At 72.7% G+C, this 57,671-nt stretch carries 45 protein-coding genes and 1 pseudogene (1 of these 46 running past the window's edge); 29 read left to right on the top strand and 17 right to left on the bottom strand.

Features of this window, described 5'->3' with window-relative positions:
• The 3 genes from V6V89_RS25300 to V6V89_RS25290 all read left to right on the top strand — a co-directional run.
• Nucleotides 1–102, top strand: the 3' end of a protein-coding gene (locus V6V89_RS25300; protein ID WP_334621823.1) for a hypothetical protein. It extends 1,056 nt beyond the left edge of the window; the window shows 102 of its 1,158 coding nt (coding positions 1,057–1,158); its start codon lies beyond the left edge, outside the window; the stop codon is at nt 100–102.
• A 5-nt stretch (nt 103–107) separates the two neighbouring features.
• The gene (locus V6V89_RS25295) at nt 108–884 is read left to right on the top strand and encodes an SDR family oxidoreductase (RefSeq protein WP_334621831.1); all 777 of its coding nucleotides are present in this window, start codon (nt 108–110) and stop codon (nt 882–884) included.
• Nucleotides 885–947: 63 nt separating this feature from the next.
• Entirely contained in the window at nt 948–2,081 is a 1,134-nt protein-coding gene (locus V6V89_RS25290) for a sulfotransferase family protein (RefSeq protein ID WP_334621822.1), read from the top strand.
• On the opposite strand, the gene V6V89_RS25285 is transcribed toward V6V89_RS25290, so the two are convergent.
• Nucleotides 2,069–2,938, bottom strand: a complete 870-nt coding sequence (locus tag V6V89_RS25285) for a TIGR03619 family F420-dependent LLM class oxidoreductase (RefSeq protein ID WP_334621821.1) — start codon at nt 2,936–2,938, stop codon at nt 2,069–2,071. The genes V6V89_RS25290 and V6V89_RS25285 overlap by 13 nt on opposite strands.
• 19 nt (nt 2,939–2,957) lie before the next feature.
• The gene (locus tag V6V89_RS25280) at nt 2,958–3,746 is read right to left on the bottom strand and encodes an LppU/SCO3897 family protein (RefSeq protein ID WP_334621820.1); all 789 of its coding nucleotides are present in this window, start codon (nt 3,744–3,746) and stop codon (nt 2,958–2,960) included.
• A gap of 176 nt (nt 3,747–3,922) precedes the next feature.
• Between V6V89_RS25280 and V6V89_RS25275 the strand changes: the two genes are divergently transcribed.
• From V6V89_RS25275 to V6V89_RS25245, 7 genes are all read left to right on the top strand, one after another.
• Nucleotides 3,923–6,958, top strand: coding sequence for an AfsR/SARP family transcriptional regulator (locus V6V89_RS25275; protein WP_334621818.1), 3,036 nt, complete (start codon nt 3,923–3,925; stop codon nt 6,956–6,958).
• Between the two features lie 9 nt (nt 6,959–6,967).
• The gene (locus V6V89_RS25270) at nt 6,968–7,783 is read left to right on the top strand and encodes a helix-turn-helix transcriptional regulator (RefSeq protein ID WP_334621817.1); all 816 of its coding nucleotides are present in this window, start codon (nt 6,968–6,970) and stop codon (nt 7,781–7,783) included.
• A gap of 16 nt (nt 7,784–7,799) precedes the next feature.
• On the top strand, nt 7,800–8,231 hold the full coding sequence (locus V6V89_RS25265) for a nuclear transport factor 2 family protein (protein WP_334621816.1): 432 nt from the start codon (nt 7,800–7,802) through the stop codon (nt 8,229–8,231).
• A 218-nt stretch (nt 8,232–8,449) separates the two neighbouring features.
• Nucleotides 8,450–9,754, top strand: a complete 1,305-nt coding sequence (locus V6V89_RS25260) for an ABC transporter substrate-binding protein (protein WP_334621815.1) — start codon at nt 8,450–8,452, stop codon at nt 9,752–9,754.
• Nucleotides 9,751–10,692 (top strand): carbohydrate ABC transporter permease, encoded by a 942-nt coding sequence (locus tag V6V89_RS25255; RefSeq protein ID WP_334621814.1) that lies wholly within the window; start codon nt 9,751–9,753, stop codon nt 10,690–10,692. The genes V6V89_RS25260 and V6V89_RS25255 overlap by 4 nt, the downstream gene beginning before the upstream one ends.
• Nucleotides 10,689–11,513 (top strand): carbohydrate ABC transporter permease, encoded by an 825-nt coding sequence (locus V6V89_RS25250; protein WP_334621813.1) that lies wholly within the window; start codon nt 10,689–10,691, stop codon nt 11,511–11,513. The genes V6V89_RS25255 and V6V89_RS25250 overlap by 4 nt, the downstream gene beginning before the upstream one ends.
• The gene (locus V6V89_RS25245) at nt 11,510–15,106 is read left to right on the top strand and encodes a hypothetical protein (RefSeq protein WP_334621812.1); all 3,597 of its coding nucleotides are present in this window, start codon (nt 11,510–11,512) and stop codon (nt 15,104–15,106) included. The genes V6V89_RS25250 and V6V89_RS25245 overlap by 4 nt, the downstream gene beginning before the upstream one ends.
• 9 nt (nt 15,107–15,115) lie before the next feature.
• Here V6V89_RS25245 and V6V89_RS25240 read toward each other — a convergent pair whose 3' ends face one another.
• From V6V89_RS25240 to V6V89_RS25230, 3 genes are all read right to left on the bottom strand, one after another.
• Nucleotides 15,116–15,622 carry an endonuclease V gene (locus V6V89_RS25240; RefSeq protein WP_334621811.1) on the bottom strand — a complete coding sequence of 169 codons (507 nt, stop codon included), beginning with the start codon at nt 15,620–15,622 and terminating at the stop codon, nt 15,116–15,118.
• Nucleotides 15,612–16,361 (bottom strand): TIGR03089 family protein, encoded by a 750-nt coding sequence (locus V6V89_RS25235; protein WP_334621810.1) that lies wholly within the window; start codon nt 16,359–16,361, stop codon nt 15,612–15,614. Before V6V89_RS25235 ends, V6V89_RS25240 begins: the two co-directional genes overlap by 11 nt.
• Before the next feature lie 413 nt (nt 16,362–16,774).
• Nucleotides 16,775–18,094, bottom strand: coding sequence for an FAD-binding oxidoreductase (locus V6V89_RS25230; RefSeq protein ID WP_334621809.1), 1,320 nt, complete (start codon nt 18,092–18,094; stop codon nt 16,775–16,777).
• A gap of 151 nt (nt 18,095–18,245) precedes the next feature.
• Here V6V89_RS25230 and V6V89_RS25225 point away from each other — a divergent pair, with 151 nt between their 5' ends.
• Complete coding sequence (locus V6V89_RS25225) at nt 18,246–18,548, top strand: STAS domain-containing protein (protein WP_334621808.1); 303 nt, start codon at nt 18,246–18,248, stop codon at nt 18,546–18,548.
• 20 nt (nt 18,549–18,568) lie between these two features.
• Here V6V89_RS25225 and V6V89_RS25220 read toward each other — a convergent pair whose 3' ends face one another.
• Entirely contained in the window at nt 18,569–19,543 is a 975-nt protein-coding gene (locus V6V89_RS25220; RefSeq protein ID WP_334621807.1) for a sigma-70 family RNA polymerase sigma factor, read from the bottom strand.
• A gap of 186 nt (nt 19,544–19,729) precedes the next feature.
• Here V6V89_RS25220 and V6V89_RS25215 point away from each other — a divergent pair, with 186 nt between their 5' ends.
• The 4 genes from V6V89_RS25215 to dinB are packed head-to-tail and all read left to right on the top strand — an operon-like array spanning nt 19,730 to nt 23,478.
• Nucleotides 19,730–20,920, top strand: coding sequence for a S8 family peptidase (locus V6V89_RS25215; protein ID WP_334621806.1), 1,191 nt, complete (start codon nt 19,730–19,732; stop codon nt 20,918–20,920).
• 58 nt (nt 20,921–20,978) lie between these two features.
• A complete protein-coding gene (locus V6V89_RS25210; protein ID WP_334621805.1) occupies nt 20,979–21,797 on the top strand; it encodes an SAM-dependent methyltransferase in 819 nt (272 codons plus the stop codon).
• 45 nt (nt 21,798–21,842) lie between these two features.
• Complete coding sequence (locus V6V89_RS25205) at nt 21,843–22,256, top strand: MmcQ/YjbR family DNA-binding protein (RefSeq protein ID WP_334621804.1); 414 nt, start codon at nt 21,843–21,845, stop codon at nt 22,254–22,256.
• Between the two features lie 31 nt (nt 22,257–22,287).
• Complete coding sequence (gene dinB / locus V6V89_RS25200) at nt 22,288–23,478, top strand: DNA polymerase IV (RefSeq protein WP_334621803.1); 1,191 nt, start codon at nt 22,288–22,290, stop codon at nt 23,476–23,478.
• Here dinB and V6V89_RS25195 read toward each other — a convergent pair.
• The gene (locus V6V89_RS25195) at nt 23,455–24,066 is read right to left on the bottom strand and encodes a TetR/AcrR family transcriptional regulator (protein ID WP_334621802.1); all 612 of its coding nucleotides are present in this window, start codon (nt 24,064–24,066) and stop codon (nt 23,455–23,457) included. The two genes, dinB and V6V89_RS25195, sit on opposite strands and share 24 nt — an antisense overlap.
• 46 nt (nt 24,067–24,112) lie before the next feature.
• On the opposite strand from V6V89_RS25195, the gene V6V89_RS25190 reads away from it, so the two are divergent.
• From V6V89_RS25190 to V6V89_RS25180, 3 genes are read left to right on the top strand one after another with little or no spacing between them, the layout of a single operon-like run.
• On the top strand, nt 24,113–24,775 hold the full coding sequence (locus tag V6V89_RS25190) for a lysophospholipid acyltransferase family protein (RefSeq protein WP_334621801.1): 663 nt from the start codon (nt 24,113–24,115) through the stop codon (nt 24,773–24,775).
• Nucleotides 24,772–25,611, top strand: coding sequence for a metallophosphoesterase family protein (locus V6V89_RS25185; RefSeq protein ID WP_334621799.1), 840 nt, complete (start codon nt 24,772–24,774; stop codon nt 25,609–25,611). Before V6V89_RS25190 ends, V6V89_RS25185 begins: the two co-directional genes overlap by 4 nt.
• 2 nt (nt 25,612–25,613) lie before the next feature.
• Nucleotides 25,614–26,270: a 4'-phosphopantetheinyl transferase family protein gene (locus tag V6V89_RS25180; protein WP_334621797.1), complete on the top strand. Its 657-nt coding sequence runs from the start codon at nt 25,614–25,616 to the stop codon at nt 26,268–26,270.
• A gap of 103 nt (nt 26,271–26,373) precedes the next feature.
• Here V6V89_RS25180 and V6V89_RS25175 read toward each other — a convergent pair whose 3' ends face one another.
• Nucleotides 26,374–26,907: a GNAT family N-acetyltransferase gene (locus V6V89_RS25175; protein ID WP_334621796.1), complete on the bottom strand. Its 534-nt coding sequence runs from the start codon at nt 26,905–26,907 to the stop codon at nt 26,374–26,376.
• Nucleotides 26,908–27,111: 204 nt separating this feature from the next.
• On the opposite strand from V6V89_RS25175, the gene V6V89_RS25170 reads away from it, so the two are divergent.
• The 11 genes from V6V89_RS25170 to V6V89_RS25120 all read left to right on the top strand — a co-directional run bounded on the left by V6V89_RS25170 (nt 27,112) and on the right by V6V89_RS25120 (nt 35,740).
• Nucleotides 27,112–28,272 (top strand): alpha/beta hydrolase, encoded by a 1,161-nt coding sequence (locus V6V89_RS25170; protein WP_334621795.1) that lies wholly within the window; start codon nt 27,112–27,114, stop codon nt 28,270–28,272.
• Nucleotides 28,244–28,651, top strand: a complete 408-nt coding sequence (locus tag V6V89_RS25165) for a PPOX class F420-dependent oxidoreductase (RefSeq protein WP_334621794.1) — start codon at nt 28,244–28,246, stop codon at nt 28,649–28,651. The genes V6V89_RS25170 and V6V89_RS25165 overlap by 29 nt, the downstream gene beginning before the upstream one ends.
• 74 nt (nt 28,652–28,725) lie before the next feature.
• On the top strand, nt 28,726–28,941 hold the full coding sequence (locus V6V89_RS25160; protein WP_334621793.1) for a hypothetical protein: 216 nt from the start codon (nt 28,726–28,728) through the stop codon (nt 28,939–28,941).
• Between the two features lie 96 nt (nt 28,942–29,037).
• Complete coding sequence (locus V6V89_RS25155; RefSeq protein WP_334621792.1) at nt 29,038–29,193, top strand: hypothetical protein; 156 nt, start codon at nt 29,038–29,040, stop codon at nt 29,191–29,193.
• A complete protein-coding gene (gene pqqC, locus V6V89_RS25150) occupies nt 29,172–29,873 on the top strand; it encodes a pyrroloquinoline-quinone synthase PqqC (protein WP_334621791.1) in 702 nt (233 codons plus the stop codon). Before V6V89_RS25155 ends, pqqC begins: the two co-directional genes overlap by 22 nt.
• A 115-nt stretch (nt 29,874–29,988) precedes the next feature.
• The gene (gene pqqE / locus V6V89_RS25145; protein ID WP_334621790.1) at nt 29,989–31,347 is read left to right on the top strand and encodes a pyrroloquinoline quinone biosynthesis protein PqqE; all 1,359 of its coding nucleotides are present in this window, start codon (nt 29,989–29,991) and stop codon (nt 31,345–31,347) included.
• The gene (gene pqqB / locus V6V89_RS25140) at nt 31,344–32,189 is read left to right on the top strand and encodes a pyrroloquinoline quinone biosynthesis protein PqqB (protein ID WP_334621789.1); all 846 of its coding nucleotides are present in this window, start codon (nt 31,344–31,346) and stop codon (nt 32,187–32,189) included. The genes pqqE and pqqB overlap by 4 nt, the downstream gene beginning before the upstream one ends.
• An 84-nt stretch (nt 32,190–32,273) precedes the next feature.
• Entirely contained in the window at nt 32,274–32,573 is a 300-nt protein-coding gene (locus tag V6V89_RS25135) for a hypothetical protein (protein ID WP_334621788.1), read from the top strand.
• 61 nt (nt 32,574–32,634) lie between these two features.
• Nucleotides 32,635–33,240, top strand: coding sequence for a TetR/AcrR family transcriptional regulator (locus V6V89_RS25130; protein ID WP_334621787.1), 606 nt, complete (start codon nt 32,635–32,637; stop codon nt 33,238–33,240).
• A 14-nt stretch (nt 33,241–33,254) separates the two neighbouring features.
• Nucleotides 33,255–34,718, top strand: a complete 1,464-nt coding sequence (locus V6V89_RS25125; RefSeq protein WP_334621786.1) for a DHA2 family efflux MFS transporter permease subunit — start codon at nt 33,255–33,257, stop codon at nt 34,716–34,718.
• Between the two features lie 251 nt (nt 34,719–34,969).
• On the top strand, nt 34,970–35,740 hold the full coding sequence (locus V6V89_RS25120; RefSeq protein ID WP_334621785.1) for an AfsR/SARP family transcriptional regulator: 771 nt from the start codon (nt 34,970–34,972) through the stop codon (nt 35,738–35,740).
• A gap of 108 nt (nt 35,741–35,848) precedes the next feature.
• Here V6V89_RS25120 and V6V89_RS25115 read toward each other — a convergent pair whose 3' ends face one another.
• From V6V89_RS25115 to V6V89_RS25075, 9 genes and pseudogenes are all read right to left on the bottom strand, one after another.
• Complete coding sequence (locus tag V6V89_RS25115) at nt 35,849–38,089, bottom strand: MMPL family transporter (protein ID WP_334621784.1); 2,241 nt, start codon at nt 38,087–38,089, stop codon at nt 35,849–35,851.
• 141 nt (nt 38,090–38,230) lie between these two features.
• On the bottom strand, nt 38,231–38,908 hold the full coding sequence (locus V6V89_RS25110; RefSeq protein ID WP_334621782.1) for a response regulator transcription factor: 678 nt from the start codon (nt 38,906–38,908) through the stop codon (nt 38,231–38,233).
• Complete coding sequence (locus V6V89_RS25105) at nt 38,883–40,073, bottom strand: sensor histidine kinase (RefSeq protein ID WP_334621781.1); 1,191 nt, start codon at nt 40,071–40,073, stop codon at nt 38,883–38,885. Before V6V89_RS25105 ends, V6V89_RS25110 begins: the two co-directional genes overlap by 26 nt.
• Before the next feature lie 76 nt (nt 40,074–40,149).
• Nucleotides 40,150–40,920, bottom strand: a complete 771-nt coding sequence (locus V6V89_RS25100; RefSeq protein WP_334621780.1) for an ABC transporter permease — start codon at nt 40,918–40,920, stop codon at nt 40,150–40,152.
• The gene (locus V6V89_RS25095) at nt 40,917–41,822 is read right to left on the bottom strand and encodes an ABC transporter ATP-binding protein (protein WP_334621779.1); all 906 of its coding nucleotides are present in this window, start codon (nt 41,820–41,822) and stop codon (nt 40,917–40,919) included. The genes V6V89_RS25100 and V6V89_RS25095 overlap by 4 nt, the downstream gene beginning before the upstream one ends.
• A 102-nt stretch (nt 41,823–41,924) precedes the next feature.
• On the bottom strand, nt 41,925–43,463 hold the full coding sequence (locus V6V89_RS25090) for an FAD-dependent oxidoreductase (RefSeq protein ID WP_334621778.1): 1,539 nt from the start codon (nt 43,461–43,463) through the stop codon (nt 41,925–41,927).
• Nucleotides 43,460–44,416 carry an ACP S-malonyltransferase gene (locus V6V89_RS25085; protein ID WP_334621776.1) on the bottom strand — a complete coding sequence of 319 codons (957 nt, stop codon included), beginning with the start codon at nt 44,414–44,416 and terminating at the stop codon, nt 43,460–43,462. Before V6V89_RS25085 ends, V6V89_RS25090 begins: the two co-directional genes overlap by 4 nt.
• A 37-nt stretch (nt 44,417–44,453) precedes the next feature.
• Nucleotides 44,454–48,812, bottom strand: a pseudogene (locus V6V89_RS25080) (type I polyketide synthase); the annotation flags it as partial.
• Nucleotides 48,813–48,826: 14 nt separating this feature from the next.
• Nucleotides 48,827–57,601, bottom strand: a complete 8,775-nt coding sequence (locus V6V89_RS25075) for an SDR family NAD(P)-dependent oxidoreductase (protein ID WP_334621774.1) — start codon at nt 57,599–57,601, stop codon at nt 48,827–48,829.
• Nucleotides 57,602–57,671 lie beyond the last annotated feature (70 nt).

Below are 57,671 nucleotides of genomic sequence, written 5' to 3'. Positions count from 1 at the left end.
CTACCCAAGGAACTGCCGTACTACCAACGAATCGAGCCGGCGGCCTGGAAGGCGCGGATCGCCGCGCGGCAGGCGGCGGTGGCGACGCGGATGCTGGGGTGAAGAGCGTGCTGCTCGACGGCAAGGTGGTGCTCGTGTCCGGGGTCGGGCCCGGGCTGGGGCGGTCGATCGCGTTGCGGGCAGCGACGGCCGGCGCCGACGTCGTGCTCGGCGCCCGCACGGCCTCGTACCTGGACGACGTGGCCAAGGAGGTGACCGCCGCCGGCCGGCGCGCCCTGGCCGTGACGGTCGACGTGACCGACGAGGCGGCCACGGAGCGGCTGGTGAGCACGGCGCTCGACGCGTTCGAACGGGTGGACGCCGTGGTGCACAACGCGTTCGCGATGCCGCCCATGCGCGATCTGACCAAAGTGGACCTCGACGTGCTGCGGTTGAGCTTCGAGACCAACGTGTTCGCCGCGCTGCGCCTCACCCGGATGCTCAAGCCGGTGCTGACCGAGGCGCGTGGCTCGGTCGTCATGGTGAACTCGGCCGTGCTGCGGCACTCCCGGCGCATGTTCGGACCGTACAAGATGGCCAAAGCCAGCCTGCTGGCCGTGGCGCAGAGCCTCGCGACCGAGCTCGGTCCCGCCGGCGTACGGGTCAACTCGGTGGCGCCCAGCTACATCTGGGCTGACACGCTCAAGGGCTACTTCGCGTACCTGGCGAGCAAGCGCGGCGTCCCGGCCGAGCAGGTGTACGAGGAGACCGCCGCGGCCACCGACCTGCGCCGCCTCCCGGAGCCCGACGAGATCGCCGACGTCGTGGTTTTTCTCGCCTCCGACATGGCCCGCGCGGTGACGGGGCAGTGCGTCGACGTCAACTGTGGCGAGTTCCACCACTGAAGCCATTAAGGACGGTACGGCAGCCATTAAGGACGGTACGGCAGCCATTAAGGACGGTACAGCGTGGACCGGACGGACGTCGGCACGGTCGCCGACCTGCACGAGTCGGCGACCAGCCGCACGGGGCTCGACGACTTCGGCGACAGCGGTTACGTCGAGGGCCTCGCCGTCCTGCTGGACTCCTACGCCACCGAGAGCGCGCTCACCCCCGCGGGCAGCAAGGCGATGCGCGGGTTCCTGCGGGGCGCCCTGATCGCGCGCCTGCTCAGCGAGGCCGCCTGGCGCCAGCATCCCGGGTACGCCGATGTGGCGGTCACCCGTCCGGTGTTCGTGACCGGGCTGCCGCGCACCGGCACCACCGCGCTGCACCGGCTGCTCACCGCCGATCCGGCGCACCAGGGGCTGGAGCTGTGGCTTACCGAGGTGCCGCAGCCGCGCCCGCCGCGTGAGACCTGGGACAGCGACCCCATCTTCGCGGCCATCCAGGAGGGGGTGCGGCGCCACCACGTCGCGAACCCCGAGTTCATGGGCATCCACCACATCTCGGCCGAGCAGGTCGAGGAGTGCTGGCAGCTGCTGCGCCAGTCGATGACGTCAGTGTCGTTCGAGTGCCTGGCGCACATCCCCACCTACTCTGACTGGCTGATCGGTCAGGACTGGACGCCGGCGTACCAGCGGCACAGGCGCAACCTACAGCTCATCGGCCTGCCCGACGCGGATCGCCGGTGGGTGCTCAAGAACCCCAGTCACCTGTTCGCGCTCGACGCGCTGCTGTCCGTGTACCCGGACGCGCTCGTGGTGCAGACGCACCGCGCGCCGCGGACGGCGATCGCGTCGGTGTGCAGCCTGGCGGCCAGCGCGTCGGAGGGCTGGTCGACGGCGTTCACGCCGGAGGTCATCGGGCGTTCCCAGCTTGACCTGTGGGCGCGCGGGCTCGCGCGGTTCGCGGTGGAGCGGGCCCGGCACGCGCGGGACCGTTTCGTCGACGTGTACTACGAGGACTTCGTCGCAGATCCACTGGGGACGGTCGAGGGCATCTACGATCGGCTGGGCGCGGCGGTGAGCCCGGAAGCGCGCTCAGCCATGGCCGAGCTGCTCACCGAGAGCGAGAAGCGGCCCGCCCACCGCTATAGCCTGGCTGACTTCGGGCTCAGCGGCGAGCAGGTCGACGAGCGCTTTGGGGCCTATGCCAGCTGAGCGATGATGTCGTCGGCGAACCGTCGCATGCCGTCCTTTTTGGACCGCACGTCGGCGTCGAAGCCGGCGCCGTAGAGCAGCCACGGCACCACGATCGCGTCGGTGACACCAGCGTCCGCCTGCTGGCGGTACCCGGCGAGGCCGAACCGGTCGACGCAGACCGCCTGGATCTCGAAGTCACCGGTCCGGCCGTACTCCTCGCGAAGCTCGCCCAACCGCTGGATCGTCGCCCGAAGCTCGCCGAAGCGCATCATCGCGGAGGTCCAGCCGTCGCCGGCGCGGGCGGCGCGGCGCAGCGCCGCCTCGGTGTGGCCGCCGACGTAGATGGGCACCGGCGCGGTCGGCGCGGGGCTCATCCGCAGCTTGCCGAACGCGAAGTGGTGGCCGTTGTAGTCGACCATCCCGCCGCCGAGGATGAGCCTCAGCACCTCGATGGCCTCGTCGGCGCGGGCACCCCGGTGCGCGAACGGCGCGCCGCACCACTCGAACTCCTCCGGCGTCCAGCCAAGCCCGACGCCCAGCCCGAACCGGTTGCCCGTCAGCGTGGCGACCGAGCCGACCTGGCGCGCGAGCAGCACGGGGTTGCGCGGGCCGAGCTTGAGCACCTGCGTGTAGAAGCGGATGCGGCTGGTGGCGGCGCCCATCGCGGCGGCGGCCACGAGCGGGTCGACCCAGGGTGTGTCCTGGTCCCAGAAGCGGCGCCCGTCCGGCGTATAGGGGTAGGCGGCGGCGACCTGCTCGGAGTAGAAGATGGAGTCGGGCAGCGCGATGGCGGAGTATCCGCACTCCTCTGCCACGCGCGCCAACTCGACCATCTGTTCCGGCGGACTGAGGGCGATCCCGACCGTGAACTTCATCAGGAAACTATAACGCGTTCTACTTCACTGGCGCGATACACAAGATGAAGTCGTCCCTGGTGCCGATGGCGCCGTCCTGGTACAGGGACTCGGTGGCGTCGGTGTTGTCGCACGCCGACTCGGCGATCGTGCCGTCCTTGCGCAGCAAGACCTTGTACGCGCCCTGCGCGGTGCACTCGGCCTCGCGCACGTCGTTGTCGGCGTTGATCGTCAGGCAGTCACCCTTCTGGTACTTGTCGATGTTGCCCTGGATGTCCTCCTCCGCCGAGGGGTCGGCGCCGGCGTTCGCCGTCGTCGAGGTGTCAGGTGTGGTGAGGTCGTCGGCGGTCAGCGCCACGATCAGGCCGCCGCCGACGCAGAGCAGCAGCAAGACGCCGGCCGCGATGCCGACGATGAGCAGCGCCTTGCTCCCGCCGCTCTTGCGGGGCGGCGGTGCCTGCTCCGGCATTGGAACGTAGCCGGGCGGTGGTGCCTGCTCCGGCATTGGAACGTAGCCGGGCGGCGTCGCCTGCTCCGGCATTGGAACGTAGCCGGGCGGCGTCGCCTGCTCCGGCATTGGAACGTAGCCGGGCGGCGTCGCCTGCTCCGGCATTGGAACGTAGCCGGGCGGCGTCGCCTGCTCCGGCATTGGAACGTAGCCGGGCGACGTGGGCTGGTGGGGGTAGCCGGGCTGCTGCCCGAAGGCGGGTGGCTGGCCCTGGCCCGGCGGCTGCGGCCACGCCGTCGCTGGCGGATACTCCGGCTGCCGCGGATATTCAGGCTCCTGCCCGTAGCCGCCAGATGACGAACCGTAGTACGTGCCGCCCATCGTTTACAGGTCCCTTCCCGTTGGTAAGAAAAAGACCGGGTATCCGGGCGTGCGCCGCCCGGATACCCGGCGTGTCGTGCCCCCCGGCCACGAGCGATAGGAGTTTGGGGCCAGCCGCCACATGCCCGCCACACAGCGGCCACATGAGACGGTGGGAGAGGGTACGGTGTCCTGTCGTGAGGTTCGGCGTACTCGGACCGCTGCGGGTACAGGACGCCGAGGGCGCCGAGGTCGTACTGCGCAGCCGGCACGAACGCACCCTCCTCGCGATGCTGCTGGTGCGCGCCGGCCGGGTCGCGCCGGTCGATCGGCTGGTCGAGGCGCTCTGGCCCGACCGGATCCCCGCGTCGCACGCCTCGAACCTCCAGACCTACGTGTCGCGGCTGCGCGACCGGCTCCGCGACGTGTCCATTGAGCACAGAGATGGCGGATACCTGCTCCGGTTGGATGCCGAACAGCTCGACGTGCTGGTGTTCCGGCGCGAGGTGGCGGCGGCCAGGGAGGCGCTCGCCGCGGGTGACGCGGCCGGCGCGGCGGATCGCTTCCGGCGCGGGCTCGCCCAGTGGCGCGGGCGGCCGTTCGCCGACCTTCCGGCGCTGGAAGGCATCGCGCGCACCTGGGAGGCGGAACGCCTCGACGCGGTCGAAGACCAGGTCGACGCCGAGCTGGCGGCCGGCGAGCACCTGCCCGACGTGCTGTCGCGGCTGCACCGCCTGATCGCCGAGCACCCTCTGCGAGAACGCCCGCACGGCCAGCTCATGGTCGCGCTGACCCGAGCCGGGCGGCGCGCCGAGGCGCTGTCGGCATACCAGAACGCGCGTGACGTGCTGGTCGCCGAGCTGGGTGTCGAGCCCGGCAGCCGGCTGCGTGACCTGCATCGCGCGATCCTGCGCGGCGACGACCCCGCGCCGGCGGCGCCAGCCGCGCCACGGGCATGGACGCCGGTCTGCCAGCTACCGCCCGCGCTGCCCGGCTTCGCGGGCCGCGCCGACCTGCTCGCCGAGGTGGTCGCGTTCCTGACCCCCGCCGAGGAGGTGCCGGTCGTCGCGCTGTCCGGCCAGCCGGGCGTCGGCAAGAGCGCGCTCGCCGTGGTCGCCGCCCACCGGGTACGCCCGGAGTTCCCGGACGGGCAGCTCTACGCCCACCTCGCGGGCGCGTCAGCCGCCCCGCGCGACCCCGACGCGGTCCTCGCCGGCCTGCTGCGCTCGCTGGGCACGCCGGAGTCCGCCATCCCGCGCGGATTGCCGGCGCTGACCGCCGCGTACCGGGCGCGCCTCGCCGACCGTCGGGTGCTGGTCGTGCTCGACGACGCCGCCGATCCGGAGCAGGTGCGGCCGCTGCTGCCCGGCACACCCGGCAGCGCCGTGCTCGTGACCAGCCGGTGGCGGCTCAGCGGCCTCATCGACGCTCGGCACGTCGCCGTCGAGCCGCTCACCGACGCCGAGGCGGGCCAGCTCCTCGCGTACGTGATCGGTGCCGACCGCGTGGCGGGGGAGCGGGTGTCGGCCGGACGGATCGCCGCCGCCTGCGGAAACCTGCCCTTGGCGTTGCGCATCGCCGGTACTCGACTGGCCACCCGACCGTGGCGGCTGCGCACGCTGGCGGACCGCCTCGACGACGAGCACCGCCGCCTCACCGAGCTTGCGGCCGGCGACCAGCAGGTGCGCGCGGCGCTCGCGCTCAGCGTGCGGGCGCTGTCGGCACCGGCGCGGGCGGCGTTCGCGCTGCTCGGCCTGGCGGGCCCGGCGAGCTTCGCCGCCTGGGCGGTGGCGGCGCTGCTGCCGGCGGACCAGGCGGAGCCGGCCGCCGAGGCCGTGCTCGACGAGCTGGTCGAGGCGAGCCTGGTCGAACCGGTCGCCGCCGGCGGCGAGCCGCGCTACCGCATGCACGACCTGCTGAGGATCTACGCCGACGAGCTGGCCACCGCCGACGAGCTGGCCGCCGCCAATCCGCGGGACCTGCTGGTTGGCGCTCGCTCCGCTCCCGTCGGCCCCGGTGCCAGGTCGGCCGCGCGCCGCCGGCTACTGGCGGCGTCCGTCGCGCGCGCGGACGCCGCGGCCGCGCGGCTGCCGCGCACGTTGACCTGGTACCGGCCGGCCGGCGCCCCGGACGGCGAGATCGAGCCGTTCGAGTGGTTCGACGCGGAGCTGGGGTTTCTGACCGCCGCGCTCGACCTGGCCCCTGACGAACCCGGCACCATCGCGCTCGCGGAGCGGCTCGCGCCGTACCTGTGGGCGCGCGGCCGGTGGGCGGAACTGCGCGCCGTGCAGCGCCACGCCCGGCTGGCGGCCGAGCGGCTGGGCGACGACCGGGCCACGGCGCGTGCCGAGTTTCTCGCCGCGGTGCTGAGCCTGGTGTGCGGCGACATGCCCGAGGCGGCGGCCGGGTTCGCGCTCAGCCGAGGGCTCTTCGAGCGGCTCGGCGACCGGCACGGGGTGGCGTGCGTGCTCAGCGACGAGGCGGTGCTGCACGGGCTCCAGAGCCGGCACGAAGACTCGGCGCTGGCCGCCCGCCGCGCGGTGGAGATCTTCCAGTCGGAGGCCGACCCGATCGCCGCCGTGCTCGCCTCGCCGGCGCTCTCGGCGGCGCTGCGCGGGCTGGGCCGGCTCGACGAGGCCCTCGACGCCGACCGGACGGCGGTCGCGGAGGCCCGCGGCCAGGGCGCCGCCGAGCTGGTGGTGGCTCGCGCGCTGAACTCGCTCGCCGTCACGCGCCTGGTGCGCGGGGAGGCGCTGCTGGGTTACCAGGCGGCGGCCGAGGCGGTCGAGCGGCTGCGCGGCGTCGGCGACCGGTATGTGCTGCTGGCCGCCCTGCGGCACCAGGCATCCGCGGCGGCCGGGCTGGGCCAGCGGCGGGAGGCGGTGCGGCTGCTGGAGGAGAGCCGCGACCTCGCCGTCGAGCTGGGCGACCGGCTGTGGGCCACCGGGCTGGCCCGCGACCTGGCGGTGAGCTGGATCGGCGACGGGCGGGCCGCGGCCGCCGTGCCGGTGCTCAAGCGCTGCCTGGCGACGTACGACGACATGAACATCCGTTCCGCGAAGGCTGCCACGCTCGACATGCTCGCGCGGGCCTACGACGCTCTGGGCGACGGCGTGGCGGCCCGGGACGCGCGGCGTGGGGCCGGAGCGCTCAGCGACGGCATCGACGCCGGGACGCCGGCCCTTTCAAAGATCATTTTGAGGCTCGCGGAAAATGTCGGAGCGCGTCGGTAACGTCTCCGCGTGAACCGTACCGATCGGCTGTATGCCCTGGTGGAGGAGTTGCGGGCGGTGTCGCCGCGCCCGCGCAGCGCGCACTGGCTCGCGGCGCGCTTCGAGGTCGACGCGCGCACGATCCGGCGCGACATCGCCGCGCTCCAGCAGGCCGGCGTGCCCATCTACGCCGAGACCGGCCGGCTCGGCGGCTACGTGGTCGACAAGGAGCACACGCTCCCGCCGGTCAACATCACGCCGCGCGAGGCGGTCGCCACCGCCATCGCGCTGCGGGCCCTCGAAGGCACGCCGTTCGTCGACGCGGCGCGCTCCGTGCTGCACAAACTCCTCGCCGCGATGGCGCGGCGCGACGTCGAGACCGCGCGCGAGGTCGCCGAGCGCATCCACCTCGCGGCGCCGCCGGGCGACGAGCCGGGACCGCCGCGCCACGTGCTGCGCATCGCCGAAGACGCGGTGGTCAGCCGGTCCGTCCTGTCCATCGAGTACGTGGACAAGCACGGCACGCCGTCACGCAGGCTCGTCGAGCCGGTGGCGCTGCTCGGCGAGGGCAAATTGTGGTACCTGGTGGGGTGGTGCCGGTTGCGCGGTGACGAGCGTGAGTTCCGGCTCGACCGGGTCCGTCGTGCCGCGACGACGCCCGAGATCGCCCCGTCCCGGCCGATCGATCCCGGCCGCCTGCAGGCCGCCCACCCGCCGGCGATCCGCCTGGATTTTCCAGACCGCCTCGGTTTCCCGGGCCGCTCCGGTTTTTCAGAAAATGCGGACAGGACGGTGTCCGCGGCCACCACGACGATGGGGTTTGACAGTGACCAGCGAACTCAGTGAGTGAGGAGCGGCCGCGATGACCGTCAACCCCAACCACAACTCCACGTACGCCGCCGACACCCGGGGTGCGCTCTGGGAGCGGTGGATGGCGCTGCGCAACGGTGACCTCGCCCAGGCCGACACCCTGGTCGCGCCGGCGCTGGCCCTGCACCTCCCGGCGCTTGGCCGGGCAGCCGACCGGCCCGGTGGTCGATCGGCACTGATCTCCTGGATCTCGGCGCTGCGGGCCGCCTTCCCCGAGGGCCGGCTCGCGGTGCAGGTCGGCCCGATCATCAGCGGCGACCTGATCGCCGGCCGGTGGGCGTTCGCCACCGAGGCGGCCACCTTCACCGGCACCGACATCATCCGGCTCGCCGCGGGCCGGGTCGTGGAGTTCTGGGTCAACCACGACGTGATCGGCGAGGCCCTGCCGCTGCCCGAGCACGGCACGCTCTGCGCTCAGACATAACATCGAGGTGCGTTGTTTTCACGTGCCCGTCAACCGTGCCTTTCTGTCCCTTAAATGGCAGTAAAGGCCTGGTTGACGGGCCGGTTGAACCGTTGCTTGACACTCTGATCACGCCGTCTTACCCTCGCCGTAACAAGATTTCTCGCACTTTTAACAAAGCATGTGCACACAGCCCGAACGGCGAGGGCTTCCCGTGACCTCGATGGGATGAAGGCGGCATGACAGCGATAGATGGCAGCGGTTTCATGACGGGCGGCGTCAGCCGGGCGCAGTTCCTGCGGATACTTGGCGGGCTGGCGGCGGGTGCCGCGGTGCCTGGGCTGCTCAGCGCGTGCGGCGGCGGCTCCGGCGACTCAGACTCGCTCAGCCTGGTCGGTGTCGCCGACGAGAAGGCCCCACTCGACCTCCTTACCAAGGCATACACCGACAGCGGGTCGGGGATCACGTTCAAGACCTCGTACGCGCCGACCGACCAGGTCCAGACGTCCCTGCGGGCACAGCTCGGCGGCGGCAACGCACCCGACATCCACGCGCTGTACCCGGGCAGCGGCAGCGCGATGTCCACCACCGACATCGCCAAGGCTGGCCTGCTCGCCGACCTCAGCGGCCAGGCATGGACCTCCGCGATCCCGGCCAACCTCAAAAGCTCGTTCCAGTACGAGGACAAGGTGTACCTGTTCTCGTCGGGCCTGACGGTGATCGGCACGATCTACAACAAGAGCGTGTTCGCGGCGGCGGGTGTGCAGATCCCCAAAACGTGGAGCGAGCTGATCGCCGCCTGCGAGAAGCTCAAGCAGGCCGGCAAGGTGCCGCTCGCGCTCGGCGCGCAGACCCAGTGGGTCACGCAGCTCATCACCTACGCGCTGGTGGCCTCGCACGTCTACCGGGACACCCCCGACTTCGACGACCAGATGATCGCCGGCAAGGCCACGTTCGCCGGCTCGGGGTGGAAGCAGTCGATGGCGCTGTACATGGAGCTGCGCGACCGCGGCTTCTTCAACGACAACCCCAACGGCACCACCCTCGAGCAGCAGACCGCGATGGTCGGCACCGGGCAGGCGGCGATGGCCGTGCAGGTGGCGCCGCTGCTGCCGGCGTTCCGCGACGCGGCCACAAGCTCCGGCGACATCGACATGTTTCCGTTCCCGAGCGCCGACACCGCCGAGCAGGTATACACGTGGAGCGGGGCGAACGTGGGCATCGGCGTGCACGCCAAGAGCAAAAACAAGGACGCCGCGCTGAAGTTCGTCGAGTTCCTCGGCCAGCAGGAAAATATCAACACCTGGTGCGAGGCGGTCGCCGCCATCCCGCTCAAGCGCGACGCCAGCTCCAAGGTCGACCCGGCGCTCCAGTCGTTCCTGCCGCTGATCGACGCTGGCCGGGTCGCGCCGGTCGGGCAGCGCTGGCCCAACCCAGAGGTACAGCCGACGCACTTCACCGTGATCCAGGACCTGCTCGCCAAGAAGATCACTATCGACGACGGGCTCAAGAAAATGGACGAGGTGTACCGCAAGAGCTCATGAGCACACCGGTACTGGAAGCGAGCCCGACCGCGCCGCCCGAGCGCCCGGCCCGGCGGCGCCGGCCGCGCAACCGGCTCGGCCCGCCCTGGCTGTTCGTGGCGCCCGCGCTGCTCTGCTACGGCGCCATCGTGCTGTACCCCAGCGCGTCCGGCCTGCTGTACGCGTTCACCGACTGGAGCGGGCTGGGCGACTGGTCGTTCGTCGGGCTGCGCAACTTCGACAGCCTCCTGCACGACGACCGGGCGCTCGGCGCGCTGCGCAACACGCTGCTGCTCACCGTCGCGATCGTGGTGGTGCAGAACGGCGTCGGGCTGCTGCTCGCCCTCGGCGTGCACGCACGCATCAAGAGCCGGATGCTCCTGCGCGCCGTCTTCTTCGCGCCGGTCGTGGTCAGCCCGGTAATGGTGGCGTTCCTGTGGAAGTACGTCTACAACCCGGAGCCGAACGCCGGCCTCAACGGGCTGCTCGGCGCGGTCGGGCTCGGCTCCCTGCGGCAGGACTGGCTCGGCGACCCGTCGCTTGCGCTGTGGTCGGTCGCGGCGATGGTGGTGTGGCAGCACGCCGGGTACTCGATGGTGATCTTCCTGGCGGGCCTGGAGGGCATCGGCAAAGACGTGCAAGAGGCGGCCACCATCGACGGCGCCGGGCCGGTCAAGCGGTTCCGGTACGTCACCTGGCCGCTGCTCGCGCCCGCCACCACGATCAACGTGATGCTCTCCACGATCGGTGGCCTCAAGCTCTTCGACCAGGTGTTCGCGGCCACCGGTGGCGGCCCCGGATACGCCACCGAGACACTGTCCACAGTGCTCTACAAGGAGGCGTTCGTCTTCGGGCGATACGGGTACAGCACAGCCGTGGCGCTGGTGCTGGCGCTGTTCGTGGCGGCCGTGTCGCTCGTCCAGATCCGCTACCTGCGCGCCCGGGAGGACCAGACGTGAACAGGTACCGCCCGCGCACGTTGGTGCTGGAGCTGCTGATGGTGGCGGTCGGCGTGGCGTTCCTGTTCCCCGTGTACGCGCTGATCGTGCTGTCGCTCAAGGACGCCGGCCAGATCGCCAGCACCCCGCTCGCGTTGCCGGCACCGCCCACAGTAGACAACTACACCGAGGCGTGGTCGGCGGCCTCGCTCGGCTCGGCGCTGCTGAGCAGCACGCTCGTCACGGTGGTGAGCCTGGTGCTGCTCATCGCGATCGGCTCGTGCGGGGCGTACTTCCTGGCCCGCCGGGCCACCCGTCTCGGATACGGGTTGTACATCCTGTTCCTGCTCGGCATCGTGCTGCCGTTCCAGCTCGGGATGATCCCGCTGTACAACCTCTTCTCCAAGGCCGAGCTGATCGGCACGCCGCAGGCGCTCATCCTCTTCTACACCGGCATCCAGCTGCCGTTCACCATCTTCCTGTACACCGGCTTCATCCGGGCGTTGCCCGCCGACTACGCCACCGCCGCGCTCGTCGACGGCGCTTCGCACTTCCAGGCGTACACCCGGATCGTGTTCCCGCTGCTGCGCCCGATCACCGGCACCGTGCTGATCCTCAACGCGGTCTTCATCTGGAACGACTTCTTCACCCCGCTGCTGTACCTCGGTGGCTCCGACCACGAGACGATCCCGGTGCGCATCTTCGCGTTCGTCGGCCAGTACGTGTCCGACTACGGGCTGGTCTTCGCCGGTCTGGTACTGGGGGCGATCCCGATCCTGCTGGTATTCCTGCTGCTACAGCGGTACGTCATCAAGGGCTTCGCGAGCGGGCTCAAAGGGTGAGCCTGCCACCCCGGCTCGCCGCGGTCCTGCGCGAGCCGCCACGCGAGTTCTCGCCGGTCGCGATCTGGTGGTGGAGCGGCGCCCGGCTCGACCGGCGGCGGCTTCGCTGGCAGCTCGAACGCTTCGTCGCCGGCGGCGTGCACAACCTCGTCGTGCTCAACCTGGCACCGACCGGCCCGATGTTCGGCTGCGACGCCGACGACCCGCCGTTCTTCGCAGGCGAGTGGTGGGCGCTGCTCGACGGCGTGTGCGCCGACGCCGCCGACCTCGGTGCCCGCCTGTGGTTCTACGACCAGCTCGGCTTCTCCGGCGCCGACATCCAGGCGCGCCTCGTCGAGCGGCATCCCGAGTACGCCGGCCGGTGGCTCGCGCCCGACGGGTCGGTGCACACCCGCGGCTTCGACTACCTGTCCATCGTGGCCTGCGCCGCACTGCTCGATGAGGTGCACGGTGAGTTCGCCCGCCGCCTCGGCCACCATCTCGGCGGCGTCATCGCCGGCTCGTTCCAGGACGAGCTGCCCGCGCTGCCCACGTGGTCCGCGACGTTCGCGTCAGAGTTCGCCGCGCGTCGCGGCTACGAGCTGGACCGTGCACTACTGTGGACCGGCTCGGACGCCTTGGTCCTGCGCGACTACCAACTGACCCGCGCGGAGCTCGCCGAAGAGGCCTTCTTCCGGCCGCTCGCCGACTGGCACGCCCGGTACGGCCTGCTCGCCGGCTGCGACCAGCAGGACCCGGCCCGCGCCGGCGACCCCGTCGCCGGCGTCCGCCTCTACGCCGACTACGCGCGCACCCACCGCTGGTTCGGCGCGCCCGGCTCCGACCACCACGGCGACGCGCGCGTCCACTCGTCACTGTCCCATCTGTACGGCCGGCCGCGTACCTGGGTCGAGGCGTTTCACTCCAGCGGGTGGGGTGGCACCCTCGAAGAGACGCTCGACTGGCTGCTGCCGTGGCTGCGCGCCGGCGCCACCCTCTACAACCCGCACGCCGTCTACTACACCACCAAGGCCGGCTGGTGGGAGTGGGCGCCGCCGTCCACCGACTGGCGCCAGCCTTACTGGCGCCACCACCGCCTCTTCGCCGACACCGTCACCCGCCTGTGCGCCGCCCTCTCGCTCGGCCGGCACGCCTGCGACATCGCCGTGCTGCTGCCCACCGCCACAGCGCAGGCCGGCGCCCGCCTCGACGGCCACACGAGCGCCGACGCCCTGCGCGCCCAGCGCGTCTACCGCGACCTGGTCGGCGACATGACCTGGTTCCACACCGTTCCCGGCGCGCTCGACCGCCTGTGCCGCGAAGCCGACGTCATCGACGACGACTCCCTCGCCCGCGCCGAGGTGACGGATGGCCGGGTACGCGTCGCCGACGAGGCGTACCGCACCGTGATCCTCCCCGCGTGCACCGTGCTCGACGAGCGCGTGGCGGCCCGCCTGGACGGGTTCGTCACGGCGGGCGGCACGCTGATCGCCGTCGGCGCCCTACCCGAGGGCGCCGATGGTGCGGCCGCGGAACTGCTCGCGCATTTCGCGGCAGGGCGGGCGCATCTGGTCGCCGACGCGGCCGCCGTCGGCCCCTTGCTGCCCGCCCCGCCGGTCGAGGCGCCGGTACCGTCGTTGGTGCGCGACGTCGACGGTACGCGCGTCGTGTTCCTCACCGCAGCCGCGAGCCGGGCGAGCGACGTGTCGGTGGGCCGCCCCGACGAGCGCGGCATCTCGCTGGGCTGGCTCGACGCCCGCTACGACTTCGACCCGGCCCGCTACCACGAGAGCGTGACGGTGCGGGTGCGAGACGTGCCGCCGCACGCGGTGCTGATCGACCCGTTCAGCGGTGAGAGCCGCGCTCTGCCTTGCTCCACCGTCGCAGACACGGTGGAGGTGCGCGTGCCGTTCGACCACGGGCCGGCCGCGCTGCTCGCCTTCCCTCCGGCGCCGCTCCCGGCAGCCGCCTCCGGTGGGCGCGCCGCGTCTCGATCCTTGCGGCTTGGTCCCCAGTGGACTTCGTCGCTCGTGCCCACAATGGACGATGTCTGGGGCGACTTCGGCACATCCGGGACCGTGGAGCGATGGACGGTGCGACACCGGCTCGACGGTGCCGCCGAGTGGGGCGAGGCGCACGCCACGTTCGGGCCGCACGCGGTGCGGGACGGGGAGGCGCTCGTCTACTCCACGTCGCGCGGCATCCACAAGGACCCGATCCACCGCGAGGTGCTCGGGCCGAAGGGGCACGTACCGGAAGAGTTCCTCGCGCTGGGCCCGGCCCGGGCGGGCGCACCGGTGCGCGTGCGATGCGACCTGATCCTCGCCGAACCCGTCGAAGGATGGCTCGCGGTCGGCGTGGCGGCCGCCAAGTCCGGCGCCCTCGGCGGGGCGGCACTCGCCTTCGACGACCGCGGGTACCTCGGCCTGGCACCGGTGCGGCTCGCACCCGGGCGGCACGCGCTGGCGCTCGACCTGACCCCCGACGAAGACCTGGACCTGCGCGCGTACATCGCTGTGGTGCGTGACGCCACCGCCTTCGAGCGTCCGGAGTGGATGTGCGCGGGCGGCACTTCTCGACCGGGATCGACGGTGACGCTGCGGACGTCGGTGACCGGCAAGGCCGGCCAGCTTCAGGTGGCGGCGCGAGAGGCGTGCGTGATCCGCTGGGGCGGCGTGGAGGTGGGCCGGCAGGGCGGCTTCGAGCCGTACGCCGAGCAGGCCACGCCGCGCGTCCGCCGATACGACCTCGGCCAGCTGCCGCGTCCGGGCCCCCATGAGTTGTCCGTGGAGTTCACCGAGGCGTCGGACGCGGGGGCGGTGCTCGTGGACGGGCTCGCGCTCTCCGGGCGCCACTGGAGCGCGGCACGCGACGGGGTGCGCGTCGAGACGCTGGTGCGCCGCCGGCAATACGGCGACCCGGCGGCCCTGCACCTGCGGCGGCGGCCGCACCCGCTGCCCGAGACGGCATGGCTCGACGGGGCGGACGGCGGTGACGTGGTCGTGCCGACCGTGCTCGCTGTGCCGACCGCCTCGGTGCAGTGGTTCTCGTTCCCGATCCCACCGGGTGCCACGGCCATGCGTCTCGGCGTACAGGCGGAGGCGGAGGTCTCGGTCGACGGCGCCGAGGTGGCGCGCGGCGCGGGAGCACTGGCCGTCGACCTCGGTGCCGCGCCGTCCGGACCGCGCGCCTGCGTGGTCCGCGTGACCACTCAACCCGGGTTCTCGCACGGGGCGGCACTCACCGGGCCGGTGGTGTTCGACGTGGGTGACGGGCTGGTCGGGCTGGGAGACTGGGAGGAGCAGGGGCTTGCCGGATACAGCGGCGGTGTGCGATACCGGCAGCGGTTCACTGTGGACGCCGGTGGCCCAGCCACTGTGGACCTCGGGCGGGTGCGGGGCACTGCCGAGGTGGCGCTCAACGGTGAGCCGCTGGGGGCGCGCTTCTGCGGGCCGTACCGGTTCACGGGCGCGCTGCGGGCCGGCGACAACGAGATCGAGGTGGTCGTCTACGGCACCCTCGCCCCGTACCTCGACGAGGTCAGCCCCACCCACTTCGTGTACCCGGGCCAACGCCACACCGGCCTCTTCGGCCCCGTAACCCTGACGTACTAGGCCCTAGCCCTAGGCGCGGGCCAGGCTGTCGACGCGGCGCAGGGCGTCCGGGAGGCGGTGCGATCCTGCCATCGCCTGCACAAGCGCCGCCGCCTCGTCGAGCGGCAGGCCGGCGGCCGTGACGTAGAGCGGTCGCGTGCCGCCGCGCCGCACCTCGACCGCGTGCGTCGCGCTGTGAAACGCGGTCTTCGCCACGCCTACCACCGGCACGTCCATCTCGTGGTGCACGTGCGCGCCCAGGCCGGGCCGGCCATTCGGGTCGAGGTCGACGTAGCCATCGACGACCACCAGGTCAACGACGCCGGCCTGCGCGAACACGGCACGCAGCGCGGGCAGCTCGCGCAGGAAGAAGGCGCCCGGCTGGTACGGCGGGACGCTGGGCAGGTGCGCCGTGTACTCGTCCACAATGGATGAGAAGGTGCGGTCGGCGGCGACGACCATCGCGGCGTTCGCGCTGCCGTCGGCCGGATAGTGCACGTCGACCGCGGCGTACCGTCCGGCCAGCTTAGAGGACACGGGTGGCGTGCTCGGCCTCGGCGCGGGTGGCGGCGGTCGCCGGGTCGAGGTGCGCGCACAGCACCACCGAGGCGCCGGCGGCGAGCGGCGCCAGCAGCCACTTCACGGGGTGCTCGTGCTCGGCCGCGTCGACCAGCAGCCGGTCACCGGCCCGCAGGTCGTAGATCTCCGCGAGTTCCCGCGCCAGCCGGCCCCACTCGCGGTAGCTGGTGCCGTCGACGGTCGCCGCGTCGCCTTCCCCGATCGGCGTGAACCCGGCCGGGGCCTCCGGGTACCGGCCGACCTCGGCGAGGAAGTTCCGGTAGCCGGCGGGCGGCTCGCTGTCGGCGGCCAGTCCGGAGACGAAGCGGTGCGGCGCGTCCGGCACGTCGTCCAGCCAGTTGTCGACCCGCTCCGGCGCGACGAACGTCGCGTCGAGCGGCTCGTCGGCCCCCGGCCCGAGCGCCGGCAGGCCCGCCGTCGCCGCCAGCCGGAACGACACCGACACCCCCGCCGACCAGGCGCCCAGCAGCACCGCGGCGGTCTGCCAGTGCGGTGGCAGCAGCACCGCGGCGCGGCTGCCCGCGCCCAGCCCGCAGCCCTCGCGCAACAGCCTGGCGGTGCGCGCCGCCCAGCCGGCCAATGCGGTCGCCGACAACTCGACCCGCTCGCCGGTCGCGTCGTCGCAGTAGGTGAGCAGCGGCGCGCCAACGTCGTCCATGGCGGCGCTGTTCATCAACGCGGGTGCGGCGTTCTCCATGGGTACCGCATCCTATCGCCCACCCCCCACCGCGCCCGTTGCCCGGCCCACCCCGCGGCGGCCCCATGCCGTCGATCAAGGGCGAACGCACCTGGTTTGATCTCTTTTCCACGTGCGTTTGTCCTTGATCCATGCCACTCTCCCTGATCGACGCTGTCGGGGTCGAGAGCAGGAGCGGAGCGCGCCGATCGCGGCGATCGACCTTGACGCGGCGCCGGAGCCGCGCGAGGGCGGAGCGGCAAACGCCGCGCGGCGATCAAGGCGATTCGCCGCGATCAAGGGCAAACGCACGTGGAAAAGAGATCAAACCACGTGCATTTGCCCTTGATCAACGGAAGAGGGCGGCGATGCGTGCGAGGCGCGGCGATGCGCGCCAGGCGGCGCCGGCGAACATTTCCCGGTGGTTGTCGAGGTTATGAGGCGGTGCTTTTGGCGGTGGCGAACGGGCGGATGTTGTGGCCGGAGCGGAAGAGGTTGCGCGGGTCGTAGGCGGCCTTCACCTCGCGCAGGCGCCGGTGGTTCTGCGCCGTGTAGGCGGCGGCGGTGCGGGTGGGGTCGGCGAGGAAGTTGAGGAAGGTCGCGTCCATGCCGTGCGGGCGCAGCGCCGTCGCGAGCTCCGGCAACACCGCGTCGACGATGACGGAGAACCGCGCGTCGCGGTGCCCCGCCGGCCCGGCGTCCGGACCGGGGTCCGCTATCGCGCCGCCCCATTGCCGGATCTCCACAGTGGAGATTGGCGAGTCGGGCGCGGCGTGCGCGTCGGCCAGCGCTTCGAGCGCCGCGTCGGGCAGCGTGCGGAACATGTCCAGGTACCGGGCCGGCGTGCCGCCCATGGCGGCGTCCGCGTACCGCACCGGCCGCACGTCGTCGACCAGCGCCGGCCCGGCGACGGACCACAGTGGAGCGAGAAGGCAACGGCCGCGGTCGGGATCGCCCGCGTACATGGCCTTTATCATCAGTACACGCCTGCCGCGCACCGCCGCGGGAACGTCGTCGGCGTCCGGCATCCGGCGCAGCAGCGCGGCCGTGCTCAGCTCGTCGGGGGTGGTGGCGGCCCAGTCGCGGTACCAGGCGAGGGTCTCGGCGGCCCGATCGGCGGGGAAGTACGCGAAGCCGGCGAGCACCCGGTCGACCGGGTAGAGGCGGAACTCCAGCGACGTGACGACGCCGAAGTTTCCGCCGCCGCCGCGCAGCGCCCAGAACAGTTCCGGGTCGCGGTCGGCGCTCACGGTGCGCAGCCGGCCGTCGGCGGTGACCACGTCGGCACGCACCACGCTGTCGGCCGCGAAGCCGTACCGGCGCGCCAGCCAACCCAGGCCGCCGCCCAGCGTGTACCCGGTCACGCCGACCGACGGCGACGAGCCGGACAGCGGCGCCAGACCGAACGACGCGGCCGCCGAAAGCACCGCGCCCCACCGCGCGCCGGGACCTACCCGCGCCACCTGGCGGTCCGGGTCGACGAGCACCGACGCCAGGTGCGAGGTCTTGAGCAGCAGCGCGCGGTCGGCGGCGACGTGCGTGCCGTGCCCGGTGGCCTGCACGGCGAGCGGCAGGTCGTGCCGGCGGGCCGCGACCACGGCGGCCCGGACGTCCGCGGGTCCGCGCGCTTCGACCACGGCGGCGGGCCGCGGGTCGATCGTCGGGTACAGGGGCTGGCGGTGCGTGTCGTAGCCCGGGTCGCCGGGCAGGTGCACCGGTCCGGCGAACCCGCGGCGGAGTGCGTCCTGGTTCATGGCGGTCCCTCTCGATCGGCTGTCGTCGGAGGGTCAGACGGGCGGGGCGCCGCGGACTCATCGGCGGCCGCCAAGGATTTTTTCGGGGGCGCGATGAATTCCCTACCGGCCGGGCGTCTGACCGTCAGACCCACTGCGAACGGAGGCCGACTTGTCCGGACCCCAGGAACGACCACCGCCGGTCTTCGCGATCGGGCCCGTCGTGGACCGCGCGGACATCCCGCGCCTGTGCGCGCGGCTGGCGGCGCTCGTGCGCGACACGGGGGCCGCGGCGGTGCTCTGCGACGTCGGTGCGGTCAGCGCGCCGGACGCCGTGACGATCGAGGCGCTGGCACGGCTGCGACTGACCGCGCGCCGGCTCGGCTGCGACCTGCGCGTTCTACGCGCTCATCGCCGCCTGGCGCAGCTGGTGGCGTTGACCGGCCTGACCGACGTCCTGCCTGCGGCCGACTGACTGGCTGACTGACTGAGCGGTCAGTCGTCGAGGCGGGTGGGGAGGCCGAAGAGTGGGAACAGGTGCTCGGTGTCGAGGAACGAGTTGACGCCGTGGATGCGCCCGTCGGAGATCTCCAGCAGGATCAGCGCCCACGGCTCGTGCCGCCCGCCGGGGCCGCTCGGCCGGTACTGGCCGAACGCCGGCAGGCCGCTGGCCGCGGTCGGGATCAGGCGGGAGCCGCGGCAACCGCTGCCGGTGCCGAGCATCCAGCTGCGGATGTCGGCGTGACCGCGGAACCAGAGCGACAGCGGCGGCATGGACAGCGTCGCGTCTTCGTGCAGCAGGGCGGTCAGCGATTCCATGTCGTATCGCTCGAACGCCTCGACGTAACGCGCCAGCAGCGCCGACTGCTCCTCGTCCATGGGCTTGTGGGTGTCGCTGGCGAGGTCGGTGGTGGAGATGGTGGCGCGGGCCCGCTGGAGCGCGCTGTTGACGGACGGCACGCTGGTCTCTAGCAGCTCGGCGACCTCGTTGGCCGACCAGGCGAGCACCTCGCGCAGGATCAGCACGGCGCGCTGGCGCGGCGGCAGGTGCTGCATCGCGGCGACGAACGCGAGGCGGATTGACTCGCGGGCCACTGCCAGCTCGGCGGGGTCGGCGGACTCTGGCAGCAGGCGACTGTCAGGGGCGGGACCGACCCAGACCGTCTCGGCGAGCGGCGCGTCGGGCAGGGAGCCCTGCGAGCCGGCCGGGCCGAGGTCCATCGGGCGGGCACGGCGCTGGGCGCTGCCGAGCATGTCGAGGCAGACGTTGGTGGCGATGCGGTACAGCCAGGAGCGCAGCGCCGCGCGGCCCTCGAACTTGTCGAGGCTCTTCCACGCCCGCACCAGCGTCTCCTGTGCGGCGTCTTCGGCCTCGAAAGCCGAGCCGAGCATCCGGTAGCAGTAGGCGGTCAGCTCCCGCCGGTATTCCTCCAGGACCCGCTCGGAGCCGATGGTGCTCACCTTCTGCATCACAGCCGCCCCCCTTTCGACCCGGCCAACGTATACCACCCCACCGACATTCGCCCTTTTCAGGAGCGTGCGGGGCTGTTACTTTCCGGTACACGCTGGTCTGTTCGGTCGAGTCGCTTCCGTCCGTACGTACCGGGCGGGCTCGGCCATCAGTGTGGGGAGGAACAGATGGCCCAAATACGAAGAATGACAAGGATTGCCGTCATCGCGGGCGCGGCCATCCTGGTCGGGGCGGCCGGTCCGGCCGCGACGGCCATTGCCGCCCCGGCGGGCGGCACGATCCTCGCGGCGCCTGGCGCGGACGTGGTGCCCGGCAGCTACGTCGTGGTGCTCAAGGACGGCGGCGCGGCGGTGCCCGCGCAGGCCAAGGCGCTCGCGGGCAAGCACAGGGCGACGGTACGGAAGACGTTCTCGCACGCGCTGCGTGGTTTCTCGGCGACCATGTCCGACGCGCAGGCACGGGCGCTCGCCGGCGATCCGGCCGTCAAGTTCGTGCAGCCCAACGTCATTCACCGCGTGAGCGCCACGCAGTCGAACCCGCCGTCGTACGGCCTGGACCGGATCGACCAGCGGAACCGGCCGCTGAACTCGGCGTACACCTACAACACGACCGCCTCGAACGTGCACGCGTACATCGTCGACACCGGCATCCGCACCAGCCACACGGACTTCGGCGGCCGGGCCACGAGCGGCTTCGACGCCGTCGACGGCGGCGCCGCCGACGACTGCCACGGCCACGGCACGCACGTCGCCGGCACGGTCGGCGGCAGCGCGTACGGGGTGGCGAAGGGCGTGCGACTGGTCGCTGTGCGGGTGCTCGACTGCGAGGGCAGCGGCACCACCGAGCAGGTCGTCGCCGGCATCGACTGGGTCACCGCCAACGCGGTCAAGCCCGCTGTGGCGAACATGAGCCTCGGCGGCGCCGCGGACACGGCGCTCGACAACGCGGTACGCCGGTCGATCACCGAAGGGGTCAGCTACGCGATCGCGGCGGGCAACGGGTTCCTGGGCATCATCGCGCTGGACGCCTGCACCCAGTCGCCGGCACGGGTGGCCGAGGCGCTGACCGTCTCGGCGACCGACAGCAACGACCGCAAGGCCAGCTGGGCCAACCGCGGCACGTGCGTAGACGTGTTCGCGCCGGGCATCAACATCCCGTCGACCTGGAACACCAGCAACACCGCCACCAACACCATCAGCGGCACCTCGATGGCCGCCCCGCACGTGGCGGGCGCGGCGGCGCTGTTCCTGGCGAACAACCCGTCCGCGACACCCGCCCAGGTCCACACGGCGATCGTCAACAACGCGACGACCGGCGTGGTCACCAGCCCGGGCTCGGGCTCGCCGAACCGGTTGCTCTACACCGGCAGTTTCTAGCTATATCCATTGTGGGGCGTGCCACCCGGCGCGCCCCACGGTCGGTTAGATTGATCGCGTGAGCGCAGAAGCCGAGTACGGCCCCAAGGAACTTCAGCTCGACATTCCCAGCGCGGCTCGCGCTTACGACTACTTCCTGGGCGGGGCGCACAACTTCGAGGCCGACCGGGCATTCGCGGAGCAGGTCCGCGCGATGGTGCCGTGGGTGCCCGACGTGGCGAAGCTCAACCGCTCGTTCCTGCGCCGGGTCGTCGGGTACCTCCTTGACCAGGGCGTCGACCAGTTTCTCGACCTCGGTTCGGGCATCCCGACCGTTGGCAACGTGCACGAGATCGCCCAGGAGCGGGCGCCCGGCGCGCGAGTGGTCTATGTGGACTACGAGCCGGTGGCCTACAAGTACGCCCGCACGCTGCTCGCCGGCGACCCGAACACCGCCATCATCCAGGCCGACGTGCGAGACCCCGCGGCGGTGCTCGACGCGCCGGAGACCCGCGAGCTGATCGACTTCTCGCGCCCCGTCGGGCTGCTCATGGTCGGGCTGCTGCTGTTCATCGGCCCGCAGGACCACCCGGCCGAGCTCGTGCGCACCTACCGGGAACGCCTTGCGCCGGGCAGCTACCTGGCCATCTCGCACATCGCCGACGAGCACGCCCCCGCGGAGCTTCGCGCGCAGGTCGCGACGCTGGTAGCCGCCTACGCCCAGGCCAACGAGCACGTTTACGTGCGCGAGCGCACCGAGATCGAGTCGTGGTTCGGCGGCATGGAGATGGTCGAGCCGGGCGTCGTGTTCCTGCCCGACTGGCGGCCCGAGACGCCCGAGGAGGCGCAGAACGCGGCCCGCCCGCTGGGCTACGGGGGCGTCGCCCGCCAGCTCTGACCGACACAAAGGAGAATGTCGGAGGGCGGCGGTAGCGTCGCGGGCGTGACTGGTCCCGGTGACGTCCCGCCCCAGGTGCTCGCCCGGCTCCGGCCGATCTGCCTCGGCCTGCCGGAGACCTACGAGGAGCCGGCGTGGGTGGGCACGCGCTGGCGCATCCGCAAGCGCACGTTCGCCCATGTGCTCACCGTCGACCCTGACCACCAGATGGCGTATGCCCGTGCGGCTGCCACGGACGAGCCGGTGTGCGTGCTGACGTTCCGGTCGCCGGGTGACGAGATCCAGGGCCTGGTCTCCGTCGGTCACCCGTTCTTCAAGCCGGGCTGGGGCGCCGACGTGGTGGGCATGGTGCTCGACGGCGGCGTCGACTGGGAAGAGGTCGGCGAGCTGCTGACCGAGAGCTACTGCGTCCTGGCGCCGAAGCGGCTCGCCGCCCAGGTAGACCGGCCGCCAGGCTGACCGGTTCGAACGTCTGTGCGAAGATGGCAGGGTGGGTGCGGAGGGCACGATCCTGCACGCCGACCTCGACGCCTTCTACGCGTCGGTCGAGCAGCGCGACGACCCCGCGCTGCGCGGGCGGCCGGTGATCGTCGGCGGCGGCGTCGTGCTCGCGGCCAGCTACGAGGCCAAGGCGTGTGGCGTGCGCACTGCGATGGGCGGCCACCTCGCGCGCCGCCTGTGCCCCCAGGCCGTCGTGGTCCCGCCGCGCATGTCCGCGTACTCGGCCGCGAGCAAAGCCGTCTTCGAGGTGTTCCGCGACACCACCCCGGTCGTCGAGGGGCTGTCGATCGACGAGGCGTTCCTCGACGTGGGCGGCCTGCGGCGGCTTCGCGGCTCGCCGCTCGACATCGCCGCCCGGCTGCGGCACGACGTGCGCACCCGGGTCGGGCTGCCGATCACCGTCGGCGTGGCCCGCACGAAGTTCCTGGCGAAGGTGGCCAGCGGCGTCGCCAAGCCCGACGGGCTGCTCAGTGTGCCGCCCGACGGCGAGATGGCGTTCCTGCACCCGCTGCCCGTGGAGCGGCTGTGGGGCGTCGGCCCGGTCACCTCCGGCAAGCTGCGCGCCCGGGGCATCGTCACGGTCGGTCACGTCGCCCGCATCGGCGAGGCCGCGCTGATCTCGATGGTCGGCCAGGGGGCAGGGCGGCACCTGTACGCGCTGGCCGTCGGGCGGGACCCACGCCCGGTACAGGTGGGGCGCAGGCGTGGCTCGATGGGCGCCCAGCACGCTCTCGGGCGAGGCCCGCGCACGCCCGAGGACCTCGACGCGGTGCTGTCCGGGCTGGTCGACCGCGTGACCCGACGCATGCGGGCCGCCAGCCGTGTGGGACGCACCGTCGTGCTGCGGCTGCGGTTCGCCGACTTCACCCGCGCCACCCGGTCACACACGCTGCCCCGGGCGACCTCGCACACGCCGCTGATCCTCTCCACGGCCCGCGGTCTGCTGGTGAGCAGCCTGCCGGCGATCTCCGCGCGCGGGGTGACGCTGGTCGGGGTCGCGGTGAGCAACCTCGACGACGGGCGGGCGGTGCAGCTTGAGCTGCCGTTCGACGGGTGGAGCGGTGCGGAGCTCGACGGGGCGCTCGACGCGGTCCGCGACCGTTTCGGCTCCCGCTCCGTCACAAGGGCCACCCTGCTGGGCCACCCCGACCCAATGTCAGTCCCGATCCTCCCGGACTAGGAGTCGGTCGAGGGCTCGATGGGCGCGGGTTGCCGCGTGGGGGTCGCGGCGCAGGCGAAGCGCGTGGTGGGCGGCCAGCATCACGCCGCTCAGGTCGAACACCAGTTGCTCAGGGTCGGTGCCAGCCGGCAACTCGCCCGCCGCGATCGCCTGTTGTGCGTGGATGCGCAGGTCGCGGTGCCACAGCTCGGTGAGGCCGGCCAGCGCGTCGCGCACCGGGCCGTCGCGGTCGTCGAACTCGGTCGCCGCCGCGATGAAGAAGCAGCCGCCGGGGAAGACGCCACGCTCCAGATAGGACAGCCAAGCGACGCACAACGCGCGCAGGCGCGGCAGCCCGGGCGCGGTGCGGGCCGCGCGGTCGGCCACCTCGCGCGTGAACACGGCCGCCGCAGCGTCGACGACCTCCAACTGGAGGCTCTCCTTGGTGCCGAAGTGGCCGAGCAGCCCCGACTTGCTCATGCCCAGGTCGGCGGCCAGCCGGCCGATGGTCAGGCCCGAAAGGCCTTCGACGGAGGCGACAGCCACGCCTCGGGCCACGATGGCGGCGTGGGTGCCTGCGGTCGCCTCGACAGATCTGCGGGGACTCACAGCGGTCGACGATACCATCCGAACGTTCGGTCGCTATAGTTCGCTCATGCTCGCACTGATCACCCGGCAGCTCGTGGCGCCCGTGGCCCGGCTCGTCTACCGCCCGGTCATCGAGGGCCGCCACCACGTACCCAGGCGCGGCCCGGTGATCCTGGCCAGCAACCACCTGTCGTTCATCGACAGCATGGTCATTCCGCTGGTGGCGCCGCGGCCGGTGACGTTCCTGGCCAAGGCCGAGTACTTCGACCGGCGCCGCACCCGCTGGTTCTTCTCCGCGTTCAACGCGGTGCCGGTGCGTCGGGGCGACCACCGGGTGGCGCAGGCGTCGCTGGACGCCGCGCTGGGCGTGCTCGAAGGCGGCGGCGCGTTCGGCGTCTACCCCGAGGGCACGCGGTCGCGCGACGGCCGCCTCTACCGCGGTCGCACGGGCGTCGGCTGGCTGGCGCTCTCCGCGCGGGTGCCGGTCGTGCCAGTCGCGCTCGCCGGCACGGAAAAGATCCAGCCGGTGGGGGCGAAACTGCCTCGGGTGCGGCGGGTCACCGTCAAGTTCGGCGCGCCGATCACGTTCGGGCCCGAGTACGGCGAAGCGGGGCAGGCGCGGGCGCGGCGGCGCGTCACGGACGAGATCATGGACCGGATCGCGGAACTGTCCGGTCAGGAACGGGCCACCGTCTACAACGAGCGCGGCATCGATACGATCCCCGGGTGACCCGGCTCCTCGCGATCAGCGACCTGCACGTGGCGTACCAGGAAAATCGCGACTTCGTCAGCCGCCTGCGCCCCGATGACCCGGCCGACTGGCTGCTCGTCGCCGGCGACGTGGGCGAGATCGGCGCGGACGTCGAGTGGGCGCTCGGCGTGCTGCGCGAGCGGTACGCGGAGGTGGTGTGGGCGCCGGGCAACCACGAGCTGTGGACACCGCGCGAAGACCCGCTGCGACTGCGGGGCGAGCAGCGGTACCGGCACCTGGTCGAGGTGTGCCGCCGGCTCGGCGTGCACACACCCGAGGACCCCTACCCCGTCTGGGACGGCCCCGGTGGTCCGGTCACGGTCGCACCACTGTTCACTTTGTACGATTACTCGTGGCGCCCGGACGGAACGTCTACCAAGGACGAGGCGTTGGCTCTGGCGTACGACCGAGGTGTGGTGTGCACCGATGAGATCCTGCTGCACCCCGACCCGTACCCGAGCCGCGACGCCTGGTGCGAGGCGCGGATCGCGGAGACCGAGCGGCGGCTGTCTACACTGGATGCTGAACGCCCGGTGGTGTTCGTCAACCACTACCCGCTCGTGCGCGAGCCGACCCGGGTGTTGTATCACCCCGAGTTCGCGCAGTGGTGCGGCACCGACCGCACGGCCGACTGGCACCGCCGGCACCGCACCGCCGCCGTCGTCTACGGTCACCTGCACATCCCGCGCAGCACGCGGTACGACGGGGTGCGTTTCGAGGAGGTGTCGGTGGGATACCCGCGCGAGTGGCGCAAGCGGGGGAGCGCGCCGAACCGGCCACGCCAGATCCTGCCGGTCCCGGTGGCGGAGTCCTGACGATGCTGGAAGAGATCCTGCCGCCGGTGGTGGTGGCCGAGGAGGCGTTCGCGGACCCGCCAGGCGTGCCGCTGTTTCCCGAAGAGGCGGCGGCCGTCGCCAACGCAGTCGCCAAGCGGCGAGACGAGTTCACCACCGCGCGGTACTGCGCCCGTGCCGCGCTGCGCCGGCTCGGGGTCGCGCCCGCGCCGATCCTGCCCGGCGAGCGGGGCGCGCCAGGCTGGCCGGCCGGCATCGTCGGGAGCATGACGCACTGCCTCGGGTACCGGGCAGCCGCGCTGGCGCGCCGCCGAGACGTGGTGACGATCGGGATCGACGCCGAGCCGAACGAGCCGCTGCCGCACGGCGTACTCGACGCCGTTTCCATAGAAGCGGAGCGCGCGCTGCTCGCGCGCCTCGCCCTCGACGCGCCCCGCGTGCACTGGGACCGGTTGCTCTTCAGCGCCAAGGAGTCGGTGTACAAGGCGTGGTATCCGCTGACCGGGCGGTGGCTCGACTTCGCCGAGGCGGACGTGGTGATCGACCCGGCGGTGGCGGGGTTTACGGCGCGGCTGCTCGTGCCCGGGCCGGTGGTGGCGGGCCGGGAGCACCGCGAGTTCGTCGGCCGCTATCTCGTGCGCGGCGGCCTGGTGGTGACCGCGATCGCGGTGCCGGTCTAGCGAGCGCGCGCCGCCCCCAGCGCGGGCCAACATCGCAGCGACCAGAGCGACTGCGGCCTACAGGGCGGCTTCCGAGCGCGCGAGCGACCCGTGCGCATTGTACTCAGCCCTCGAGGTCGGCGGGGCGCATCCGGAAGACCTGGAGGCGCAGCCCGTAGTACTTCTCCGTCTCGCCGACCCAGTCCATGCCGATGTGGCGCGCGACCGCGCCGGCGCGGTCGTTCGCGGGCCGCGTGACGGCGAACACCTCGTCGAGCCCCTCGTCGAACGCCCACCGCGCGAGCCGCTGGCCGGCCTCCGCGGCGTATCCGTTGCCCCAGACGTCGCGGTGCAGGTGCCAGCCCATCTCAAGGTCGTCGCCGCCCGGCGGCAGCGGCAGCAGCACCGCGCCACCGATCACGCGGCCGTCGTCGCGGCGTTCGATCGCCCAGCGGCCGGCAGGCGGCACCAGCCGCTCGTCTTCGCCGATCCAGTGCTGGAGTACGAGGCGCATCGCGGCGAGGTCGGCGACCGCGTCCATGGCGGGACTCAGCCACTTGGCGATGCTCGTGTCGCCATAGACGGCAAGCGCCGCCTCGGCGTCGTCGAGCCGCCACGGCCGGAGGGTGAGCCGCTCCGTCGTCAATTCTTTCGCCACCAGGCCACTCTATGCCCGCGAGCTGCCAGTCACGCCCCGCTCGCGTCACAAGACCAGTGGCCGGCGTCACTCCGCCCAGCCGGCGGCGACCTCGCAGCGCTCCCGCCAGAGCGCGGCGGCGCCGGGCCCGGCCCGCGTGGCCCGGACGGCGACGTCGCGGCCTGTGGCACGATGCATTCACACATCGACAACCGTGGAGGTGTCGTGCGCGCTCTCCGTACCGTCGCGATGGTGGCGGCCACCGCGATCATCACCGTCGCGGCCGCGGCGCCGGTGTCGGCGGCCCATCGTCCCGCCGCGCCCGGGCGGCCCGTGAGTGTCGAGCCACTCCCCGACGACCTGCGGCTCTCTGGTGCCGGCGCCGCCTGGCGGTTGCGGTACACGTCCACGTCGTGGAGCGGCCGCACCACCGTCGTCAGCGGCACCCTCGCCGTACCGCCAGGGCGGCCGCCGCGTCATGGGTGGCCGGTGGTCAGCTTCGCGCCGGGCTTCGGTGGCACCCCGGACGCCTGCGCGCCCTCTGTGGCCGGCGTGCCGCCGTTCGCGCGGCCGTTCGGTGAGGCGCTGCTCGCGGCCGGCTACGCGGTCGCGGTCACCGACTACGAGGGCATCGGCACGCCGGGGGAGAGCTCGGTCGTGCACGGCCCCGCTGAGGCGTACGCGGTCATCGACATCGTGCGCGCCGCGCGCCGCCTCGCGCCGGTGAGCCGCGCGTGGGCCGCGGTCGGGTACTCCCTCGGCGGGCACGCGGCGTTGTGGGCCGGGCACCTGGCCACCGGGTACGCGCCGGAGCTGCGGCACAACGGCACCGTGGCGATCGCGGCGACGACGCAGTGGGCGGCGCAGTTCGCCGCGCCGCCGGCCCGCGACCCGGCGGCGCCGCTCAACCCGGTCGTCCCCTTCATGGGGCGCACGCTCGCGCTGACGCACCCGGGCCAGTTCCGGGCGGGGGACTGGTTCACGCCGGCCGGGATGGAGCTGGTCGACCTGGCCGGCCGGGTCTGCGTCGCGGAGATGGCCGCGGCCATCGCGGGCGTCACCAACGGCGACGCGCTCCGCGATCCGGCGGCCGCGGCGGACGCGTTCACCGCCCTGCTCGCGCCGCACGAGGTCCCCATTGGACGGTATAGGGAGCCGGTGCGGCTCGCGCACGGCACCGCCGACGCGCTGCCGGCGGTGCTCAGCGAGATCACCGCGGGTCTGCTCGCCGCGGCGGGCACGGACGTCGAGTACGCGCCGGTGCCGGGCGCCGACCACTTCACGGTGCTCGCCTTGGTGGCGCGGGCCACGGTGGCCTGGCTCGCCGAAATGTTCGCGAGCGTGCCAGGGTGGAAGCATGAGGATGCCGCCGCGGAGCCACGCTGACCTGCTCGAACGCCCCACCTTCGCAAACCTGGCCACCGTGCGCCCGGACGGTGCGCCGCAGGTAAACGTGATGTGGTTCGCCTGGGACGGCGAGCGCATCCGGATGACCCACAAGCGCACGCGCCAGAAGTTCCGCAACATCGCCCGCGACCCGCGGGTCGCGCTGTCCATACCGGACCCGGACGACCAGTACCGGTTTCTGGAGGTGCGCGGCGTCGTGGAGAGCATCGAGGACGACGACGAGAAGGCCTCGTTCTACCAGGCGCTGCAGGAGCGGTATGGCCGGGTATACCCCATTCACGACGCTTCCGATCGCGTGATCGTCACGATTCGGCCGGAATCCTACGTAGCCGTGGTGGATGGCACGGTACAGAAATAAACGTCTGTCACTATACTGATCGTCGCGTACCCGTTACGCGGTGCATGGGTCGGTGGCAGTCAAAGGGGAGTGCCGTGGCGACGTTTCAGGTGAAGGAGGTCGCGGCCGACGAGCTCATCGTCGAGGCGACCCGCGTGGTGACCGACGGTGCCAACATCTACTTCGAAGACTACGTCGACGGCGGCTGGCGCATCTCGCTGTCCGTGCCGGCCGAAAACGTGGAGCGGCTGCGCCGCTCCAACGACGACCGGCAGTGGATCACGATCCGCGCGCAGCCTGTCACGGAGTAGCGGCATCCATAGGGGTCACTAGGGGGATGCCGCGCGCCAACACCGGGATACCTTGTGCCGCAACGGTTTCCATCAACATCACGGAGGTGATGGCCCATGTCGACCAGCACTCCTCACACCGCGCCGCCCGCTGGCGCGGAGCCCGTCCGCCGCGCCTGGGCGCGGCCGGCCGTGCAGTGCCTGGACGTCCGCCCTGAGGTCACCGCGTACGCCGGCGGTGGCACCGGTCCGTGGCAGCGGCCGGAGCGCTGACCCGCGCCGAGTTCGCCGCGGCGCTTCGCGCCCAGTCGGCGTACTACTGGGACACGCACCCCTTCCACCTGCGCCTGCACGCCGGTGACTGCCGGCCGGACGAGGTGCGGGCGTGGGTGGCGAACCGCTGGTACTACCAGCGGCACCTGTCCCAGAAGAACGCTGCCATCGTGGCAAACTGTCCGCTGCCGGAGGTCCGCCGCCGCTGGGTGGAACGGATCCTCTTCCAGGACGGGCGAAGCGAAGGCGAGGGCGGGCTGGATGACTGGCTCGTCCTCGCCGAGGCGGTGGGACTCGCGCGGGCCGAAGTGGTCGACGAGCGGCACGTGCGCCCCGGCGTGCGGTTCGCGGTCGACGGGTACGTCAATTTCTGCCGCACCAAGCCGTGGGTCGAGGGCGCCGCGGCGGCCCTGACCGAGCTGTTCTCGCCCGACCTGATGTCGGCGCGGGTGCTGGCGTGGCGGCAACACTACGACTGGATCAAGCCGGACGGGTTCGCCTACTTCGAGGCGCGGGTGCCGGTGGTGCGCGAAGACAGCGAGTACACGCTGGACCTGGTGCTGACACACGCGGCGACCCGCGAGCTCCAGGACGCGGCGGTTGCGGCGCTGCGCTTCAAGTGCGACGTGCTGTGGTCCATGCTCGACGCCATCGAGCGAGCCGGGACGCCCAGTGAGTGAGCGAGGGAGTTGGCGCGGTGGCGCCTGGACTGAGCGACGCGCCGACGAAGTCGCGCGCGGCGCGAGGGAAGGCGTCGCCTTCAGCGCCGCACGACCGAGCGAACCATCAAACACGGTGAATAAACCAGGTCTGCGGCGCGGCGTCAGGCTGGCGTACGACCCGGTGCGGCGTGCCTCGGCGCTGCTGTATCCGGAAGGCGTGCTGCTGCTCAACGAGACCGCCGCCGCCGTGGTCGAGCGGTGCACGGGCGGCACGGTCGCCGAGATGACCGCCGCGCTCGCGGCCGAGTACGAGGGGGTGTCCGAGGCGGACGTGGCGGCGCTGCTGGCCGATCTGGCCGCCCGGCGCCTGATCACGTTCGACGGCGGCACCCCGGCCGCTGCCATCAAGGCCGCCGGCGGCGGGGAAGCCCGGCACCCCGTGCCGACCGGGATGCTCGCTGAGCTGACGTACCGGTGCCCGCTGCGCTGCGCGTACTGCTCGAACCCGATCGAGCTGGAGGCCTACCGCGCCGAGCTGTCCACCGCGGACTGGCTGCGCGTGCTCGGCGAGGCCCGCGACCTGGGCGTGCTCCAGGTGCACTTCTCCGGCGGCGAGCCGCTGCTGCGCCCCGACCTCACCGAGCTGATCGCCCGAGCCAGCGGGCTCGGCATGTACACCAACCTCATCACCAGCGGCATCCCGCTGACCGCCGAGCGGATGGCGGAGCTGGCCGGTGCCGGCCTGGACCACCTGCAACTGTCCATCCAGGACTCCGATCGCACGGCGGCGGACGCGATGGCCGGCATCCGGGCGCACGACCGCAAGCGGGCGGCCGCCGAACTGATCCGCGGCTCCGGTGTGGCGTTCACCGTCAACGCGGTGCTGCACGCCGGCAACCTCGACCGCCTCGAAACCATCGCCGAGCTGGGCGTGGAGCTCGGCGCCGAGCGGCTGGAGCTGGCCAACACGCAGTACTACGGCTGGGGCTGGCGCAACCGCGCGGCGCTCATGCCGGCGCCGGCCCAGGTGGAGGCCGCTGGCCGGGTCGCCGACGAGGTGCGCGCCCGGCACCCCGACATCGAGATCGTCTACGTGGCCGCCGATTATCACGACGACCGGCCCAAGCCCTGCATGAACGGCTGGGGTAGCCGGCAGTTCGTGGTCGCGCCCAACGGCGACGTGCTGCCGTGCCTTGCCGCCGGCCAGCTGCCCGATCTCGGCATCCGCGGCGTCACGACCGAGCCGCTCGGCGCGATCTGGTACGACTCGCCGGCGTTCAACCGGTTTCGCGGCACCGACTGGATGCCCGAGCCGTGCCAGAGCTGTGCCCTGCGCGAGGTCGACTTCGGAGGGTGCCGCTGCCAGGCGTATCAGGTCACCGGCGACGCGTCGCGCACCGATCCGGCGTGCGGGCTGTCCGCGGACCATGATCTGATGCATCGCGCGGTGAGTGCGCCACAGATGCTGGCCGTGCCCCGGCGGGCGCGGTGAAGGTCCGGGTCCTCGGCACCGCGGCCGGTGGCGGCCTTCCACAGTGGAACTGTGCCTGCGCTACCTGCGCGGCGGCGCGCCGCGCCGGGGTGGGGCGAGACCAGGACTGCCTGGCGGTGAGCGGCGACGGCCGCTCGTGGTACCTGCTGAATGCCTCACCCGACCTGCGCGGGCAGCTGGCAGCGGTGCCTGAGCTGGCGCCCGGGCCGGGCCGGCGCGAGACGCCGCTGCGCGGCGTGCTGCTGTGCACCGCGGAGCTGGACCACACGATCGGCCTGCTCAGCCTGCGCGAGGCGACGAGCCTTGCGGTGTACGCCACGGAGCCGGTGCTGGCCGCGCTGTCGACGGGCTTTCCGGTGCGCCAGATCCTGGCCCCGTATACGGACGTCACCTGGCACGAGGTGGTCCCGGGCGAGCCGGTGACGCTCCAGGGCGGACTGGCGGCGGAGGCGTTCGTGGTGGGCGCGAAACCGCCCCGGTACGCGGCGGCCGGCGGCACCGGCTGGGTGGTCGCCTACCGGATCCGCGACCGTGCCGGCGGCACGCTCGTCTACGCGCCGTGCCTGCCCGATGTGGACGACGCCTTCGCTGCCGCCGTGGAGGGCGCCGGCCTCGTGCTGCTCGACGGCACGTTCCTGCACGACGACGAGATGACCCGCGCGGCGGGCGGCGGCCGCACGGCGACCGCGATGGGGCACGTACCGGTCGAAAAGTCGCTGTCACTGCTGCCTCGCGAGTCGGGCACCCGCTACGTCTACACGCACCTCAACAACACCAATCCCCTAGCGATCGACGCGGACGGGTTGGATGTCGCCGAGGACGGGCAGGCCTTCGAGCTATAGGGGGCCGGTAGGGGTACCAGGTGTCCGCCGTAATTCCTACCTTTGGGGCGCAAGTCCACGCACGGGGTTCAGGGAGGGTACGCAGTGAGCGTCGACGGCACGTGGCAGATGGTGGTCGACAGCCCGATGGGTAAGCAGCAGGTCCAGCTCGACCTGAAGACCGAGGGCGACCAGTTGACCGGCACGGTGACCAACAAGTCGAACAACATGACCACCGACGTGGTCGACGGAAAGGTCGACGGCGACAACCTGACGTGGAAGGCGAAGATGGCGAAGTTCAACGTCACGCTCACCTTCAACACGACGGTCGCCGACGACACCATGACGGGCAAGGTCAAGGCCGGCATGTTCGGCAGCTTCAACGTCAACGGCACGCGCGACTGACCTGTGCCAGATGCGGGTCAGGGCCTTGCCGCTCGCCGGCTGCGCGGTAAATGCTTACCGCGTGGCCGACACCCGCACCCTGCTGCTGGACGCCGCTGCGGAGGAGTTCGCGCGGCACGGGCTCCCGGGGGCCCGCGTCCAGGCGATCGTCCAGCGCGCCGGCGTCAACGAACGCATGATCTACCACCACTTCGGCAGCAAGGAGGCGCTGTACGCGGCGGTCCTCCAGGCCCACCTCGCCGACCTCGCGGCCGCGTGGCGGCCGGCCATCGCGCGCGCGTCCAGCATGCCGCCGTACGAGGGGATGCGGCTCGCGCTGGCCGCGATGGTGACCGAGCTGTGGCGCCGGCCGCTGACCGTGGGCCTGTGGCTGCACGAGGCGATGGCGGGCTGGGGCGCCCTGCCGGTGCCGGCCGCCGAGGCCCTGCCCGCCCCGCTGCGCGAGCTGTACGAGCGGGGGCAGCGGGAGGGCCGCTTCCGCGGCGACTGCTCCTTCGAGATCGCGTACGTCACCGCGCTGGGCGCCGTGATGTCGCTGGTCATCGGCGCGCCCCGGCTGGCGGGCGTGCTCACGGACCGGCTCGACGACGGTGACGGGGCGGCGCTGCGTGACCAGGTGGTGAGCCAGCTCCTGGACGGGATGACCGGTCCCGTCGCACCCCAGTAGAAGGGTCGACCCCCATGACGCCAGCAGCCGATGGCGCCCGCAGTACATATTTACCGCAAGACGATCGGCTCACGCCCGACCTGCTCAAGCTCGCCGCCCTGATCATGCTGGGCACGCTCGCGGTCCAGCTCGACGTGACGATGGTGAACGTCGCGATCCACGCGTTCCAGGAGTCGTTCGGCGCCAGCGTCTCGACGATCCAATGGGTCAGCGCGGGATACGCGCTCGCGCTGTCGATGATGATCCCGCTGACCGGCTGGGTGCTCGACCGGTTCGGCGCCAAGCGGATGTGGCTGCTGTCGATCGCGCTCTTCCTGGCCGGCTCGGTGCTGTGCGGCGCGGCCTGGTCGGTGGAGAGCCTGATCGCGTTCCGGGTGGTCCAGGGCCTCGGCGGCGGCCTGCTGCTGCCGATCGGGCAGGCCATCCTCATGCGGGAGGCCGGCGAGCGCCGCCGCGGGCGGCTGATGGCGGCGATCGGCGTGCCGGCCCTGCTCGGCCCGGTGGCCGGTCCCGTCGTGGGCGGGCTGATCGTCAACGATCTCGGCTGGCGCTGGATCTTCTTCGTCAACGTGCCGGTCTGCGTGCTCGCCTTCGCGCTATCGGTGTGGATCATGCCGGATCCCCGGCCGGCTGGCGGGGACCGGCTCGACCTGCTGGGGCTCGCGCTGATCTCGCCCGGCCTCGCCGCGACCGTGTACGGGCTGTCCCGCGCCGGCGACGCCGGCGGCTTCGGGTCGCCATGGGTGCTGCTGCCACTGGCCGGCGGGGTGGCGTTGCTGGTGGCGTTCGGCGCGCACGCGCTGCGCGTGCGGGCGCCACTGATCGACGTGCGGCTGTTCCGGTCGCGCGCCTTCGCCGCGTCGTCCGCCGTGGTCTTCCTGATCGGCATCGCCTCGCTCGGGTCGATGCTCCTGCTGCCGCTGTACTTCCAGCAGGTGCGCGGCGAGGATCCCCTGCACGCTGGGCTGCTGGTCGCGCCGCAAGGGGTGGGTCTAGGGGTGGCGCTGGTGGTGGCCGGAATGCTCGCCGACCGGCACAGCCCGCGGCCGATCGTGCTGGTCGGGGTGCTGCTCACGGTGCTCGGCACGCTGGCGTACGCGACGGTCGGGCCGGACACCAGCGTGCTGCTGCTGGCGGGGGCGCTCGTACTCAGCGGCGCCGGGCTGGGCGCCGCGCTGATCCCGGTGATGGCGGCGGCGTTGCGAGGCCTTCGCGACGAGGCGATCCCGCGCGCCACCAGCGCGGTGCGGATATTCCAGCAGCTCGGCGGCTCGTTCGGGGCCGCGGTGCTCGCCGTCGTGCTCCAGCGCCAACTCGTCGAGCGGGTCGCGGCCGCGCCGGGCGGCCAGCCCTCCACGGCCGCGCTGTCCGGCGCCTTCGGCCACGCGTTCTGGTGGGCCCTGGGGTTCGCCGCACTGGCCGCGCTGCCTGCGCTTTTTCTCCCGGGTACGCCGCCGCCGGTCGACCAGTCGCATTGATACACGACGTTGAAGTGTCAATTGTAGAACACGCGACTCGCACGCCGCCGACGTATTAGCCGGCGTCGTGTGATGCGTATTACCCACTATTTTTAAAGCGCATGTTCGCGCAGGTCAGGAGTCTTCTAGGCATCGGCCTCCTCGGTAATTCGGGAAGTGGTGAATAGGGGTTGTACCCCGCATTCGCCGTCGTTAGATTTCGACGCGACGGAATCGGTGTGCCGTCGCTGTCCTGGCATGGGGGGAGAAAAGTGAGGTTCGAGATTCTGGGACCACTGCGGGTGGTCGACGCCACGGGGGAGTCCTCGTCGGTCAGCGCCCGCAAGATAGAGGTGCTTCTGGCGGTGCTGCTCGTCCGCTCCGGACAGGTGGTGCCGACCGAGCAGCTGATCGCGGAGATCTGGGGAGAGAGCGCGCCGCGCCGGGCAATCGCCGGCCTGCACGTCTACATCTCCAACCTGCGCAAGTTTCTCAACCGGCCCGGCCAACACTGCCGGATCGTGACCCGCCCGCCCGGCTACCTGCTCGACATGGGCGGCGACGAGCTCGACCTGCACGCCTTCCAGCGGATGGTCTTCCAGGGCCGGTCGCACGCCCGCGGGCACCGGCACGAGGAGGCCGTGGAGGCGTTCGAGTCGGCGCTCGACCTGTGGCGCGGCACGGTGCTCGGCGACCTGCGCGACGGGCTGATCATCAGCGGGTTCGCGCGCTGGCTGGAGGAGGCCCGGCTGGAGTGCATCGAGCTGTTCGTCGAGTCGAAGCTGGCGCTCGACCGGCACCGCGAGATGGTGGGGTACCTGTACTCGCTGATCACCGAGTATCCGCTGCGGGAGGCGTTCTACCGGCAGCTGATGCTCGCGCTGTACCGATCGGACCGGCAGGCCGACGCCCTGCACGTGTACCAGGTGGCGTGGGAGCGGCTCAACGACGAGGTGGGGCTGCAACCATGCCGGGCGCTGCGTGACCTGCAGCGGGCGATCCTGATGACCGACGACCGGCTGGACGCCCGCGCGGCGGTGTGAGCCGGCCGCAGGGCAGCCGGAAGCCCGGGACGCCGCGCCACGGGGGCAGTGCGGGTGCGGCGTCCCGGGCTTTGTGGGTCCGGCTGTGCCGAACAGGGCCACGGCCAGCTACCTGTTGGCGAGCTGGTCCTGGCCCTCCGACGGGGCGGGAGCCGTCTCGCCGGCGGGCTGGGGGGCAGCCAGGTTCCGGCGCAGCTTCTCACCCTCGACGTCCACATTGGGCAGGATCTTGTCGAGCCACTTGGGCAGCCACCACGCGGCCCGGCCCATCAGCGCCATCGCGGCCGGCACGATCGTGGTACGCACCACGAACGCGTCGAACACGACCGACACCGCGAGCGCGAACCCGACCTGACGCACCAGCGACTCCGGCGCCATCATGAAGCCGAAGAAGACGCTGATCATGATGACGGCCGCGGCGGTGACCACCTGGGCGCCGCGGCTGTATCCGGTGACCACCGCGTCGACCGGGGTGGCGCCGTGCACGTACTCCTCGCGCATCCGGCTAACCAGGAAGATCTGGTAGTCCATCGCGAGGCCGAACACCACGCCGATCAGGAAGATCGGCAGCAGGCTGATGATCGGACCGGTCTCGTCGACGCCGAACACGCCGCCCAGCCAGCCCCACTGGAACACCGCGACCACCGCGCCGAACGTCGCCGCCGCCACCGACAGCAGGAAGCCGATCGTCGCGGTGAGCGGGATCAGGATCGACCGGAACACCAGCATCAACAGGATGAACGCGAGCCCGACGATGACCGCCAGATACGGCACCAGGGCGTCCTGGATGCGGTGCGACACGTCGATGTCGACCGCGGTCTGCCCGGTCACCGTCACCGCCGCGCCGGTCGCCTCGCGCAGCCCGGCCGCCTCGTCACGGATCGCCCCGACCAGCTTCTCGGTCGACGGGGCGTTCGGCCCCTCGCCGGGTACGACGCTCAGCAGCGCGGTGTCGCCGGCCGCGTTGAACACCGGCGGGTTCACCGCGACCACGTCCGGCAGCCCGCGTACCGTGTCCGCCACCCGCTGCGCCGCGCCCTGCCGGTCGGCGGCGCCGGCCGCGTCGACGACGACCGTGAGCGGCCCGTTGAAGCCCGGCCCGAAGCCCTCGCTGATGATGTCGTAGGAGGCACGCTGCGTGGTGCCGGTGGCGGCCGTGCTGTCGTCGGGCAGGCCCAGCCGAAGGTCGTGGGACGGGATCGCGACCACGCCGAGCCCAACGACCGCGAGCAGCAGGATCGGCACCGGCCGGCGGGTCACCCACCGCGCCCAGCGCTGGCCCGTCGGGTGCTGCTCACCCTGCGCGGCGAGCTCGGCCGCCGGTAGCTTGCGCTGCTTGCGCCGGAACACCTTGCGCCCCGCGAAGCCCAGCATCGCCGGCAGGAGCGTCAGCGCGATCACGACGGCGACGGCGACGGTGCCCGCGGCGGCGAGCCCGATCTGGGTCAGGATCGGAATGCCCACGACCGACATGCCGGCCAGCGCCACCACGACGGTGAGCCCGGCGAAGACCACGGCCGACCCGGCGGTGCCGACCGCGCGGCCGGCCGCCTCCTCACCGTCGCCTTCGAGAGCCGCGTACTCGTGCCGGTACCGGAACACGATGAACAGGGCGTAGTCGATGGCGACCGCGAGGCCCAGCATCAGCGCGAGCGTCGGCGTGCTGGAGCTGATGTCGACGAAGCCGCTGACGATCGTGACTCCGCAGATGCCGATGCCGATGCCGACGATCGCGGTCAGCAGCGGCAGCCCGGCCGCGATCAGCGAACCGAACGTCACGATCAGCACGATCGCCGCCACCAGGATGCCGATCACCTCGGCGGCGCCCTGCTCGCCCTGCTGCGCCACCGCGTTGCCGCCGTACTCGACGGTGAGGCCGGCGTCCCGGCCCGGCTCGGCGGTGGCGAGCAGGGCATCCTTGTCGTCCGCGGTCAGGTCCAGCGCGGCAACGCCGTACGTGACCTGGGCGAACGCCACCCGGCTGTCCGGCGAGACGGTGCCCGCCTCGAACGGATCGGCGACGCTCGCAACCTCGGGAGCCGACCGCAGCCCGGCCACCACGGACTCGACAGCGGTGCGGTTCGCCGGGTCGGTGAGCTGCTCGCCCTCCGGCGCGGCGAACACCACCCGAGCCGTCGCGCCGTTCGCGGACGCCTCGGGGAACCGCTGCTCCAGCATGTCGATCGCCTTCTGCGCCTCCGTGCCGGGGATGCTGAAGGCGTCCGCCGGCGGGCCGGCCAGGGTGGCGGCGCCGGCCGCGAAGCCGACGAACAGCACCATCCACAGCACGGCGACGAGACGCCGCCGGCGGAACGAGAACCGGCCGAGCCGGTAGAGGTACGTGGCCACGATCTGCTCCAGTCGAGGTCGACACAGGGGTGCCTTGGGCACAATCCTTTCGACCGGGACGGTGCGGACGCGTCTGCCCGACGCAGACAATCCGCCGTACGGCAGGCGTGGTAGCGGCGTACGGCGGCGGCAGTACGGGGTCTAGGGGGTCGGGTCGCCGATGCGGACCAGGCCGGTCTGGTACGCGATCACGACGAGCTGCGCGCGGTCGCGCACGCCGAGCTTGAGCATCGCCCGGTTGACGTGCGTCTTCGCGGTCAGCGGCGACACGTACAGGCGCTCGGCGATGTCGTCGTTGGACAGTCCGGCCGCGACCAGGGCGACCACCTCGCGTTCCCGGTCGGTGAGCACCTGGAGCTTCTCCGGCGACGCCTGTGGGCCGTACTCCGGTTGGGCCAGGAAGCGCGCGATCAGCCCCTTGGTGGCCTTCGGCGACAGCAGCGCCTCGCCGCGCGCCACCACGCGGATGGCGTCGAGCAGGTCGCCCGGCTCGACACCCTTGCTGATGAAGCCGCTCGCGCCCGCCCGCAGCGCCTGGAAGACGTACTCGTCGATCTCGAACGTGGTCAGGATGAGCACGCGGACCGCGGACAGCGCGGGGTCGGCGGTGATCTCCCGCGTGGCGGCGAGGCCGTCCATGTCGGGCATGCGGATGTCCATCAGCACCACGTCCGGCGCGCTGCCGCGGACCAGGTCGACCACTTCGCGGCCGGTGCTCGCCTCGCCCACCACCGTGAGGTCGTCGGCCGAGTCCACCAGCACCCGGAAGCCGGCGCGGATGAGTGCCTGGTCGTCAGCCAGCACGATCCGGATCGTCATCGGTCTCCCTCGACAGCCGCAGGACGGCCCGTACGCGGAACCCACCGTCGGGCTCCGGGCCGGCGCTGAGCTGGCCACCGACCGAGGCGACCCGCTCCTGCATGCCCAGGATGCCCAGCCCCGTGCGGCCCTCGCCGGTCGTGGTTGGCGCGGACGCCGGTGTCCCGTTGCGCACGTTGTGGACCTCGATGGACAGCTCTGCCGGATTGTAGGCGATGCTGACCTGCGCGCCCGCGCCGTTGCCGTGCCGGTGCACGTTCGTGAGCGACTCCTGCACCACCCGGTACGCGGCCAGGTCGACCGCGGCCGGCAGCGGCCGCGGCTTCCCGGCCAGCGACCGCTGCACCGTCAGGCCGGTCGCGGTGAACGAGTCGATCAGGCTGTCGAGGCGCGACAGCGACGGCGCCGGCTCGGTGGGCGCGGCCGGGTCGCCGGGCTGGCGCAGCACGCCGAGCAGCACGCCCAGCTCGTCGAGCACGGTGCGGCTGGCCTGCCGGATGTGCGCCAGCGCCCGCTGCGCCGACTCGGGTTGCTCGCGCAGCATGTGCGAGGCCACCCCGGCCTGCACGTTGATGACCGCGATGTGGTGTGCCACGACGTCGTGCAGGTCGCGGGCCACCCGCAGGCGCTCCTCGGCGACCCGGCGGCGGGCTTCTTCCTCGCGGGTGCGCTCGGCGCGCAGCGCCCGGTCCTTGACCGCGCTGACGTTTTCGCGCCAGGCGCGCACCGCGTATCCGATCGCGCCGCCCAGCGCCGTCCAGGCCAGCAGGCCGGTGTAGTGCGGGGTCGGCCAGTCGCCGTCGAGCGCGGCCGCGCCTGCGGTCAGCAGCAGCGCGGCGGCCGGCACCGCGACCAGCGCGGCCTTGCGGCCCGCGTGCGCGCCCACCGTGTACGCCGCCACGGGCACCGCGATCCAGAACGGGCTGAGCTTGCCGGCCGCCGCGACGTAGCCCAGCGATCCCGCGACGGTGGCGGCTAGCACGGGCACCGGCCAGCGGCGGCGCACGGCGAGGGCCAGGCAGGTCAACGCGGCGAGCGTGACGCCGGTCGTGGACAGGTCGCCGTAGGCGTCCTCGGCCAGGACGAACGGCTGCGCCAGCGACGCGGCGAACAGCACGGCCGGCGCGGCGGCGTCGGCGGCGTACCGCCGGACGAGAGCCAACATGCCGCCTACGGTAGGCCCGCCGGGCCCGCCGGACGTCCTCCACCGGCGGTAGTTCCCCACTACTGCTCGCGCTGTACTAGATGTCACGTGCGCGCAGCGTCCACAGGGCGGCCGCCAGGGTGGCGGCCACCGCCGCGACCAGGAGGGCGAAGCCGGCCCAGGGGGAAAGGGCGCCCGCGTCCGGTGCCACGTGGGTGATGCGTTCGCCGGCCACGATCGGCCAGTACTTGTCGAACGCGTCGTAGGCGGCCTCGGGCAGCATCTGCGCGAGCACGCGCACCAGCAAGATCACGGTGACCAGGCACCCGATCGCGCCCGCCGTGGAGCGGCAGAGGGTGCCCAGCGCCAGCCCCAGCAGACCGATCGCCGTCAGGTACAGCCCGCAGCCGACCAGCGCCCGCAGGACGCCGGGATCGCCGAGGCTCGCGTGTGGCACGCCGCCCGCCGCGAGCATCGCCTGCCCCGGCAGGAAGGCGCCGAAGGCGACCAGGAGCCCGGTGCCGAACGCCACCGGCGCGAACACGGCGGCCTTCGCGGCCAGCAGCCGGCCCCGACGCGGCACCGCCAGCGCGCTCGGCCCGATCATTCCGGTCGCGTACTCGGAGGTGATCGCGAGCACGCCCAGTACCGAGATCACCAGTTGCGCGGTGAGCAGGCCGTTGAGGCTGGCCTCGGTCGGGTCGAAGGCGGCCTGGTCGGCCGGCTCGGACGAACCGTAGAAGCCGACGTGCGCCTGGCTGGACATCAGCCCCACGCCCACGCCGACGGCCAGCGTGCCCAGCACCGCGTACCAGGTGGAGCGCAGGCTGTGCAGCTTCGTCCACTCGGAGCTCAGCACGTCGCTCATGCCGCCGCCCCGTACTCGACGGTGTCGCGGGTCAGGTCCATGAACGCGTCCTCCAGGGAGCTGCGGTGGGGAGTCAGCTCGGAGAGCACCACGTGCTCGGCCAGCGCCAGCTTGCCGATCTCGGTGCCGCTCAGACCGGTCACGATCAGCGCGTCGCCGTCCTCCGTGGCGACGGCGGCGCCCGCGGCGTGCAGGACGGCTGTCAGCTCGTCGGGGCGGTCGGCCCGCACCAGTATCGACTCGGCGCAGTGCCGGGCCACGAAATCGTCCACTGTGGTGTCGGCGATGAGCCGGCCGCGCCCGATCACGACGAGGCGCTCGGCGACCAGCGCCATCTCGCTCATCAGGTGGCTGGAGACCAGTACCGTGCGCCCCTCGCCGGCCATGCCGCGCATGAGCCCCCGGATCCACCGGATGCCTTCGGGGTCGAGCCCGTTCAACGGCTCGTCGAAGATGAGCACCGGCGGGTCGCCCAGCAGCGCCACCGCGATGCCGAGGCGCTGTGACATGCCGAGCGAGAACGTGCCCACCCGAGACCTCGCCACCGAGGTGAGGCCGACCAGGTCGAGCACCTCGGCCACCCGCTCGCGGCCCAGTCCCGCCGCCTGCGCCAGGCATAGCAGGTGGTGGTGCGCGGTGCGGGCGCCGTGCGCGGCCCGGGCGTCCAGCAGCGCGCCGACCGTCCGCGTCGGGCGGACGATGTCGGCGTACCGGCGGCCGCCGATAGTCGCCGAGCCCGACGTGGGCGCGGCGAGGCCGAGCAGGACGCGCATCGTGGTGGTCTTGCCGGCACCGTTCGGCCCGAGAAAGCCGGTCACCACGCCCGGCTGGACGGTGAAGCTGAGCCCGTCGACCGCCGCCTTCGTCCCGAAGCGCTTGGTCAGGCCGTCTACCTCGATCACGTCTTCCATCCTGGCGAGCGCGGCACGCCTGTGCGTACGACGTACGTGGTGTCTTGCCGGTACCGCACCGGCGGTATCCCGCCGGTGCGGTGGCCACCGGTCTCAGGCGGGTGCGCCCGCCCGCGCGGGCGCGCCGAACCAGGCGCGCAGCGCGTTGCCCAGGCCCGCCTGCTCGGCACGCTCCACGCGGTCGCCGGCCGCCCACGCCACCCGGCCGTCCGGTCGTAGCAGCAGCGCGCACGCACCGATGCGCGGCTCCGGCTCGGCGCGCACCACGTCGACCCGGCCGGCCCAGCCGTCGAGCCGTTCGTCGAGACCGTTCCGGCCGGTGAAGTCCAGCAGCACGCCCCGGCCGGTCCGGAGCACCTGGGCGGTGCTGCTCGGCCCGTCCGCGGTGTTCAGCGGCACCGCCGGCAGCCGGCGGCCCAGCAGTGCGTGCGCGTCGTCGCCGCTCGGCTGCCCGGCCATCCGGTACCGCACGTCGAGGCCGCCGGCCATCCGCACCAGGTAGTCGTTGACGTCCGGGAAGCGCAGCAACTCGCTGAACACGTCGCGCAGTGGCGCAACCCGCGACATCGGGTGCATCAGGGCCACCTGCGCGCGGGTGGTGAGGCAGGCGCGCTCGCCCACCGGGTGCCGCTCGGCGTGGTACGTGTCGAGCAGATCCGGCGCCGCCCACCCGCCGACCGCGGCGGCCAGCTTCCAGCCCAGGTTCACGGCGTCCTCGATGCCGGTGCTCATGGCCTGGCCGCCGAGCGGGAAGTGCACGTGCGCGGCGTCGCCCGCCACGAACACCCGACCCTCCCGGTACCGGTCGGCCTGCCGGGTGGCGTTGTGCCACCGTGCCAGCCAGATCGGGGCGCCGGGCACCGGGTCGGCGCCGGTGAGACGGCGTACGCTCTCGCGCAGCTCGTCCACCGTCACCGGGGCGTCCGGGTCCGGCGGCGCGGCGTCGAACTCGCCCGTCGCGATGCGCACCCCGCCAGGGCCGAAGGGCGACACCGTGTACACGCCGGCCGGGCACTGGTGGGCTCCAATGTGGCCGATCACCTCGTCGGTCAGCTCGGTCGCCAGGTCGCCGACGATGCCGTAGAACGGCTCGTCGGTGCCGGGGAACTCGATGCCCGCGAGCTGCCGCACCGCGCTGCGGGCGCCGTCGCAGCCGACCAGGTAGGCGCAGCGCAGGTCGCGCTCGGTGCCGCCGGAGCGGACCCGCACCGTGACGCCGTCGGCGTCCTGTGCCAGGCCGACCACCTCGTGGCCGCGCAGCACGCGGGCGCCCAGCGCGCCGGCCCGCTCCTCAAGCCACCTTTCGAGATGCGCCTGCGGCAGCACGTGGGTGTACTCGTGCGGCTCGGACAGCTCGGTCGGCTCCAGGAACAGGTGCGCGAAGTGTGCCTGCGGCCACTCCAGGCTCTCGTCGCGCAGCGGGTCCATGAGGCCGCGCTGGTCGAGCAGCTCGACCACCGTCGAGTTGATCGCCATGCCGGGCGCCTGTCCACTGTGCTCGGGCAGCCGCTCCAGTACCACCGGCCGGGCGCCGGCGAGTGCCAGCTCGCAGGCGAGCATCAGGCCGGTGGGGCCGGCGCCCACGACGACGACGGTCTCGGCGTTCGCCGCGCCTTCCGTACCCGCCGTCATGCCGCGCTCCGCTCGATGCCCGCGTCGTCCGCCGCCGTGAAGGCCTCGGCGAGGTCGTCGACGGTCTCCAGGTACACCACCGGGAACGGCAGCTTCAGCACGCCCGCCGGCGGCACGCCGGAACCGAGCGCGAACGCGAGCTTCGTGCCGTTGCGCCACATCTCCTCGTACAGGTAGGCGAGGCTGACCGGCTCGGCCGGGTTGCGGCTGAACATCTGCCGCACCGCCTCGCCCGTCGTGATGGTCTCGGGCGCGAGGCTGTTGACGACCGGGATCCGCGGATCGGCGAACGTGGCCGCCGCGACGTGCGGCTCCAGGAAGTCGCTCGCGTGCTTCCACAGCGGCGAGTGCGCCGCGAACGGGCGGTTGGGCAGCGGCGTCACCACGCACCCGGTCGGCACGTCGGCCGCGGCCTTGGCGATCGCATCCTGGTAGCCGGCGATGACCGTGATCCGGGACTCGCCATCGTTCGTCGGTCCGAAGTGGATGGCCGGGTACACGCCGTCGATGCCCGCCAGGTAGGCCGCCGGGTCGGCGTCGACCGGCATCGACATCAGCGCCAGTCCCTCCTCCGGGTCGCCGGGGCCCGGGTACCGGATGTCACGCTTGGTCGACAGGATGCCGAACAGCTCCCGCCGGCGAAGCGAGCCCGACATCACGGCGGCTGTCAGCGCCCCGAGGCTGAGCCCGCCCACCATCGCCGGGCGGATGCCGTGCTCGGCGAGCACGTCGTGGAGCGCCAGCTGGAGCGCGCCCTGCCGGATCTCGCCGAGGCACCAGCGCAGCGCCAGCTCGTCGGGCAGCTCCTCCCGGGTGATCTGCTCGACGGTGAAGCCGGTCGCGTCGGTCACCTCCTCGTAGAGGGCACGCACCGTCGGATACTGCTCGTACAGGTCCAGCCCCGTGCTTGGACCGTCGATGAAGCCGCCGCCGAGAATGTAGGCCAGCGCCATCATGAACCCCTTCCTATGTGGATCGTTGTTTCCGTGGTCACGCGAACAGGTCCGAGCGCAGGTACTGGGCAAGTGCTGCCGGGGTCGGATGGTCGTACACCGCCACCGGCGGCACCACCACCCCGAGGGCGCGGAGCCGGTTGCCCAGCTCCAGGGCCGTGAACGAGGAGAAGCCCATCTCCAGGAAGCTGCCGTCGGCGTCGATCTGTGCCGGAGACGGGTAACCGAGCACCGCCGCGGCGTGCGTGCGCACCAGGTCGAGCAGAGCCTGCACCTGGTCGGGCTCGGGCAGGGCGGCGAGCCGCTCGCGGAGCGCCGCGATGGCCTCGACATCGTCGACCTGTGCGGCTTCCGCCGTGGCGGCCTGCGCCGCGTCGGGCACGGTCTGGAACAGCCGCCGGGCGCCGGAGTGGGGGGTGCTGGCCAGCAGCCGCGCCCAGTCGGCCTCGAAGACCGCCAGTGGCGCGCCGTCCGGTGTGGACGCCTGCTCCAGTACGCCGATGGCGAGCCGCGGCACCACCGGGCGCAGGCCGTGGCCGGTCAGCTCGTCGCCGTCCGGCCCCCACGCGACGACGGTGGCCGGCTGGCCCGCCGCCCGGCGCCGCGCGGCGAACGCCTCGATGTACGCCTGCGCCGGAGCCGGGCCGCCGTGCCCGGGTACGCCGAGCGTGCCGGCCACGTCACCGAACACCACGAACGCCGCGAGGTCGCCGGTCAGCTCGTCGAGGTTGGCCAGGGCCACGGTGGTGGCGGCCAGGGCGGCGTCGGCGTGATCCAGCGTGGTCGGGCCCGCCGTTGCCAGGTGCACGACGGCGTCCGGTGGCTCCGCCTCGACGAGGGCCGCGAGCGCGTCCCGGTCGGTGGCGTCGCACTCGCGCACCGTCGCGCCGTGCTGGGCCAGCCAGCGGACGGCGTGCCGGCCTAGTGGGGTGGTGCCGCCGCTGACGAGCACCGTGCCGCGTGGACGCCAGCCGGCGCCGGAGTCGGCCGCTGGTACGAGCCGCCGGACGAACGCGCCGCCCGCGCGCACCGCGACCTCCGCCTCACCGCCACTCGCGAGGGCGCGCGCCAGGTGGTCGGCGGCGCGGCTGTCCAGGTTGGACGGAAGATCGATCAGGCCACCCCAGCGGTCCGGGTACTCGGCCGCGAGCGCGCGACCCAGACCCCAGGCGGCCGCCTGGCCCAGCGCGGCCGGTGGATCACCGTCGCCGGTCGACACGGCGCCGCGGGTGGCCGCCCATATGGGAGCCCGCACCTGCGTGACCAGCGCCAGCGTTGCCTTCAGGGTGGCTGTCTGGTCCTCGTCCAGGGCGAGCAACGACAGCACGCCGGCGACGTCCCCACCTGCTGCGACCTCGCCGGTTACCGGTACCACGTTGGCGCCGGCCGCGGTCATGGCCGCCGCCACCGCCGCCACCCATGGGTCGCCGGCGAGTGCCGCCGGTACGGGCAGCAGCCAGGTGCCGGACAGGCCGGTCCCGGGCGGTTCCGCGACCGGCTGCCACCGCAGCCGGTACCGCCAGCGGCGCTGGCGCCGCCACGCGGACAGCGCCGGCAGCAGTTCGCGCAGCGCCTCGCGTTGGCCGTCGTCGGCGCCGAGGGTCGCGGTGACACCGACCAGGTCCTCCCGCTCGACGGCGGCCCAGAAGGGCTCGTCCGGGTCACCGGCCGCCGTGATGGTAGCGGGCAGGTCGAGCCAGTACCGCTCGCGCTGGAACGGGTACGTCGGCAGCGGAATCCGACGGGCCTCCATGCCCGTGAACGCCGGTCGCCAGTCCACGCGGACACCCCGCACGTGTGCCTGTGCCAGGCCGGCGAGCAGCGCCTCCGGCTCCTCACGGTCCCGCCGCAGCAGGGGGGCCAGGGCGGCCGGAGCGTCGTGTGCTGAGAGGCACTCCTGCGCCATCGCGGTGAGTACCGCGTCCGGGCCCAGTTCCAGGTAGGTGGTGACGCCTTCGGCGTGCAGCCGGTCGACGCCGTCGCGGAACCGCACCGCCTGCCGCACGTGCCGCACCCAGTACTCCGGCGTGGCCACCTCGCCGGTGACGTCGCCGGTCAGGTTGGACACGACCGGGATGGCCGGGGGCGCGTAGGCCAGCGAGGCGGCGACCTTCCGGAAGTCTTCCAGCATCCCGTCCATCTGCGGGGAGTGGAACGCGTGGCTGACGGTGAGCCGCTTGACGCGCCGGCTCTGGGCTCGCCAGATCCGTTCGAGGTCGGCCACCGCTTCTTCGTCGCCGGAGATGACCACGGAGTGTGGCCCGTTGACCGCCGCGATGCCGACGCGCTCGCGCCGCTCGTCGACCAGCGGCGCCACGTCGTCCTCCCGGGCCCGGACCGCGAGCATGGCACCCCCGGTGGGCAGTTCCTGCATCAGCTCGGCGCGTGCGGTGACGAGCGTGGCGGCGTCGGGCAGGGAGAGGACGCCGGCGAGGTGGGCGGCGGTGATTTCGCCGATGGAGTGGCCCAGTAGGTAGTCGGGTGTGACTCCGAATGATGTCAGCAGCTTGTAGAGCGCGGTTTGGAGTGCGAACAGGGCGGGTTGGGTGTATCGGGTTTGGTGTAGCCGGTCGTCGTTGGGGGCGAACATGATGTCGCGTAGTTCGGTGGGGAGCCCGGCGGCGATGGTCTCGTCGAGTGCTTCGGCGAAGACCGGGTAGGTGTCGTAGAGGGTGCTGCCCATGCCGTGGCGTTGGCTGCCCTGCCCGGTGAACAGGTACGCGAGCCGCCCCGGCGTGGTGCGGCCCGCGACGGCGTTCGTGGCCGGCTCGCCGCCTGCGATCGCGGCCAGGCCGGCCCGCGCCCGCACCGCGTCGGCGGCGACCACGACCGCGCGGTGCTCGAACACGCTCCGCGTCGTCGCGAGCGACCACGCCGCGTCGGCCAGGTCGGCGCTACCGTCCACGAGCGACACCAGCTTGCCGGCCTGCGCGCGCAGCGCGGCCTCCGTGCGCGCCGACACCACCAGCGGTACCGTTCCCGTGCTCCGCTCCGGCCGGGACGTCTCGCTGGCCTCTGGCGCCTCCTCGACGATGACGTGGGCGTTGGTGCCGCTGATGCCGAACGAGGAGACGCCGGCCCGGCGCGGATGCCCGTTGCGTTCCCACGGCTGCGCCGAGGTCAGCAGCGAGACGGCACCCGACGACCAGTCCACGTGGGGCGACGGCGCGTCGACGTGCAGCGTTTGGGGCAGCAGGTTGTGCCGCAGGGCCATGACCATCTTGATGATGCCGGCGACGCCGGCCGCGGCCTGCGTGTGGCCGATGTTCGACTTTATCGAGCCGAGCCACAGTGGACGGTCGCGCTCCTGGCCGTACGTCGCGAGAAGTGCCTGCGCCTCGATGGGGTCGCCCAGCGTGGTACCGGTGCCGTGCCCCTCCACCGCGTCGACGTCGGCCGGGGACAGGCGCGCGTTCGCGAGCGCCTGGCGCACCATCCGTTCCTGTGACGGGCCGTTCGGGGCGGTGAGGCCGTTGCTGGCACCGTCCTGGTTGACCGCCGAGCCGCGCACGACGGCGAGCACGGGGTGGCCGTGACGCTGGGCGTCGGAGAGCCGTTCCAGCAACAGCAGGCCGACGCCCTCGGACCACCCGGCACCGTCGGCCGCCGCCGCGAACGACTTGCACCGCCCGTCGGGCGCGAGCCCGCGCTGCCGGCTGAACTCCACGAAGGTGCCCGGGGTCGCCATTACCGCCACGCCGCCGGCCAGCGCGAGCTCGCACTCACCCTGCCGCAGCGCCTGCGCGGCCAGGTGCACCGCCACCAGCGACGACGAGCACGCGGTGTCGACGGTCAGCGTCGGACCCTCCAGGCCCAGGATGTATGCCAGGCGGCCCGAGGCGATGCTGCCCGCGCTGCCGTTGCCGAGGATGCCCTCGAACCCGTCCGGCACCTGGTGCATCAGGCGCGACGCGTAGTCGCTGTACATCACGCCCGCGAAGACACCGGTGCGACTGCCGCGCAGCGACGCCGGGTCGAGGCCGGCCCGCTCGACGACCTCCCACGAGGTCTCCAGCAACAGCCGTTGCTGCGGGTCGATGGCGAGCGCCTCGCGGGGGCTGATGCCGAAGAACGCGGCGTCGAACCGGTCCGCGTCGTACAGGAAGCCACCCTCCCGCGCGTACGTCGTGCCCACGCGGTCCGGGTCGGGGTCGTACAGCCGGTCGATCGGCCAGCCGCGATCGACCGGGAACCCGGATATCGCGTCGGTGCCAGCGGCCACCAGGTCCCACAGGTCCTCCGGACCGTCGACGCCGCCCGGGTACCGGCACGCCATCGCCACGATCGCGATCGGCTCCGGCCGAGCGGACTCCAGCTCCAGCACCCGTTCCCGGGTGCGCTGGAGGTCCGCCGTCACCCACTTCAGATAGTCGATGAGCTTTTCCTCGTTGGTCATCGCGTGCACACCTTTCAGGCCCGCCCCAACTCGCGGTCGATGAAGTCGAAGATCTCCTCGGCGCTCGCCGCCTGGATCCGGTCCGTGGCCGTTGCCTCGGCCTCCGCGCGCGTCTCGGTCCACTTGGCCAGCAGCGTCTGTAGGCGGGAGGTGATGCGGGTGCGGTGGGTGTCGTCGCTGCCGACACCGCGCAGCGCGGCCTCCAGGCGGTCGAGTTCCGCGAAGACCGGCGCCACGGCGTCGGCCCCGTCGGGCGCCAGCTTCTGCCGCAGGTACCCGGCCAGCCCCGCCGGCGTCGGGTAGTCGAACACGAGCGTGGCCGGCAGCTTCAGCCCGCTGATCGCGGTGAGCCGGTTACGCAGTTCGACGGCGGTGAGAGAGTCAAACCCGAGCTCCTGGAACGCGCGGTCCGGCTCGACCGCCGTGGCCGACGCGTGCCCCAGTACGGCCGCGATGTGCGTGCGCACCAGCTCCAGCAGCACCTGGTGCTGTTCCGCCTCGCCCAGCCCGGCGAGCTTCTGTCGCAGCGCCCCGTCGTCTGCCCGTACCCGCCGCGCCGGCACGCGCACCACGCCCCGCAGGGCGGGCGGCAACGCACCGGCCGTCGCCAGCGCGCGCAGCCGCGGCATGTCCAGCCGCGCGGCGAGCACGCTGGCATGGCCGGCGCTGAGAGCGGCGTCCAGCATGGACAGTCCCTGCTCGGCGGTGAGCGGCACCAGGCCGTTGCGGGTCAGCCGGCTCCGGTCGGTGCTGTCGAGGTGCCCGGTCATGGCGCTGCTGTCGGCCCAGAGGCCCCATGCGATCGAGGTGGCGACGCGCCCCTGTGCGTGGCGGTGGTGGGCGAGGGCGTCGAGGTAGGCGTTGGCGGCGGCGTAGTTGCCTTGTCCGGGTGTGCCGAGGGTGCCGGCGGCTGAGGAGTAGAGCACGAATGCCTTGAGGTCCAGGTCCTGGGTCAGCTCGTGCAGGTGCCGCGCGGCGTCGACCTTGGGGCCGAAGACGTCGTCGACGTGCTCGGCGGTCAGGTTCGGGACAGTGCCGTCGCGCAGGATCCCCGCGGTGTGGATGACGGCGGTGAGGTCTGGAATGGAGTCGATGAGCGCGGTGAGTGCGTCGCGGTCGCTGGTGTCGCAGGCGACGATGTCGATGCCTGGTCCGGTCAGCTTGTCGGCGCCGGGTGCGTGTGGGCCTCGGCGGGAGGCGAGTACGAGGTGTTTGACGCCGTATGTGGTTTGGAGGTGGCGGGTGACGAGGGTTCCGAGGGTGCCGGTGCCGCCGGTGACGAGCACGGTGCCACCGCTCAGGTCCGGCTTCTCACCGGCTGGTTCCGTGATGCGGGCGAGGCGTGGGGCGTATGCCTGGCCGTCGCGGATGGTGATCTCTGGTTCGGTGGCGTTGAACGGGATGGTGTCGTATTCGTGGTCGAGGTCGATGACGGTGATGCGGTCGGGGTTCTCGGTCTGTGCGGAGCGGATCAGGCCGCGGGCTGCCGCTCCCGCGAGGTCGCCGTGGGTGGTGAATACGAGCGGGCCGGTCGTTTGTTGGATCTGGGCCAGGACGTGTTTGGTGACCTGGGCCGGGTCGTCGCCGGTCACCTCGACGACCGTCGCGCCGTCGGGGAGCGGGTCGTCAGCAGGCACGGGCACCCAGTCGACCCGGAAGAGCGTGTCGCGCTGAGATCCCGCCGCGAGCTGCTCCGGGCTGATGGGGCGCACAGCCAGCGACTCGACCGTCGCCACCGGGGCGCCGGCCCGGTCGGCCACCGACAGCGCGATCGCGTCCCGCCCGGCGGGCGTGATCCGCACCCGCAGCGCCTCGGCGCCGCTCGCGTGCGCCGACACCCCGCTCCACGTGAAGGGCAGGTACGCCGACCGGCCGCCGTCGCCGCTGGTACCGAGCACCATCGCGTGCAGTGCGGCGTCGAGCAGGGCGGGGTGGATGGTGTACCGGTGGATGTCGGGCGTGTCGTCGGGGAGTGTGATGTCGGCGTAGATGTGGTCGCCGTTCTGCCAGGCTTGCTGGACGCCTTGGAAGAGCGGGCCGTAGGTGAGGCCGAGGGTGGCGAGGTGGTCGTAGAGGCCGGCGGCGTCCAGGGCGTGGGTGTCGGCGGGAGGCCACGTGCCGGCCAGCTCGCCGCCCTGGACAGCCGTGGCGCTTCCCAGGTGGCCGGTGGCGTGCCGCGTCCACTCGATGTCGTCGTCGCCAGCGGGTCGCGAGTGGACGGTGATCGGACGGTGCCCGCTGTCGCCGGCTGCGCCGACCGTGAGGCGCACGTCGACCGCTCCCCGCTCGGGGACGGTCAGCGGTGCCTCGATGGTCAGCTCCTCGATCCGCTCGTTGCCCACGTGCGCGCCCGCATGGAGCGCGAGGTCGACGTAGGCGGTGCCGGGGAGGATGACGCTCTCCATGACCGTGTGGTCGGCGAGCCACGGGTGCGTACCGAGCGACAGCCGCCCGGTGAACAGCGTGATGTCGGTGTCGGGCAGGTCCGTGACGCCGGTGAGGATCGGGTGGCCGGTCGGCGTGAGATCGGTGCCGGTGGCGGGGACGTCGAGCCAGTACCGCTCACGCTGGAAGGCGTAGGTGGGCAGGTCGACGAAGCGTCCCTTCACGACGGTGGTCCAGTCGACCCGCGCGCCGTGGACGTGTGCCTCGGCGAGCGAGGTGAGGAGGCGGGTGTGGCCTTCGTCGCGGCGCAGCGTGCCGATGGCGGTGGCGTCGAGGGCCGAGACGAGGACGGGGTGCGGGCTGCACTCGACGAAGAGCCGGTGCCCGTCTTTCTTGAGGGCCTCGACCGTGTCGTGGAGTTGGACGGTGTGGCGCAGGTTGCGGTACCAGTAGTCGGAGTCGAGCGCAGTGGTGTCCAGGAGCCCGCCGGTCAGTGTGGAGTAGAACGGGATCCCGGAGGAGCGCGGTGTGATGCCGGCCAGCGCCGCCAGGATGTCGTCGCGGATGGCTTCGACGTGGGGGCTGTGCGAGGCGTAGTCGACGGCGATCTTGCGTGCTCGGGCGCCGGTGGCCTCGCATTGGGTGACGAAGGCCTCTAGGAGGTCGGCGTCACCGGCGACGACGGTCGAGGATGGTCCGTTGACGGCGGCGACGTGCAGGCCTTCGGGCAGGTCCAGTTCGTTGGCTGGCCGGGTGATTGAGGCCATGCCGCCGCCAGGCGGCAGTGCGGTGATGGCTTTGGCGCGTAGGGCCACCACGTGGGCTGCGTCCTGGAGGGACAGTGCGCCGGCGACGTAGGCGGCGGCGATTTCGCCTTGGGAGTGGCCGATGACGGCGTCGGGTTGTACGCCGTGGTGCTGCCATAGGGTGGCGAGTGAGGTCATGACGGCGAAGAGGGCGGGTTGGACGATGTCGACCCGGTCGAGGGGGCCGCGCAGTTCTTTGAGTAGGTCGAGGTGGGGTGCGAGGGCGTCGGCGCAGCGTCGCATGTGGTCGGCGAACACCGGGGAGCTGTCCATAAGGTCCAGCGCCATGCCGGTCCACTGGGAGCCCTGCCCGGGGAAGACGAACACCGTCCGCCCGCCGACTGCGACACCCTGCACCAGGTTGGCGGCGGGCTGGCCCGCGGCTAGCGCCCGCAGGCCCTCCTTCTCCTCGCCGACGACCACGGCACGGTGCTCGAACGCCGCCCGCGTGGTGGCGAGGGAGTAGGCGACATCCGCGAGGTTGGTGTCTTGGCCGATGCTTGCCGCCAGGGTGGCGGCCTGCTCGCGCAGAGCAGCTTCCGTCTTGGCGGACAGCACGAGCGGTGCGGGACCGGCCGGCTCGGTGGCCGGCGGTGCGTCGGCGGGCGGTGCCTCTTCGATGATGAGATGGGCGTTGGTCCCGCTGATGCCGAACGACGAGACGCCGGCGCGGCGCGGCCGGTTGTCGCCCTGCCATGGCTGGGCCTCGGTGAGCAGTTCGACAGCGCCGGTGGTCCAGTCGACGTGCGGCGAGGGCCGGTCGACGTGCAGCGTCTGGGGGAGCTGGCCGTTGCGCAAGGCCATCACCATCTTGATGACGCCCGCCACGCCGGCCGCCGCACCCGTGTGCCCGATGTTCGACTTGATCGATCCGAGCCACAGTGGACGGTCGCGGTCCTGGCCGTAGGTGGCGAGCAGCGCCTGTGCCTCGATCGGGTCGCCGAGGGTGGTGCCGGTGCCGTGTGCTTCGACGGCGTCCACATCGGCCGGTGACAGGCCGGCGTTGGCGAGGGCTTGGCGGATGACGCGTTGTTGGGATGGGCCGTTGGGTGCGGTCAAGCCGTTGCTGGCGCCGTCCTGGTTGACGGCGGAGCCCTTGATGACCGCGAGGACGCGGTGGCCGTTACGTTCGGCGTCGGACAGGCGCTCCAGCAGCAGCAGTCCCGCGCCTTCGCCCCAGCCGGTGCCGTCGGCGGCGGCGGCGAACGCCTTGCAGCGCCCGTCGGGCGCGAGACCGCGCTGGCGGCTGAACTCCAGGAACAGCGCAGGGGTCGACAGCACCGCCACACCGCCCGCGAGTGCCATGTCGCACTCGCCCTGCCGCAGCGACTGGGCCGCCAGATGCAGCGCCACGAGCGATGACGAGCACGCCGTGTCGACGGTGACCGCCGGGCCTTCCAGCCCGAACGTGTAGGAGAGGCGGCCGGACGCGACGCTCGCCGTGTTGCCGGTCAACAGATAACCCTCGTAGCCCTCGGGTATGCCGTGCAACCGCGAGGCGTAGTCCTGGGCCGCGGCGCCGACGTACACGGCGGTGCGGCTGCCGCGCACGGTGGTGGGGTCGATTCCGGCGCGTTCGAAGGTCTCCCAGGCGGTCTCCAGCAGCAGCCGCTGCTGCGGGTCGCTGGCGGCGGCCTCGCGGGGGTTGATGCCGAAGAACGCGGCGTCGAAGCGGTCAGCGGCGTCCAGGAAGCCACCCACCCGCGTGTAGATCTTCCCGGACGCGGCCGGATCCGGGTCGTACAGCTCATCGGCGTCCCAGCCGCGCTCCTCGGGCAGGCCCGACAGCGCCTCCGAGCCGGAGGCGACGAGGCGCCACAGCCCTTCCGGCGAGTCCGCCCCGCCGGGGTAGTGGCAGGCGATGCCGACGATGGCGATCGGCTCGCCCGCGTCGACAGCGGTAGCCACCGTCACCGGAGCACCGGCCGGCTGGCCACCGACCAGCTCGTCGCGCAGGTACCCGGCCAGCGTGGCCGGGGTCGGATAGTCGAAGACCAGCGTCGCCGAGAGCCGCAGCCCGGTGGCGGCATCGAGCCGGTTGCGCAGCTCGACCGCCGTCAGCGAGTCGAAGCCCGACTCCTGGAAAGCCCGGTCGGCGTCGACCGCCTCGATCGACGCGTGCCCCAGCACCGCCGCGACGTGCGTGCGAACCAGGTCGAGCAGCAGCCGCCGGCCGTCCGACTCGGACAGTTCGGCCAGACGGCGAGCGAGGGTGGCGCCGCCGTCCGCCGCCCCGGCGCTCGCCGTGCGCCGGCTGGGTGCCCGGACCAGGCCGCGCAGGATCGGCGGGAGCGGCGCGGTCCGCGCGAGGGCGCGCAGCGTCGACAGGTCCAGCTTCGCCGGTACCGCCACCGGCGTGCCGAGCGGCTGTGCGGTGTCCAGCACGGTGTCGAACAGGCGCAGGCCCTCCGCTGTGGACAGCGCACGCAGGCCGCCGCGGGCCATCCGGGCACGGTCGGCGTCGGTGAGGGCGCCGGTGATGCCGCTTGCCTGCGCCCACAGGCCCCACGCCAGCGACGTGGCCGGAAGCCCGCGCGCGTGCCGGTGTGCGGCGAGTGCGTCGAGGAACGCGTTGGCGGCGGCGTAGTTGCCCTGACCGGGCGCGCCGAGCACGCCGGCGGCGGAGGAGAACAGCACGAACGCGGCCAGGTCCAGGTCGGCGGTCAGCTCGTGCAGGTGCCAGGCGGCGTCCACCTTGGCCCGCAGCACCGCGTCGACCCGGTCCGGGGTCAGCGACTCGATCGTGGCGTCGTCGGCGATGCCCGCGGTGTGCACGACAGCGGTGAGCGGGTGCGCGTCGGGGATGCTGGCGAGCAGGCCAGCGACCGCGTTCCGGTCGGCGGTGTCACAGGCGACGACCCGGCCGAACTCGGCGAGGGACTCGGCGCCGGGGGCGTCGGGGCCCCGCCGCGACACCAGCAGCAGGTGGCGTACGCCGTGCTCCTCGGCCAGGTGCCGGGCGACGAGTCCGCCGAGCGTGCCGGTGGCGCCGGTGACGAGCACCGTGCCGTCCGGGTCCAGCGTCGGCGGGAGCGTCAGCGTTATCTTGCCGACGTGCCGCGCCTGGCTCAGGTGCCGGAAGGCGTGCGGCGCGTGCTGCATGTGCCAGCCGGTCGTGGGCAGCGGCTCGATGGCGCCGCTGTCGAACAGGGCGGCCAGCTCGACCAGGATCTCCTGCGTACGGTCGGGGCCGGCGTCGAGCAGGTCGAACGGCCGGTACGCCACACCCGGGTGGTCCGCCTCGACGCTTTCGCGGTCGCGCAGGTCGGTCTTGCCCATCTCCAGGAACGTGCCGCCGCGCGGCAGCAGCCGCAGCGACGCGTCGATGAAGTCGCCGGCGAGCGCGTTGAGCACCGCGTCGACGCCGCGCCCTTCCGTGGCCGACCGGAAAGCCGTTTCGAAGTCCAGGGTCCGCGAGGAGGCGATGCGCTCGGGCGGTATGCCGAGCCGGTGCAGGGTCGGCCACTTGCCTTGGCTGGCGGTGGCGTACACCTCGACGCCCCAGTGCCGGGCCAGCTGCACGGTGGCCATGCCGACGCCACCGGCCGCCGCGTGCACCAGAAGCGACTGTCCACGCTGGATTCCGGCCAGGTCGCGCAGCGCGTAGTAGGCGGTGAGGAACACGATCGGCACGCCCGCGGCCTGGCCGAACGACCAACCGGCCGGTACGGGCGCGAGGAGCCGGTGGTCGGTGACCGCGACCGGTCCCATGGCGCCGGAGAACAGCCCCATCACCCGGTCGCCGGGGGCCAGGCGGGTGACCTCCGCACCAACCTCGGTCACGACACCGGCCGCCTCGCTGCCGATGAGCGCCTCGCCGGGGTACATGCCGAGAGCGATGAGCACGTCGCGGAAGTTGAGCCCGGTGGCCCGTACAGCCACCCGCACCTGGGTGGGCGCGAGCGGTGCGGAGGCGTCCGGGCTGGGCACCAGGGCCAGGTTCTCCAGGGTGCCGGGGCCGTCGAGGTCGACCCGCCAGGCGGTCTGACCGGCCGGTGGGGCCAGCGCCGCGCGCCGTCCACTTCGGTTGAGCCGTGGTGCGTGCAGCCGCCCCGACCGGATCGCGAGCTGCGGTTCCCCGGTCGCGAGGGCGGCCGGCAGGATGCCCGCCCAGCCCGGTTCGCCGTCGGTGTCCAGCAGCACGATCCGACCGGGGTGCTCGGCCTGCGCGGAGCGGACCAGCCCGCTGACCGCCGCGCCCGCCAGGTCCGCGGCGTCGTCACCGGGGCGAGCGGCCACCGCGTGGCTGGTCAGGACGACCAGTCGCGTGCCGGCGAGCCGTGGCTCGGCGAGCCACTCCTGGAGCACCGTCAGGACACTGCGGACGCCGTGGTGTACCCCGGCGACTGTGTCGTCGGGAGGGCACGGAAGCAGCACGGCTTCTGGCAGGCGGCCCTCGTCGGCCCAGGTGGCCGCCTCGGCTACGGACCCGGCTCTGGCGCCGGCCACCTCGATGGCCGTCGTCACCATCTCCAGGACCGCCACGGCCGTGTCCACGCTTGACTCGGCGTCCGGGAGGGGCGTCCAGGACAGTTCGAACAGGGCGTCGTCCACGCCACCGCGCGCGTTCGCGAGCTGTGCGGCCGATACCGGACGGGCGGCCAGCGCCGTCACCGTCGCCACTGGCAGTCCCGCCGCGTCGGCGACCGCGAGCCGCAGCGTGTCGCCGCCGCCCGGCGTCAACCGGACCCGCAGGGCGGTGGCACCCGACGCGTGCAGCGCCACGCCCGACCACGAGAACGGCAGCCGGATCTGGTCGCCGCCGGCCGACAGCGCGGCCAGCGCGACCGGGTGCAGGGCGGCGTCCAGCAGCGCCGGATGGATCCCGTACCCGGACGGGTCGGCGGCCTCGGCGGGCAGCGCCACCTCCGCGTACACCTCGTCTCCGCGCCGCCACGCGGCGGCTAGCCCCTGGAACGCCGGGCCGTAGGTGAGGCCGACCTCGGCCAGCCGGGCGTAGGCGCCGTCGAGGTCCAGCGCCGTGGCGCCGGCCGGTGGCCACGCCGTCAGCTCGTCGGGTACGCCGTCCGCCTCGCCGCCAAGGGTGCCGGTGGCGTGGCGGGTCCACGGTTGGTCGGCGGCGTCATCGACCGATCCGGAGGCGCCCCGGTCGGGTCGCGAGTGGATGGTGACCGCCCGCCGGCCGTGCTCGTCCGGCGCGTCGACCGCCACTTGGATGTGCACGGCGCCGCGCTCGGGCAGCACCAGCGGCGCCTGGAGGGTCAGCTCCTCCACCCGGCCGCAGCCGACCCGGTCGCCGGCGTACAGCGCGAGGTCGAGCAGCGCGGTGCCGGGCACCAGGACGGTGTCCATGATGGTGTGGTCGCCGAGCCACGGGTGGGTGGCTGCCGACACCCGCCCGGTGAGCAGGTACCCGTCGCTGCCGGCCAGCGCGACGGACGCGGCCAGCAGCGGGTGGCCGGCACCGTCCAGCCCGAGGTCACCGGCGTCACCGAGGGCGGCCGGCGGGTCGAACCAGTACTGCTGGCCCTGGAACGGGTACGTCGGCAGCTCGACGCGCCGGCGCGGCCCGCCGAATACGGAGTCCCAGCGGATGGGCGCACCGGTCGTGTGGAGAGAGGCCAGGGCCGTCGCCATCGCTTCCGGCTCGGGTCGTCCACTGCGGAGGGTGGGCGTGAATGTTCCGGTGGTGGTGTCTGCGGCCATG

Origin of the sequence: Micromonospora sp. CPCC 206061, assembly GCF_036906915.1 — a bacterium.
GTDB lineage: Bacteria > Actinomycetota > Actinomycetes > Mycobacteriales > Micromonosporaceae > Phytohabitans.
This window is presented reverse-complemented; position numbering and strand designations above follow the sequence as displayed.

Excerpts from the sequence above, each read along its gene's own strand:
- V6V89_RS25110 (WP_334621782.1), bottom strand. The coding sequence starts at position 38,908 with ATGACGATCCGGATCGTGCTGGCTGACGACCAGGCACTCATCCGCGCC.
- V6V89_RS25230 (WP_334621809.1), bottom strand. The coding sequence starts at position 18,094 with ATGAACCAGGACGCACTCCGCCGCGGGTTCGCCGGACCGGTGCACCTG.
- V6V89_RS25105 (WP_334621781.1), bottom strand. The coding sequence starts at position 40,073 with ATGTTGGCTCTCGTCCGGCGGTACGCCGCCGACGCCGCCGCGCCGGCC.
- V6V89_RS25165 (WP_334621794.1), top strand. The coding sequence starts at position 28,244 with ATGAGGATGCCGCCGCGGAGCCACGCTGACCTGCTCGAACGCCCCACC.
- V6V89_RS25155 (WP_334621792.1), top strand. The coding sequence starts at position 29,038 with ATGTCGACCAGCACTCCTCACACCGCGCCGCCCGCTGGCGCGGAGCCC.
- V6V89_RS25235 (WP_334621810.1), bottom strand. The coding sequence starts at position 16,361 with ATGGAGAACGCCGCACCCGCGTTGATGAACAGCGCCGCCATGGACGAC.
- V6V89_RS25285 (WP_334621821.1), bottom strand. The coding sequence starts at position 2,938 with ATGAAGTTCACGGTCGGGATCGCCCTCAGTCCGCCGGAACAGATGGTC.
- V6V89_RS25190 (WP_334621801.1), top strand. The coding sequence starts at position 24,113 with ATGCTCGCACTGATCACCCGGCAGCTCGTGGCGCCCGTGGCCCGGCTC.
- V6V89_RS25265 (WP_334621816.1), top strand. The coding sequence starts at position 7,800 with ATGACCGTCAACCCCAACCACAACTCCACGTACGCCGCCGACACCCGG.
- V6V89_RS25215 (WP_334621806.1), top strand. The coding sequence starts at position 19,730 with ATGACAAGGATTGCCGTCATCGCGGGCGCGGCCATCCTGGTCGGGGCG.
- V6V89_RS25085 (WP_334621776.1), bottom strand. The coding sequence starts at position 44,416 with ATGGCGCTGGCCTACATTCTCGGCGGCGGCTTCATCGACGGTCCAAGC.
- V6V89_RS25180 (WP_334621797.1), top strand. The coding sequence starts at position 25,614 with ATGCTGGAAGAGATCCTGCCGCCGGTGGTGGTGGCCGAGGAGGCGTTC.
- V6V89_RS25220 (WP_334621807.1), bottom strand. The coding sequence starts at position 19,543 with ATGCAGAAGGTGAGCACCATCGGCTCCGAGCGGGTCCTGGAGGAATAC.
- V6V89_RS25090 (WP_334621778.1), bottom strand. The coding sequence starts at position 43,463 with ATGACGGCGGGTACGGAAGGCGCGGCGAACGCCGAGACCGTCGTCGTC.
- V6V89_RS25280 (WP_334621820.1), bottom strand. The coding sequence starts at position 3,746 with ATGGGCGGCACGTACTACGGTTCGTCATCTGGCGGCTACGGGCAGGAG.
- V6V89_RS25100 (WP_334621780.1), bottom strand. The coding sequence starts at position 40,920 with ATGAGCGACGTGCTGAGCTCCGAGTGGACGAAGCTGCACAGCCTGCGC.
- V6V89_RS25255 (WP_334621814.1), top strand. The coding sequence starts at position 9,751 with ATGAGCACACCGGTACTGGAAGCGAGCCCGACCGCGCCGCCCGAGCGC.
- V6V89_RS25260 (WP_334621815.1), top strand. The coding sequence starts at position 8,450 with ATGACAGCGATAGATGGCAGCGGTTTCATGACGGGCGGCGTCAGCCGG.
- V6V89_RS25125 (WP_334621786.1), top strand. The coding sequence starts at position 33,255 with ATGACGCCAGCAGCCGATGGCGCCCGCAGTACATATTTACCGCAAGAC.
- V6V89_RS25075 (WP_334621774.1), bottom strand. The coding sequence starts at position 57,601 with ATGGCGACGGCCCTGGCCTCTCTCCACACGACCGGTGCGCCCATCCGC.